General features: G+C 61.3%; 48 protein-coding genes and 3 pseudogenes (2 of these 51 only partly in view). 24 read left to right on the forward strand and 27 right to left on the reverse strand.

Annotated elements, in window-relative coordinates:
• Window positions 1–333, forward strand: the end of a protein-coding gene (locus AO064_RS16795) for an MFS transporter (RefSeq protein WP_064054089.1). It extends 942 nt beyond the left edge of the window; the window shows 333 of its 1,275 coding nt (coding positions 943–1,275); its start codon lies beyond the left edge, outside the window; it ends in the stop codon at window positions 331–333.
• A gap of 119 nt (window positions 334–452) precedes the next feature.
• Here the strand turns inward: AO064_RS16795 and hemE are convergent, their stop codons facing one another.
• The 11 genes and pseudogenes from hemE to AO064_RS30715 form a co-directional block, all read right to left on the reverse strand.
• The gene (hemE, locus tag AO064_RS16800) at window positions 453–1,520 is read right to left on the reverse strand and encodes a uroporphyrinogen decarboxylase (RefSeq protein WP_064054054.1); all 1,068 of its coding nucleotides are present in this window, start codon (window positions 1,518–1,520) and stop codon (window positions 453–455) included.
• A 243-nt stretch (window positions 1,521–1,763) separates the two neighbouring features.
• Window positions 1,764–3,182, reverse strand: a complete 1,419-nt coding sequence (locus tag AO064_RS16805; RefSeq protein ID WP_012721819.1) for an FAD-dependent oxidoreductase — start codon at window positions 3,180–3,182, stop codon at window positions 1,764–1,766.
• 32 nt (window positions 3,183–3,214) lie between these two features.
• Entirely contained in the window at window positions 3,215–7,660 is a 4,446-nt protein-coding gene (gltB, locus tag AO064_RS16810) for a glutamate synthase large subunit (protein WP_064054055.1), read from the reverse strand.
• A gap of 351 nt (window positions 7,661–8,011) precedes the next feature.
• Window positions 8,012–9,565 (reverse strand): SPOR domain-containing protein, encoded by a 1,554-nt coding sequence (locus AO064_RS16820; protein ID WP_046033864.1) that lies wholly within the window; start codon window positions 9,563–9,565, stop codon window positions 8,012–8,014.
• A 9-nt stretch (window positions 9,566–9,574) separates the two neighbouring features.
• Window positions 9,575–10,675, reverse strand: coding sequence for a 3-dehydroquinate synthase (aroB, locus tag AO064_RS16825; protein WP_012721816.1), 1,101 nt, complete (start codon window positions 10,673–10,675; stop codon window positions 9,575–9,577).
• A gap of 125 nt (window positions 10,676–10,800) precedes the next feature.
• Window positions 10,801–11,319, reverse strand: a complete 519-nt coding sequence (aroK, locus tag AO064_RS16830; RefSeq protein ID WP_010213757.1) for a shikimate kinase AroK — start codon at window positions 11,317–11,319, stop codon at window positions 10,801–10,803.
• A gap of 4 nt (window positions 11,320–11,323) precedes the next feature.
• Window positions 11,324–12,580: pseudogene (locus AO064_RS16835) on the reverse strand (type IV pilus secretin PilQ); the annotation flags it as partial.
• A 138-nt stretch (window positions 12,581–12,718) separates the two neighbouring features.
• Complete coding sequence (locus AO064_RS16840; protein ID WP_064054056.1) at window positions 12,719–13,684, reverse strand: pilus assembly protein PilP; 966 nt, start codon at window positions 13,682–13,684, stop codon at window positions 12,719–12,721.
• Complete coding sequence (locus AO064_RS16845; RefSeq protein WP_064054057.1) at window positions 13,681–14,235, reverse strand: PilN domain-containing protein; 555 nt, start codon at window positions 14,233–14,235, stop codon at window positions 13,681–13,683. The genes AO064_RS16840 and AO064_RS16845 overlap by 4 nt, the downstream gene beginning before the upstream one ends.
• Window positions 14,232–14,885, reverse strand: a complete 654-nt coding sequence (pilM, locus tag AO064_RS16850; protein ID WP_064054090.1) for a type IV pilus biogenesis protein PilM — start codon at window positions 14,883–14,885, stop codon at window positions 14,232–14,234. Before pilM ends, AO064_RS16845 begins: the two co-directional genes overlap by 4 nt.
• Before the next feature lie 23 nt (window positions 14,886–14,908).
• Complete coding sequence (locus AO064_RS30715) at window positions 14,909–15,055, reverse strand: hypothetical protein (RefSeq protein WP_156521570.1); 147 nt, start codon at window positions 15,053–15,055, stop codon at window positions 14,909–14,911.
• A gap of 51 nt (window positions 15,056–15,106) precedes the next feature.
• On the opposite strand from AO064_RS30715, the gene AO064_RS16855 reads away from it, so the two are divergent.
• Window positions 15,107–17,566 carry a penicillin-binding protein 1A gene (locus tag AO064_RS16855; RefSeq protein ID WP_370636104.1) on the forward strand — a complete coding sequence of 820 codons (2,460 nt, stop codon included), beginning with the start codon at window positions 15,107–15,109 and terminating at the stop codon, window positions 17,564–17,566.
• 227 nt (window positions 17,567–17,793) lie between these two features.
• Here the strand turns inward: AO064_RS16855 and AO064_RS16860 are convergent, their stop codons facing one another.
• The 3 genes from AO064_RS16860 to rpmE all read right to left on the reverse strand — a co-directional run bounded on the left by AO064_RS16860 (window position 17,794) and on the right by rpmE (window position 20,298).
• Window positions 17,794–19,062 (reverse strand): malic enzyme-like NAD(P)-binding protein, encoded by a 1,269-nt coding sequence (locus AO064_RS16860; RefSeq protein WP_064054058.1) that lies wholly within the window; start codon window positions 19,060–19,062, stop codon window positions 17,794–17,796.
• A gap of 181 nt (window positions 19,063–19,243) precedes the next feature.
• Complete coding sequence (locus AO064_RS16865; protein WP_064054059.1) at window positions 19,244–20,050, reverse strand: thermonuclease family protein; 807 nt, start codon at window positions 20,048–20,050, stop codon at window positions 19,244–19,246.
• A gap of 14 nt (window positions 20,051–20,064) precedes the next feature.
• Window positions 20,065–20,298 carry a 50S ribosomal protein L31 gene (rpmE, locus tag AO064_RS16870; protein WP_005784030.1) on the reverse strand — a complete coding sequence of 78 codons (234 nt, stop codon included), beginning with the start codon at window positions 20,296–20,298 and terminating at the stop codon, window positions 20,065–20,067.
• 226 nt (window positions 20,299–20,524) lie between these two features.
• Between rpmE and AO064_RS16875 the strand changes: the two genes are divergently transcribed.
• The 10 genes from AO064_RS16875 (at window position 20,525) to AO064_RS16920 (ending at window position 33,434) form a co-directional block, all read left to right on the forward strand.
• Complete coding sequence (locus AO064_RS16875) at window positions 20,525–22,744, forward strand: primosomal protein N' (RefSeq protein WP_064054060.1); 2,220 nt, start codon at window positions 20,525–20,527, stop codon at window positions 22,742–22,744.
• A gap of 219 nt (window positions 22,745–22,963) precedes the next feature.
• Entirely contained in the window at window positions 22,964–24,700 is a 1,737-nt protein-coding gene (argS, locus tag AO064_RS16880) for an arginine--tRNA ligase (protein ID WP_064054061.1), read from the forward strand.
• A gap of 1 nt (window position 24,701) precedes the next feature.
• Entirely contained in the window at window positions 24,702–25,403 is a 702-nt protein-coding gene (locus AO064_RS16885) for an SPOR domain-containing protein (RefSeq protein WP_046033857.1), read from the forward strand.
• A gap of 257 nt (window positions 25,404–25,660) precedes the next feature.
• Window positions 25,661–26,191: an ATP-dependent protease subunit HslV gene (gene hslV, locus AO064_RS16890; protein ID WP_003171209.1), complete on the forward strand. Its 531-nt coding sequence runs from the start codon at window positions 25,661–25,663 to the stop codon at window positions 26,189–26,191.
• A gap of 37 nt (window positions 26,192–26,228) precedes the next feature.
• On the forward strand, window positions 26,229–27,566 hold the full coding sequence (hslU, locus tag AO064_RS16895; protein WP_012721807.1) for an ATP-dependent protease ATPase subunit HslU: 1,338 nt from the start codon (window positions 26,229–26,231) through the stop codon (window positions 27,564–27,566).
• A gap of 148 nt (window positions 27,567–27,714) precedes the next feature.
• The gene (locus AO064_RS16900) at window positions 27,715–28,092 is read left to right on the forward strand and encodes a gamma-butyrobetaine hydroxylase family protein (RefSeq protein WP_064054062.1); all 378 of its coding nucleotides are present in this window, start codon (window positions 27,715–27,717) and stop codon (window positions 28,090–28,092) included.
• A gap of 249 nt (window positions 28,093–28,341) precedes the next feature.
• Complete coding sequence (gene phaC / locus AO064_RS16905; RefSeq protein WP_012721805.1) at window positions 28,342–30,021, forward strand: class II poly(R)-hydroxyalkanoic acid synthase; 1,680 nt, start codon at window positions 28,342–28,344, stop codon at window positions 30,019–30,021.
• A gap of 145 nt (window positions 30,022–30,166) precedes the next feature.
• Complete coding sequence (phaZ, locus tag AO064_RS16910; RefSeq protein WP_016979176.1) at window positions 30,167–31,012, forward strand: poly(3-hydroxyalkanoate) depolymerase; 846 nt, start codon at window positions 30,167–30,169, stop codon at window positions 31,010–31,012.
• Between the two features lie 88 nt (window positions 31,013–31,100).
• Complete coding sequence (phaC, locus tag AO064_RS16915; RefSeq protein ID WP_064054063.1) at window positions 31,101–32,783, forward strand: class II poly(R)-hydroxyalkanoic acid synthase; 1,683 nt, start codon at window positions 31,101–31,103, stop codon at window positions 32,781–32,783.
• A 27-nt stretch (window positions 32,784–32,810) separates the two neighbouring features.
• Complete coding sequence (locus AO064_RS16920; RefSeq protein ID WP_012721802.1) at window positions 32,811–33,434, forward strand: TetR/AcrR family transcriptional regulator; 624 nt, start codon at window positions 32,811–32,813, stop codon at window positions 33,432–33,434.
• A 48-nt stretch (window positions 33,435–33,482) separates the two neighbouring features.
• On the opposite strand, the gene AO064_RS16925 is transcribed toward AO064_RS16920, so the two are convergent.
• The 3 genes from AO064_RS16925 to AO064_RS16935 form a co-directional block, all read right to left on the reverse strand.
• Window positions 33,483–34,415, reverse strand: coding sequence for a phasin family protein (locus AO064_RS16925; protein WP_064054064.1), 933 nt, complete (start codon window positions 34,413–34,415; stop codon window positions 33,483–33,485).
• 12 nt (window positions 34,416–34,427) lie between these two features.
• On the reverse strand, window positions 34,428–34,850 hold the full coding sequence (locus tag AO064_RS16930) for a phasin family protein (RefSeq protein ID WP_064054065.1): 423 nt from the start codon (window positions 34,848–34,850) through the stop codon (window positions 34,428–34,430).
• A gap of 105 nt (window positions 34,851–34,955) precedes the next feature.
• Complete coding sequence (locus AO064_RS16935; RefSeq protein ID WP_012721799.1) at window positions 34,956–35,231, reverse strand: polyhydroxyalkanoic acid system family protein; 276 nt, start codon at window positions 35,229–35,231, stop codon at window positions 34,956–34,958.
• Between the two features lie 144 nt (window positions 35,232–35,375).
• Between AO064_RS16935 and ubiE the strand changes: the two genes are divergently transcribed.
• From ubiE to AO064_RS16990, 12 genes and pseudogenes are all read left to right on the forward strand, one after another.
• Entirely contained in the window at window positions 35,376–36,146 is a 771-nt protein-coding gene (ubiE, locus tag AO064_RS16940; protein WP_003171186.1) for a bifunctional demethylmenaquinone methyltransferase/2-methoxy-6-polyprenyl-1,4-benzoquinol methylase UbiE, read from the forward strand.
• The gene (locus AO064_RS16945) at window positions 36,146–36,769 is read left to right on the forward strand and encodes a ubiquinone biosynthesis accessory factor UbiJ (RefSeq protein WP_012721798.1); all 624 of its coding nucleotides are present in this window, start codon (window positions 36,146–36,148) and stop codon (window positions 36,767–36,769) included. The genes ubiE and AO064_RS16945 overlap by 1 nt, the downstream gene beginning before the upstream one ends.
• The gene (gene ubiB, locus AO064_RS16950) at window positions 36,766–38,370 is read left to right on the forward strand and encodes a ubiquinone biosynthesis regulatory protein kinase UbiB (RefSeq protein WP_012721797.1); all 1,605 of its coding nucleotides are present in this window, start codon (window positions 36,766–36,768) and stop codon (window positions 38,368–38,370) included. The genes AO064_RS16945 and ubiB overlap by 4 nt, the downstream gene beginning before the upstream one ends.
• A 41-nt stretch (window positions 38,371–38,411) precedes the next feature.
• Entirely contained in the window at window positions 38,412–38,804 is a 393-nt protein-coding gene (hisI, locus tag AO064_RS16955) for a phosphoribosyl-AMP cyclohydrolase (protein ID WP_012721796.1), read from the forward strand.
• Window positions 38,805–38,806: 2 nt separating this feature from the next.
• On the forward strand, window positions 38,807–39,139 hold the full coding sequence (locus AO064_RS16960) for a phosphoribosyl-ATP diphosphatase (protein ID WP_003209299.1): 333 nt from the start codon (window positions 38,807–38,809) through the stop codon (window positions 39,137–39,139).
• A gap of 25 nt (window positions 39,140–39,164) precedes the next feature.
• Window positions 39,165–39,443 (forward strand): twin-arginine translocase TatA/TatE family subunit, encoded by a 279-nt coding sequence (locus AO064_RS16965; protein ID WP_012721795.1) that lies wholly within the window; start codon window positions 39,165–39,167, stop codon window positions 39,441–39,443.
• A gap of 10 nt (window positions 39,444–39,453) precedes the next feature.
• A complete protein-coding gene (gene tatB, locus AO064_RS16970) occupies window positions 39,454–39,858 on the forward strand; it encodes a Sec-independent protein translocase protein TatB (protein ID WP_064054066.1) in 405 nt (134 codons plus the stop codon).
• Entirely contained in the window at window positions 39,855–40,646 is a 792-nt protein-coding gene (tatC, locus tag AO064_RS16975) for a twin-arginine translocase subunit TatC (RefSeq protein WP_012721793.1), read from the forward strand. Before tatB ends, tatC begins: the two co-directional genes overlap by 4 nt.
• Window positions 40,643–41,350 carry a 16S rRNA (uracil(1498)-N(3))-methyltransferase gene (locus tag AO064_RS16980; RefSeq protein WP_064054067.1) on the forward strand — a complete coding sequence of 236 codons (708 nt, stop codon included), beginning with the start codon at window positions 40,643–40,645 and terminating at the stop codon, window positions 41,348–41,350. The genes tatC and AO064_RS16980 overlap by 4 nt, the downstream gene beginning before the upstream one ends.
• A 197-nt stretch (window positions 41,351–41,547) precedes the next feature.
• Window positions 41,548–42,468, forward strand: a pseudogene (locus AO064_RS31825) (methyl-accepting chemotaxis protein); the annotation flags it as partial.
• Window positions 42,469–42,669: 201 nt separating this feature from the next.
• Window positions 42,670–43,374, forward strand: coding sequence for a methyl-accepting chemotaxis protein (locus AO064_RS31830; RefSeq protein WP_371914020.1), 705 nt, complete (start codon window positions 42,670–42,672; stop codon window positions 43,372–43,374).
• 171 nt (window positions 43,375–43,545) lie between these two features.
• Window positions 43,546–45,453 carry a HAMP domain-containing methyl-accepting chemotaxis protein gene (locus AO064_RS16990; RefSeq protein WP_064054069.1) on the forward strand — a complete coding sequence of 636 codons (1,908 nt, stop codon included), beginning with the start codon at window positions 43,546–43,548 and terminating at the stop codon, window positions 45,451–45,453.
• A gap of 193 nt (window positions 45,454–45,646) precedes the next feature.
• Here the strand turns inward: AO064_RS16990 and AO064_RS16995 are convergent, their stop codons facing one another.
• The 10 genes and pseudogenes from AO064_RS16995 to hutI form a co-directional block, all read right to left on the reverse strand.
• Window positions 45,647–46,381, reverse strand: a complete 735-nt coding sequence (locus tag AO064_RS16995) for an amino acid ABC transporter ATP-binding protein (RefSeq protein WP_064054070.1) — start codon at window positions 46,379–46,381, stop codon at window positions 45,647–45,649.
• The gene (locus AO064_RS17000) at window positions 46,374–47,333 is read right to left on the reverse strand and encodes an amino acid ABC transporter permease (RefSeq protein ID WP_012721788.1); all 960 of its coding nucleotides are present in this window, start codon (window positions 47,331–47,333) and stop codon (window positions 46,374–46,376) included. The genes AO064_RS16995 and AO064_RS17000 overlap by 8 nt, the downstream gene beginning before the upstream one ends.
• A 37-nt stretch (window positions 47,334–47,370) precedes the next feature.
• The gene (locus AO064_RS17005) at window positions 47,371–48,168 is read right to left on the reverse strand and encodes a transporter substrate-binding domain-containing protein (RefSeq protein WP_064054071.1); all 798 of its coding nucleotides are present in this window, start codon (window positions 48,166–48,168) and stop codon (window positions 47,371–47,373) included.
• Between the two features lie 220 nt (window positions 48,169–48,388).
• The gene (locus AO064_RS17010) at window positions 48,389–49,189 is read right to left on the reverse strand and encodes a transporter substrate-binding domain-containing protein (protein WP_012721786.1); all 801 of its coding nucleotides are present in this window, start codon (window positions 49,187–49,189) and stop codon (window positions 48,389–48,391) included.
• Between the two features lie 183 nt (window positions 49,190–49,372).
• A pseudogene (gene mdoH / locus AO064_RS17015) lies at window positions 49,373–51,945 on the reverse strand (glucans biosynthesis glucosyltransferase MdoH); the annotation flags it as partial.
• Window positions 51,938–53,674, reverse strand: a complete 1,737-nt coding sequence (locus tag AO064_RS17020) for a glucan biosynthesis protein G (RefSeq protein WP_043206109.1) — start codon at window positions 53,672–53,674, stop codon at window positions 51,938–51,940. The pseudogene mdoH and the gene AO064_RS17020, both read right to left, overlap by 8 nt.
• A 267-nt stretch (window positions 53,675–53,941) precedes the next feature.
• Window positions 53,942–54,379, reverse strand: a complete 438-nt coding sequence (dtd, locus tag AO064_RS17025; protein WP_064054073.1) for a D-aminoacyl-tRNA deacylase — start codon at window positions 54,377–54,379, stop codon at window positions 53,942–53,944.
• Window positions 54,376–55,347, reverse strand: coding sequence for a prolyl aminopeptidase (gene pip / locus AO064_RS17030; RefSeq protein WP_012721782.1), 972 nt, complete (start codon window positions 55,345–55,347; stop codon window positions 54,376–54,378). Before pip ends, dtd begins: the two co-directional genes overlap by 4 nt.
• Window positions 55,348–55,661: 314 nt before the next feature.
• On the reverse strand, window positions 55,662–56,462 hold the full coding sequence (hutG, locus tag AO064_RS17035; protein WP_064054074.1) for an N-formylglutamate deformylase: 801 nt from the start codon (window positions 56,460–56,462) through the stop codon (window positions 55,662–55,664).
• A gap of 12 nt (window positions 56,463–56,474) precedes the next feature.
• Window positions 56,475–57,671 carry the 3' portion of an imidazolonepropionase gene (gene hutI / locus AO064_RS17040; protein WP_064054075.1) on the reverse strand. 9 nt of this gene lie beyond the right edge of the window, so the window shows 1,197 of its 1,206 coding nt (coding positions 10–1,206); its start codon lies beyond the right edge, outside the window; the stop codon is at window positions 56,475–56,477.

Consider the following 57,671-nt stretch of genomic DNA (forward strand, 5'->3'; position numbering starts at 1 on the left):
CTGATGCTCGCCGGTATGGCCCTGACCCTGTTCACGCCCTTGTGGCAGGTGGTGCCGGGCATGCTGATCTTCACTTTCGGCTTCTTCGGCGCACACTCGGTGGCCAGCAGCTGGATCGGCCGCCGCGCGGTGAAGGCGAAGGGGCAGGCGTCGTCGCTGTACCTGTTCTGCTACTACGTGGGGTCGAGTATTGCGGGGACGGCGGGCGGGTTTTTCTGGCACTTTGCCGGGTGGAATGGGATTGGAGCGTTCATCATCGCGCTGCTGATCGGCGCGTTGCTGGTGGCGTTGAAGTTGGCGAAGTTGCCGCCGTTGGGGCAAGCGAAGGCCTGAGTTTCTCTGGCTTTTAATGTGGGAGGGGGCTTGCCCCCGATTGCAGTGTGTCAGCCAATGAATCTGGTGACTGACACACCGCTATCGGGAGCAAGCCCCCTCCCACATTGGTTTTGCGTTTACTCGTGATACTGCGCTGAGAGTTCGTGCACCGCGCGCAGGAACGCACCTGCATGCTCCGGGTTCACTTCCGGGGTGATGCCATGGCCCAGGTTGAACACGTGCCCGGTACCCTTGCCGTAGCTGGCGAGGATACGGCCGACTTCGGTGCGGATCGCTTCCGGCTTGGCGTACAACACAGTCGGGTCCATGTTGCCTTGCAGCGCCACGCGGTTGCCCACGCGCTGGCGGGCTTCGCCAATGTCGCAGGTCCAGTCCAGGCCCAGTGCGTCTGCACCTGCGTCAGCGATGCTTTCCAACCATAGGCCGCCGCCCTTGGTGAACAGGATCACCGGAACCTTACGGCCTTCGTGTTCACGGATCAGACCGCTGACGATCTTGCGCATGTAGGCCAGGGAGAACTCCTGGTACGCCGCCGCCGAGAGATTGCCACCCCAGGTATCGAAGATTTGCACCGCCTGGGCGCCGGCCATGATTTGGCCGTTGAGGTAGCTGGTGACTGACTGCGCCAGCTTGTCCAGCAGCAGGTGCATGGCTTGCGGGTTGTCGTAGAGCATCGCCTTGGTCTTGCGGAAGTCTTTCGACGAGCCGCCTTCGACCATGTAGGTGGCCAGGGTCCACGGGCTGCCGGAGAAGCCGATCAGCGGCACGCGGCCGTTAAGCTCGCGGCGGATGGTGCTGACGGCGTCCATCACGTAACCGAGGTCTTTGTGCGGATCAGGGATCGGCAGGGCTTCGATGTCGGCCAGGGTGCTGACGACCTTTTTGAAACGCGGGCCTTCGCCGGTTTCGAAGTACAGGCCTTGGCCCATCGCATCAGGGATGGTGAGGATGTCGGAGAAGAGGATCGCCGCGTCCAGTTGTGGGTAGCGGTCCAGCGGCTGCATCGTGACTTCGCAGGCGAACTCCGGGTTCATGCACAGGCTCATGAAGTCGCCGGCGTTGGCGCGACTGGCGCGGTATTCCGGCAAGTAGCGACCGGCCTGGCGCATCATCCACACAGGGGTGACGTCCACGGGTTGCTTGAGCAGGGCACGAAGGAAACGGTCGTTCTTGAGGGCAGTCATGTCGGCATCCGCAAAAAAAGTGCGGGCATTTTCTCAGAGCGCGACGCAAAAGGCACGGAATGAGCCGTGCCTTTTGTCTATCGGGTCAATTTGTCGCGGTAGCTTGAACCCACCGCAAAACAAATGTGGGAGGGGGCTTGCCCCCGATTGCAGTGTGTCAGTCCCAGTATCTTTGACTGATACACCGCTATCGGGGGCAAGCCCCCTCCCACAGTTTGATCCCATTCCAATCCGGGACCAGGATCAGACCTGCAGGTAATCCAGGATCCCTTCAGCCGCATTGCGGCCTTCGAAGATCGCCGTCACCACCAGGTCAGAGCCGCGCACCATGTCGCCACCGGCGAAGATTTTCGGGTTGCTGGTCTGGTGCTTGTACTTCCCTTGCTCCGGGGCAACCACGCGGCCCTGGCTGTCGGTCTGAATCTCGAACTGCTCGAACCACGGCGCCGGGCTTGGGCGGAAGCCGAAGGCGATGACCACGGCGTCGGCCGGGATGATCTCTTCGGAGCCGGGGATCGGCTCGGGGCTGCGACGGCCACGGGCGTCCGGTTCGCCAAGACGGGTCTCGACCACCTTCACGCCTTCGACGCGGTCTTCACCGACGATAGCGATCGGCTGGCGGTTGTAGAGGAATTTCACGCCTTCTTCCTTGGCGTTCTTCACCTCTTTGCGCGAGCCCGGCATGTTGGCTTCGTCACGGCGATACGCACAGGTCACCGACTTGGCACCCTGGCGGATCGACGTACGGTTGCAGTCCATCGCGGTGTCACCACCGCCGAGTACCACGACCTTCTTGCCTTTCATGTCGACGAAGTCTTCCGGCGATTTTTCAAAGCCCAGGTTGCGGTTGACGTTGGCGATCAGGAAGTCGAGCGCGTCATACACACCCGGCAGGTCCTCACCGGCAAAGCCGCCCTTCATGTAGGTGTAGGTGCCCATGCCCATGAACACGGCATCGTATTCTTCAAGCAACTGCTCCATGGTGATGTCTTTGCCGATTTCGGTATTGAGGCGAAACTCGATACCCATGCCGGTGAACACTTCACGACGGTTGCTCAGTACGGTTTTTTCCAGCTTGAACTCGGGGATGCCGAAGGTCAGCAGGCCGCCGATTTCCGGGTTCTTGTCGAACACCACCGGGGTCACGCCGCCACGCACCAGTACGTCGGCACAGCCCAGGCCCGCCGGGCCCGCGCCGATGATCGCGACGCGCTTGCCGGTCGGCTTGACCTTGGACATGTCCGGACGCCAGCCCATGGCGAACGCGGTATCGGTGATGTACTTCTCCACCGAACCGATGGTCACCGCGCCGAAGCCGTCGTTGAGGGTGCAGGCACCCTCGCAAAGACGGTCCTGCGGGCACACCCGGCCGCAGACTTCCGGCAGGGTGTTGGTCTGGTGCGACAGCTCGGCGGCGGCGAGGATGTTGCCCTCGGCCACCAATTTCAGCCAGTTGGGAATGAAGTTGTGCACCGGGCACTTCCATTCGCAATACGGGTTACCGCACCCCAGGCAGCGGTGGGCCTGGTCGGCCGAGTGCTGGGGTTTGAAGGGTTCGTAGATCTCCACGAACTCTTTCTTGCGTTGACGCAACAGTTTCTTCTTCGGATCTTTGCGCCCGACATCGATGAACTGGAAGTCGTTATTCAGACGTTCAGCCATGTTAAAACCTCATCAAACTCTTCAGGCGCATATCACTGCGGGTTGGCACGGATGCTGGAAAGCAACGATTTCAGGTTGGCAGCCTTGGGCTTGACCAGCCAGAAACGACGCAGGTAATCATCGAGGTTCTCGGCGAGGTTACGACCCCATTCGCTGCCGGTCTCCTCGACGTACTCGTCCAGCACGTGCTGCAAGTGGTTCCGGTAGGATTCCATGGCTTCGCCGCTGATCCGCTGGATCTCGACCAACTCGTGGTTGACCTTGTCGACGAAGGTGTTGTCCTGGTCGAGCACGTAGGCGAAACCGCCGGTCATGCCCGAACCGAAGTTGTAACCGGTCTTGCCCAGTACCGCGACAAAGCCCCCGGTCATGTACTCACAGCAGTGATCGCCCGTGCCTTCCACCACGGTGTGGGCACCGGAGTTACGCACGGCGAAACGCTCACCGGCGGTACCGGCGGCGAACAGCTTGCCACCCGTGGCGCCGTACAAGCAGGTGTTGCCGATGATGGCACTGTCCTGGGTCTTGTAGACGCTGCCTTTAGGCGGAACGATCACCAGCTTGCCGCCAGTCATGCCCTTGCCCACGTAGTCGTTGGCGTCGCCTTCCAGGTACATGTGCAGGCCGCCGGCGTTCCACACGCCGAAGCTCTGCCCAGCGGTGCCCTTGAAGCGGAAGGTGATCGGCGCTTTCGCCATGCCCTGGTTGCCGTGCTTGCGCGCGATTTCGCCGGAGATGCGTGCACCGATGGAGCGGTCGCAGTTGCAGATATCCAAGGCGAATTCGCCGCCGCTGGCGTCATTGATCGAGGAGCCGGCCATGTCGACCATTTTCTCGGCCAACAGGCCTTTGTCGAACGGTGGGTTGCGGTCAACCTGGCAGAATTGCGGCTTGTCGGCCGGGATGTGATCGCTGCCCAACAGCGGCGTCAGGTCCAGGTGATGCTGCTTGGCGGTCTGGCCTTCGAGGATGTCCAGCAGGTCGGTACGCCCGATCAGCTCTTCGAGGGATCGCACGCCCAGCTTGGCCAGCCACTCACGGGTTTCTTCGGCCACGTAGGTGAAGAAATTCACCACCATGTCGACGGTGCCGATGTAGTGATCCTTGCGCAGCTTCTCGTTCTGAGTGGCGACGCCGGTGGCGCAGTTGTTCAGGTGGCAGATGCGCAGGTATTTGCAGCCCAGGGCGATCATCGGTGCAGTGCCGAAGCCAAAGCTTTCGGCGCCGAGGATCGCGGCCTTGATCACGTCGAGGCCGGTTTTCAGGCCGCCGTCGGTCTGTACCCGAACCTTGCCGCGCAGGTCGTTACCGCGCAGGGTCTGGTGGGTTTCCGCCAGGCCCAATTCCCACGGTGCACCGGCGTACTTGATCGAGGTCAGCGGCGAAGCGCCGGTGCCGCCGTCGTAGCCGGAGATGGTGATCAGGTCGGCATAGGCCTTGGCCACACCGGCGGCGATGGTGCCCACGCCGGCTTCTGCTACCAGTTTCACCGAGACCAGGGCCTGCGGGTTGACTTGTTTCAGGTCGAAAATCAGCTGCGACAAATCTTCAATCGAATAGATGTCGTGGTGCGGTGGCGGCGAAATCAGCGTCACGCCCGGCACTGCATAACGCAGCTTGGCGATCAGACCGTTGACCTTGCCGCCTGGCAGTTGGCCGCCTTCACCGGGCTTGGCGCCCTGGGCGACCTTGATCTGCAGCACTTCGGCGTTGACCAGGTATTCCGGGGTTACACCGAACCGGCCGGTCGCGACCTGCTTGATTTTCGAGCTCTTGATGGTGCCGTAGCGCGCCGGGTCTTCGCCGCCTTCGCCGGAGTTGGAACGCGCACCCAGGCGGTTCATGGCTTCGGCCAGGGCTTCGTGAGCCTCAGGCGACAAGGCGCCCAGGGAAATGCCGGCGGAGTCGAAGCGCTTGAGGATCGATTCCAGCGGCTCGATTTCGCTGATAGCCAACGGCGTGTCCAGGGTTTTCACCTTGAACAGGTCGCGGATCATCGACACCGGGCGGTTATCCACTAGCGCGGTGTATTCCTTGAACTTGGCGTAGTCGCCCTGCTGCACGGCGGCTTGCAGGGTGCTGACCACGTCCGGGTTGTAGGCGTGGTATTCGCCACCGTGTACGAATTTGAGCAGGCCACCTTGCTGGATCGGCTTGCGCGCGCTCCAGGCTTCGGCTGCCAAGGCTTTCTGTTCGGCTTCGATGTCGACGAAACGCGCCCCCTTGATGCGGCTCGGTACGCCACGGAAGCTCAGGTCGCACACTTCTTCAGACAGGCCGATGGCTTCGAACAGCTGTGCGCCACGGTAAGAGGTGACGGTGGAGATGCCCATCTTCGACAGGATCTTCAGCAGGCCCTTGGTGATGCCCTTCCGGTAGTTCTTGAACACCTCATAGAGGTCACCCAGCACTTCACCGGTACGGATCAGGTCGCCCAGCACTTCGTAGGCCAGGAACGGGTACACCGCCGAGGCGCCGAAGCCGATCAACACCGCAAAGTGATGCGGGTCGCGGGCAGTGGCGGTTTCCACGAGGATGTTGGAGTCGCAGCGCAGGCCTTTTTCGGTCAGGCGGTGGTGCACTGCACCGGTGGCCAGCGAGGCGTGGATCGGCAGCTTGCCCGGCGCAATGTGACGGTCGGTCAGTACGATCTGGGTACGACCGGCGCGCACAGCTTCTTCGGCCTGGTCGGCGACGTTACGCACAGCGGCTTCAAGGCCGAGGCTCTCGTCGTAGTTCAGGTCGATGATCTGGCGGTCGAAGCCTGGGCGTTCCAGGGTCATCAGCGAGCGCCACTTGGCCGGCGAAATGACCGGCGAGCTGAGGATCACGCGAGAAGCGTGCTCAGGCGATTCCTGGAAGATGTTGCGCTCGGCACCGAGGCACACCTCCAGGGACATCACGATGGCTTCACGCAGCGGGTCGATCGGTGGGTTGGTCACCTGGGCGAACTGCTGGCGGAAATAGTCGTACGGCGTACGCACGCGCTGGGACAGCACGGCCATTGGCGTGTCGTCGCCCATGGAGCCAACGGCCTCGTAGCCTTGCTCACCGAGCGGGCGCAGCACCTGGTCGCGCTCTTCGAACGTGACCTGGTACATCTTCATGTACTGCTTGAGTTGGTCGACGTCATAGAAAGCCGAACCGTGGTCGTTGTCTTCCATGGTCGCCTGGATGCGCAGGGCGTTCTTGCGCAGCCATTGCTTGTAAGGGTGACGGGACTTCAAGCGGTTGTCGATTGCGTCGGTGTCGAGGATCTGCCCGGTTTCGGTGTCCACGGCGAGGATCTGGCCAGGACCTACGCGGCCTTTGGCGATGACGTCTTCGGGCTGGTAGTTCCACACGCCGATTTCCGACGCGAGGGTGATGAAGCCGTTGGTGGTGGTCACCCAACGCGCTGGGCGCAGACCGTTACGGTCGAGCAGGCACACCGCGTAGCGGCCGTCGGTCATGACCACGCCGGCCGGGCCGTCCCACGGTTCCATGTGCATCGAGTTGTACTCGTAGAACGCACGCAGATCCGGGTCCATGGTTTCGACGTTCTGCCACGCAGGCGGAATGATCATGCGCACGCCACGGAACAGGTCGATGCCGCCGGTGACCATCAGCTCGAGCATGTTGTCCATGCTGGAGGAGTCGGAACCCACGCGGTTGACCAGCGGGCCGAGCTCTTCCAGGTCCATCAAGTCGTTGGCGAACTTGGTGCGACGGGCCACGGCCCAGTTGCGGTTGCCGGTGATGGTGTTGATCTCGCCGTTGTGGGCGAGGAAGCGGAATGGCTGGGCCAGCGGCCACTTCGGCAGGGTGTTGGTGGAGAAGCGCTGGTGGAACACGCAGATTGCGGTTTGCAGGCGCTCATCGCTCAGGTCTGGATAGAAGGCGGTCAAGTCCGCCGGCATCATCAGGCCTTTATAAATGATGGTCTTGTGGGAAAAGCTGCAGATGTAGTGTTCGGTGTCGGCGGCGTTGGACACCGACGAGCGACGACGGGAGGTGAACAGCTTGATCGCCATGTCCTGGTCGCTCAGGCCGTCGCCGGCGATGAACACTTGTTCGATCTGCGGCAGGCGCTCCAAGGCCAGGCGGCCGAGCACGCTGGTGTCGATCGGCACTTTGCGCCAGCCGACGAGTTGCAGGCCGGCAGCGAGGATCTCGCGGTTCATGTGCTCGCGAGCGGCTTCGGCTTTGACCGGGTCCTGGTTGAAGAACACCATGCCCACGGCGTACTGCTTGGGCAGGTCGGCCGCAAAGTGCTCTTTGGCGACAGCGCGCAGGAACAGGTCGGGCTTTTGAATCAGCAAGCCGCAACCGTCACCGGTCTTGCCGTCGGCGTTGATCCCACCGCGGTGGGTCATGCAGGTCAGGGCCTCGATGGCCGTTTGCAAAAGGGTATGACTGGGCTCGCCCTGCATATGGGCTATCAGGCCGAAACCGCAGTTATCCTTGAATTCATCGGGTTGGTACAGACCTGCTTTCATAGACACTTTCTCACCAGGCTGCCTCTTATACCGAGGCAAATTTCTTTTCAATTCAACCGGTTACCTTCCACGTCGAACGTACGCCGACTTAGCGGGGGCAAAAGGGAGGTCATTGTACACACCGACACAGACGCCCACAAATTTAGCGACGAAATGTCGCAAATCTATGTCGCATTTATGAAAGGTTTAAAGCGATATGCTGTGCTAGTCAAAACTTTTTTAATTCTGACCGCTACGACTCAAAAGCCACTGTGACGCAGACACCACAAAGCGCGCGGCCTGGAGGGGCTGCACGCCTTGCGATCTTTTTTGAGGTGCCGGGAGGGCGGCCTGGGTAAGGCCGCCGGATCTTCAGCGAGTTGCTGCCAGTTCTTGTTGAACGCTGGCGACAGTGCGAGGCCAAGGTTTACCAGCCTGAACCTTCGCTGGCAAGGCTTTGATGGCAGAATCAGCTGCGGCACGGCTGGAGAAGTTGCCGTAGGTGATCACGTAGAGAGGCTTGCCGTTGAGCACTTTCTTGAAATAACGGTACTCGCCGCCCTGCTCTTTCACGAACGCCTGGGCGTTGGCTTCGGAGCTGGTGCCGAGGATCTGCACCACGAAGTTGCCGGTAGGTTGGCTGGCGTACCAGCTGCTGCCAGCGGCGCCGGCTTTGGCGACAGTGGCGGCGGGTTTTTCAGCAGGCTTGGCCGCTGGCGCTGGCTTGGCGGCCGGTGCAGGGGCGACAGGCTTGGTAACCGGTGCCGGCTTCGCGGTGGCGACCGTTGGCGCAGGCGTTGGCTTGGCGGCTGCCTGACCCGCTGGCACGCCCGCAGGCGGTGCAGTCGTGGTCACGGTCGGCGGCGTGGCGCTCGAGCCTTCCACCGGCACACCGTCGTCACCTTCGGAGATACCACCGGCTTCTTCGGCGAGCGGGCCGCGCATCACAGGTTGGCCCACCATCGGCAGGCTGGTCGGTTGACCGGAGTTGGCAAATTCGACATTTGGCGTGGGCTTGCCCAGTGGCAACTGCGCCTGTTCGGTTGGCGCGCCGGCGGTCGTCGGTGCCTTGCTGCGGCCTGGGATCAACCAGGCGGCGGCGACAGCGACCACAACAACGGCGGAAATAGCCAATACGTGTTTCTTAGGCATAGTGAACCCCATCTTTGGACGCTTGACCGCAGTGCGGCTGGCAATCATGGCTTCGATCATGGCATCGCGGGCGACCTGGTTGATGGTGCCAGGCCAGCCGTCGGAGCTTTCGTGAATATCAGAGATCTGTTGAGCAGAGAAAAGTTCGATGCCCGCCCCTGCGCCTTCCAGGCGTTGAGCCAGGTATTCGCGGGTTTCTTCCTCTTCGTACGGCTGCAACTCGATAACGTGGAACAGCTCCTGTTCACCGCTGATCTGCTCCAGGTCGGCGATCAACGACGACTCACCAAACAGGAACACGTGCGGGCGACCTTCCGGCGTACCCGCCGCCAGCGCCAGCAGCGCTTCAAGGGCGGATTCGTCGAGCTGCTCGGCATCATCCACCAGCAGGTAGACTTCCTGGCCGGTCAGGCCCAGTTGCACGACCTGCTTGAGGATCGCGTTCGGCTCAGCGGTGGCCACCTCCAGCGCTTGGGCGACCTGGCGCAACACGCCCGCCGCATCACCGGCACCACGGGCCGACACCACCACGCTCTGTACCGACTGCTTGTTGGTGCTGGCCACCAGGGCCTGGCGCAGCAGAGTCTTGCCGCTGCCCAACGGGCCGGTCACGACCAGCAGCAGTTGGCTGTAGCGCGCCAGATGGTGCAACTGACCCAGCACCGGTTTGCGCTGGGCCGGGAAGAATTTGAAACCAGGCACCCGCGGAGCAAAAGGGTCGTGGCTTAACTGGTAGTGGCCGAGGAACGCCTCGTCGGCATGCAAACTAGTCATCGGGTCTTATTAACCTTTCAGCTGAGCCAGGGCGCGGTAATCCGCTCCCAGCGTGGCCTGTAAAATCTCTTTCGGATAATCGTCGGTCACGACCGCTTCGCCCATGTGGCGTAGCAGCACCAGTCGCAGTCGACCGTCGATCACTTTCTTGTCTATCGCCATATGTTCGAGGAAGTCCGCCTCGGTCATCTCCTCAGGCGGAATGACCGGCAAACCGGCGCGCTGGAACAGACGGATGCCACGATCACGCTCCTGGGCGCTGATCCAGCCCAGGCGCTGCGACATGTCCAATGCCATCACCGTGCCAGCCGCGACGGCCTCCCCATGCAACCACACACCATAGCCCATGTGCGTTTCGATCGCATGGCCGAAGGTGTGGCCCAGGTTCAAGGTGGCCCGTACACCGGACTCCCGTTCGTCGGCATTCACCACCAGCGCCTTGGCGGCACAGGAGCGCGAAATCGCCTCGGTGAGCGCCACCTGGTCGAGGTTGCGCAACGCATCCACGTGCTCTTCCAGCCAGGTCAGGAACGGCTCGTCGCAGATCAACCCGTACTTGATAACTTCCGCCAGGCCCGCCGACAACTCACGCGGTGGCAGGGTATTGAGGGTCGCGGTGTCGATCAGCACGGCTTGCGGCTGATAGAACGCACCGACCATGTTTTTGCCCAGGGGGTGGTTGATACCGGTCTTGCCGCCCACCGACGAATCGACCTGGGACAGCAGGGTGGTCGGCACCTGGATAAAGTCCACGCCACGCTGGTAGCAGGCCGCTGCAAAGCCGGCCATGTCGCCGATCACACCGCCGCCCAGGGCGATCACGGTGGTGCGGCGGTCATGGCGAGCGGTGAGCAGGCCATCAAAAATCAGTTGCAGGGTTTCCCAGTTCTTGTGGGCTTCGCCGTCGGGCAAGATCACAGAAATCACTGAGTACGCCGCCAGGCTGCGGTTCAGACGCTCAAGATACAACGGCGCGACCGTTTCGTTGGAGATGATCGCCACTTGCCGCCCGGCAATATGCGGTGCGAGCAGCTCGGGCTGGTCCAACAGACCTTCGCCGATATGGATCGGGTAGCTGCGCTCGCCTAAATCGACCTTAAGTGTCTGCATGTGTCCCCGCGTTGAAGATGTATTGACGACCGGCAACGCCAAGCGCTGGCGTCACCTGATGGCTCTACGCCACACCCCACAGGGTGATAGCGCGCCGCCGAGAATAGCGCATTTCGGGCCTGGCTTTAACGGGGTGGCAGCCGTTGCAGGCGCTCAAGAATGTCGAGGACCACCATTCGAGGTGGCCGCTCATCGGTTTCTACCACCAGATCGGCGATTTCCCGATAGAGCGGATCACGCAAGGTGAGCAGGTCTCGCAAGGTTTTCTCCGGGTTGGCCGTACGCAGCAACGGACGATTGCGATCTCGGGCAGTGCGGCCCACCTGCTGCTCAACCGACGCATGCAGGTACACCACCCGACCACCGGCATGCAGCGCGCGGCGGTTTTCATCGCGCATCACTGCACCACCGCCCGTGGCCAATACCACGCCATCGCAGCCGCACAGCTCGGCGATCATCGCCTGCTCGCGGTCACGAAAGCCCAGCTCGCCTTCCTTATCGAAGATCCATGGGATATTGGCACCCGTGCGCAATTCAATTTCCTTGTCGGAATCTTTGAATGGCAGGCGCAGCTCTTTGGCCAGCAAACGGCCGATGGTGCTTTTTCCAGCCCCCATCGGTCCTACAAGAATCAAATTTCGCACAGAATCAACGACTCACAGCAATCGCCTGGTTATTCATAATACGCGGAGTCAGGAATACCAGCAGCTCGGATTTTTTCTCCGCCACCACATCGCGCCGGAAAAGGCGGCCAAGATACGGCACATCGCCCAAAAATGGCACTTTATCTACCACTTTGCTTTGGGTATTGGAGAAAACCCCGCCGATGACAATGGTCTCGCCGTCCTTGACCAACACCTTGGCGTTGACCTCGTTTTTCTTGATCGGCGGCACATCGTTGAGTTTGTTCAGGTAGTCAGGCTCATCCTTGGTGACCTTGACCTCCATGATCACCCGGTCGTCAGGGGTGATCTGCGGGGTGACTTCCAGCGACAACGAAGCCTCCTTGAAGGACACCGACGTGGCGCCACTGGAGCTGGATTCTTGATAGGGGATCTCGGTGCCCTTGAGGATGCGCGCGGTTTCCTTGTCAGAAGTGACCACCTTGGGTTGCGAGACGATTTCACCGTTGCCGGTTTTCTCCATGGCGGTCAGCTCCAGGTCCAGCAGCAGGTTATCGGTGATAAAGGCGATGCCCAGGCCCGAGGTGCCCGTCAGCGAACCCAAGTCGACAAAGGGCGAACTGGGCGGGTTTTCCGGCGGTTCCGCGCCTTCAGGTTGAGGTTTGGGAATGCCGCCCGCGCCCCAGTTACCGCGATTGAGTCGCCCACCCCAGCGTGCGCCCAGACTTTTGTCGTAATCGACATTGGCCTCGACAATCCGCGCCTCGATCATGACCTGGCGCACCGGAATATCCAGCTGTGCCACGATCCGCCGCAGCTCTTCCAAACGCTCCCCGGTCTGGTAGGCGATGATGTTGTTGGTGCGGTCATCGACGGCTACCGAGCCACGCTCGTCGGTCACGCCCTCAAGGCCGGTGACCGACTGGAACAGTTTGGCCAAGTCGGCCGCCTTGGCGTAATTGACTTGCAACAGCTCCCGCCGCAAGGGCGCCAGTTCAGCCATTTGCTTGCGCGACTCAAGGGTCAGCAGCTCGCGCGCAGCCAACTCTTCGGCGGGCGCCACCAGCAATACGCCTGCCTTGACCCGCTTATCCAAGCCTTTGGCTTGCAGCACCAGGTCCAGCGCCTGGTCCCAGGGCACATCCTTGAGGCGCAGGGTGATCGAGCCCTGCACATCGTCGCTGGCGATCAGGTTGAGGCCCGCCACATCGGCAATTTGCTGCAGTGCGGTGCGCAGCTCGATGCTCTGGAAGTTAAGGTTAAGCCTGTCCCCTTTGTAGGCGCCCACGGTGGCGCTAGCGGGGGGCGGCAACTGGATCAGGTCTACGCGATTGGGCACAGCAACAGCCATCGGTGTCGTGAACGCTATCCATAGCGCCACACCGAAGGACGAGAAAGTCCTTTTCATTGTTTGATTCCGTTATGAGTTGACGTTTAACACGAGGGTTCGAGGGCGTTCCAGCCAGGCTCCCTGGCCATCAGGAAACAGTTCGACCAGTTCTATATAACGCTCATGAATGGCCGTGACCCGGCCATGGTCCGGCCCCAAATAGTCACCGACCGCCAGGCGATGCACCTTGGATGCGGCACGCAGCAGGGCAAAAGCCTGCAGCCCACGGGACAGCGTGCCGACCATCTGGAACTGTTCCACCGCAAGGCTTTCCAGGGCTCCGCGCGGCCGGCTGAGGTCCGGCGCACGGGCTGGCCGACCAGGAACATGATCGACTAGAACGGCAAGCCGCTGGAAAGGATCGCGCAAGCCGCTGATGTCGTAAGCAAAGGGCTGCCCCCGCTGGGCCTGCCCAGCCATCCCGCCGCCTTGCCGCCAGTAGGCCTTGACCAGCAGATCGAGGCGCACCAGCGTGCCCTCACGCCGTAGGGTAACGTCGTGCACCGTGGCGATTCGCGGCAGGCTACCCAGGCTGCTCAGGAACATTGCCTGATCGTGATAAGCCCCGGTCAAACCGATCTGCACCGGCTGCTCGTGATAGAACGACCGAGGCTGCTCATCCAGCGGAGTGACACTCTCGACCAGCAAACCATTGGCCAACGCCAAGCCAGCGATGTCTTCCAGCAAGCCGGGCATTTCGGACGCTCCAGGCAGCGCCTGAAAAAGCTCATCGGCTGTCGCCTGCATCAGTTGGAGCTGTTGCGTGCGCGCCTCAAGGCTGGCAGCCAGGACTGTCTTCTGTGTGACGTGCTGCTGCAGGGCCACTTCCCGCGCCTCGACCTGGCGCAACCGCTCCCGCGAAGGGCTCAGGTACACAAGGTCGCCCACCACAAACACCACGCCCGCCAGTGCACAGCCCAACAGGGCCTTGCCAGGTAGGGGCCATTTCGCAGCGTTGTGAGTGAGTGCAGAAAGAGTGAGCCTTGGCAGGCTCAAGGTTGAGCCCCGGAGGACTCGCCCTGGCGCACCATCAGCTGGAATTCGTTGTTGCCGCGTGCGCCATCCGTTCGCACCTGTTGCAACCGAGTGGAATGGGCACCTTGCGCCGCCTCCAGGCGGCGCATCAACTGGGCGATGTCCTGGCTGGATTCGGCGCTGCCGCTGATACTCACCGTATCGCCCTTCGCCACCACTTCGTGCAGGTGCACCCCGTCGGGTACCGCGCGCGCCAACTGATCCAACAGTTGAGCACCGGATGAGCGGGTATCGTGCAGGTCTTGCACGACCTTCATGCGCTGCGCCAATTGCTGACTTTGCTCCTGCAGGTCGTCGATGGTCTTGATACGCGAATCCAGGCCAGCGATGTCCTTGCCCAGATGGTCATTGCGGGTCACCTGCCGGTCAATCGCCTGGTCGATCACCTGGTCCGCCAGCCATACGGCGGCGAGCGCGGCGCAGGCGAACGCCAGCAAAAACGCCAGCCAATACTTGCGTCGTCGCTCTGCCAGCGCCTGGCGCCATGGCAATAGGTTGATTCGTGTCTTCAAGCGAAACTCCTCAGGGCCAGCCCGCAAGCAATTCCCATCCCTTGGGCATCCACGGCCCATTGTGCACCATCGACTCGATGGCCCGGCGTGAAGCTGGCGAAATCCTGACTGCAAGCGCGCGCCAATGCAAACGCTTCGACGTCGACCACCCTCGGCACCAACCCGGCCAGGGCCAGAACGGCTTCCCGCGCCTCTACCTGCTCTTTCAGGCACGCGGCCAGCAGTACCTCGACACGGCCTGGATTGAGGGCTGTAGGCCCGCGCACTTGAAAGTCGATAGCCACGTCATCCAGCGGATAAGGAATGTACTGGTCCGCCTCCATCTGGATCATCCAGGTCATCTCATCGTCAGTGAGCCCGGCCTCCATCTCGATCATCCGCGTGATCACCGAAGGCCCGGCCACGGCAGCCGCAGCGCCACGGGCCGACGTCGACAACCGCGACAACGCACTGCGCAGAGCGCGTGCCACAGCGTCGAGATCGAGGAATGTGCCGTCGACCACTGCGTGCGCAGGCAATGCCTGCGTGACGTAGCCCTGAACGCTGTAGCCTGAAGTGCAGCGGCCCAGCTCGACCAGCCGTATGGCCCTGTCATTGATGTCGACACCCAGAAGCGTGTCGACTTTGCGCGTGAAAAATCCCTTTCCCATAAAACTCCCCAACACTTTGTCTGTCATACCGCCTGATTGCCGCCGGGCGCCATGCATTCGGTCGACTTGTTGAACAGGCGCGAATGACGCCCGAAGTCGAAAAATGCTTTAATGCCCAGCGTTTTTTCCCGCTTTTTATCTGCAGCTCGGGTCGATCCATCGTTTGCCATGCATGCCCCGACGCCTAACTCATTCTTTTCTCTGGAAATCCAAAAGCCTTGATTCGTCTGCTGAAGTTTTTCGGGTACTCCATTGTCGCCATCGTTTGCGGGCTGCTGCTCGTGCTCAGCGGGGCCTACCTCTACCTTAGTCCGGGTTTGCCCTCCGTAGAGGCCCTTAGAAGTATCCAGTTGCAGATTCCTTTGCGGGTCTACAGCAGCGATGAAAAACTGATCGCGGAGTTCGGCGAAATGCGCCGCACACCGATCCGTTTTGCCGATATTCCGCCCAATTTCATCAGCGCCCTGCTCTCGGCCGAAGACGATAATTTTGCCAACCACTATGGCGTCGACCCCAGCAGCCTGGTGCGTGCGGCGACACAATTGGTAAAAAGCGGACACATTCAATCCGGCGGCAGCACCATCACCATGCAGGTGGCGAAGAACTTCTTCCTCACCAGCGAGCGCAGCTTTTCGCGCAAGGCCACCGAGATCCTCCTGGCACTGCAGATCGAACGTCAGCTGACCAAGGACGAGATCCTCGAGCTGTACGTGAACAAGATCTACCTGGGCAACCGCGCCTACGGAATCGAGGCGGCCTCCCAGGTCTACTATGGCAAGTCCATCCGTGACGCCAGCCTGGCGCAGATGGCCATGATTGCCGGCCTGCCCAAAGCGCCATCGCGCTTCAACCCACTGGCCAACCCGGCCCGCAGCAAAGAACGTCGCGACTGGATCCTGGGCCGCATGTACAAGCTGGGCAAAATCGACCAAGCCGCTTACGAAAGCGCCGTGGCTGAGCCTTTGAACGCCAGCTACCACGTGCCGACACCGGAAGTGAACGCCCCTTATATCGCCGAGATGGCGCGTGCCGAGATGGTCGGCCGTTACGGCAGCGAGGCCTACACAGAAGGCTTCCGCGTGACCACCACCGTACCGAGCAACTTGCAGGACATCGCCAATGAGGCGGTGCATTCAGGCCTCATCACCTACGACCAGCGCCACGGTTACCGTGGCCCTGAATCGCGCCTGCCGGGCAAAACGCTGAGCGCCTGGACCACAGAGCTTGGCAAACAACGCCCGATCAGCGGCCTGGAGCCGGCCATCGTCACCCAGGTGAAGAAAGATGGCGTGCAGGTGCTGACCCGTACCGGCGAAGCCCATGTGGCGTGGGACAGCATGAAATGGGCGCGCCCTTTCCTGAATACCAACAGCATGGGCGCGATGCCTAAGCAGCCGTCGGACGTGGCGCAAGTGGGCGATCTGATCCGCGTACAACGCCAGAAGGACGACAGCCTCAAATTCAGCCAGGTGCCACTGGCCCAAGGCGCGCTGGTTTCGCTGGACCCACAGAATGGTGCAATCCGCGCCCTGGTCGGCGGCTTCGCGTTTGAGCAGAGCAACTACAACCGCGCGACCCAGGCCAAGCGCCAGCCGGGCTCGAGCTTCAAGCCGTTCATCTACAGCGCCGCACTGGACAACGGCTACACCGCCGCCAGCCTGGTCAACGATGCGCCTATCGTGTTTGTCGACGAGTACCTGGACAAGGTCTGGCGTCCGAAGAACGACACCAACACCTTCCTCGGCCCGATCCGCATCCGTGAGGCGCTGTACAAGTCGCGTAACCTGGTGTCGATCCGCTTGCTGCAGGCCATGGGCGTGGGCAAGACCATCGATTACATGACGCGCTTTGGCTTCGCCAAGTCGGACCTGCCGCCGAACCTGTCCCTGGCCTTGGGTACGGCGACCCTTACACCGATGGAAATCGCCACCGGCTGGAGCACGTTTGCCAACGGCGGCTACAAGATCGCGCCGTATCTGATCGACAAGATCGAAAGCCGCAATGGCGACACCCTGTTCACGGCCAACCCGCCGCGCGTGCCGGGGGATGTGGTCAATGGCGTAGCGGCGACTGATGGCCTGGCAGCTCCGAGCAACGGAGGCATCACCATCGAGCCGACCCCAGGCACAACGCCTGCGGCCAACGGCACGCCGGCTGAGCCCCAGACGCCTGCGGTCGCCGAGCGCATCGTCGACGGCCGTACCACTTATATCCTCAACAGCATCCTGGAAGACGTCATCAAGAAAGGTACCGGCCGCCGCGCACTGGCGCTGAACCGTCCGGACATCGCCGGCAAGACCGGTACCACCAACGAGTCCAAGGACGCCTGGTTCTCCGGCTACAACGCCGACTACGTGACCACCGTATGGACCGGTTATGACCAGCCGGAAAGCTTGGGCCGCCGCGAGTTCGGGGGCACCGTCGCACTGCCGATCTGGATGAGCTACATGGGCGCGGCCTTGAAGGACAAGCCGCCGCATACGCAGCCTGAGCCGGAAGGCATCCTCAGCCTGCGCATCGACCCGGTCAGCGGCCGCGCGGCCTCGCCAAGCACGCCGAATGCGTACTTCGAACTGTTCAAGAGCGAAGACACGCCGCCATCGGTCAATGAGCTGGGCAATGGCGTTGCGCCCGGCAGCCCACTGCCGGCGGACGAGGCGGCGCCGATCGATTTGTTCTGACCTGTAGTGAGCGGGCTTGTCGAGTCGTCGCACCGCCCGCGCTGGGTGGCGAAGCCGCCCCAATCCAGGCACCGAGTTTCTCCAGTTAGAACCAAGTGTCAGTTTTGGGGCGGCTTCGCCACCCAGCGCGGGGCAAGCCCGCTCACTACAAGGGCCATGCGAACACCACACAGCAAAAAGCCCCGACTCGTGAGAGCCGGGGCTTTTTGTTGGTGCGCTACAACGGCTTAGCCGTTGAACACATCATCCACGCTTTGCAGCGGGTAGTTTTTAGGATACGGCAGGGTGGCCACACCGGTCTCGATGGCGGCTTTGGCCACGGCATCGGAGATCAGGGTGATCAGGCGCTTATCCATTGGTTTCGGGATGATGTACTCACGACCGAATTCCAGCTTGGCGCCGCCGTAGGCATCGCACACATCCTGAGGCACCGGCAGCTTGGCCAGTTCGCGCAGGGCGTTGGCGGCCGCCACTTTCATCTCTTCGTTGATGCGCTTGGCGCGAACGTCCAGGGCGCCACGGAAGATGAACGGGAAGCCCAGTACGTTGTTGACCTGGTTCGGGTAGTCCGAACGGCCAGTCGCCATGATCACGTCGTTACGGGTGGCGTGCGCCAGTTCCGGGGCGATTTCCGGGTCTGGGTTGGAGCAGGCGAACACGATCGGGTTGGCCGCCATGGACTTCAGGCCTTCGGCGCTCAGCAGGTTCGGACCGGACAGGCCCACGAACACGTCAGCACCGTTCAGGGCGTCAGCCAGGGTGCGCTTGGAGGACGGGTGGGCAAACATCGCCTTGTACTGGTTCAGGTCGGTACGCTCGGACTGGATCACGCCCTTGCTGTCGACCATGTAGATGTTTTCCAGCTTGGCGCCCATGCTGACGATCAGCTTCATGCAAGAGATGGCTGCAGCGCCGGCGCCCAGGCAGACGATCTTGGCATCAGCCAGGGTCTTGCCGGCGATTTCCAGGGCGTTGATCATGCCGGCCGCGGTAACGATCGCGGTGCCGTGCTGGTCATCGTGGAATACCGGAATGTCGCACTGTTCGATCAGGGCCTTTTCGATCTCGAAGCACTCAGGTGCCTTGATGTCTTCCAGGTTGATGCCACCGAAGGTGATGGAAATGCGCTTGACCGTGTCGATGAAAGCCTGCGGGCTCTCGGAGTCGACTTCGATGTCGAAAACGTCGATGCCGGCAAAGCGCTTAAACAGCACGCCCTTACCTTCCATCACCGGCTTGGAAGCCAATGGGCCGAGGTTACCCAGGCCGAGAATCGCGGTGCCATCGGAAATCACTGCAACCAGGTTGCCTTTGCCGGTGTACTTGTACGCCAGTTCAGGGTCGCGGGCGATTTCACGTACGGGCTCGGCAACACCAGGGCTGTAGGCCAGCGACAGGTCGCGGGCGGTGGCAGTGGCCTTGGTGAGCTCTACACTCAGCTTTCCTGGACGAGGATGGGCATGATATTCGAGAGCGGCAGTTTTCAAATCAGACATATCGGCATTCCGCTTTTACTGTTGGTCGACGGACCGCCGAGGATACGCGTGTCGTAAAGTCCCTACAAGACTGGGCAGTCACAGGTGTCAAGGCCCCAAAGCGCCGTACTTTGGTCTAAGGCCACGGGATACAAGGGCTCAACTGTTCACAATCGAATAAAAAAATGTCTACAACTTTTTCTTATTCAGTCGATTTAAGCATGCTGGGATCGGTCAGCGGCAACAGCCAGCGGGCCTGGTCGTTTTTCAGGCCGCCACGCTCAGCACGGTCCTGCACCCAGCCACGGGCCTCAATTGTCTTACCTTGCAGACCACTAAGCCATGCAGCGTCGAATTGGCGGACGAGGTCGGGTGCAATGCGCAATACCAGTGCACCGTGCAATTCGATCCAGATTCCGCCGCGATTGCGTTCGATCTTGCTTACCCGCCCGCTGACCAAGGCAAAGCCGGATTGCTTGAGTTGCGCCACATTTTGCACGGGTGATTGCCGCCAAAGACCCACCCGCGCCTTGCGGGCAGCGTTTTCGGCAGCCTGCTGGCAAGCGACGAGATCGACATTGGGCGCAACACCTACTTGAAACCCCAGCCCCTGGGCCAGCAGTTGTGCTTCCAGGTTCTCGCCGTCAGCGCTGTAGAGGTGGGCCAACGTTCGGCCGTAACGGTCCTTGCTCTCGCGGCCTGGCACCAGCCCGACGCGGTGGTTGCTGGCATCCACCAAGGCCTGCAAATGCTGGCGGGCAGCGACGGCATAGGGCTCATCGGAGCGGCCACGCTTGCCGGTTTCCGGTGCATTGAGGCCAATCATCCGCACGCTGCGACCATCCTTGAGGCGCACCGTGTCGCCATCCACCACGCGCTGCACCTCCACCTGGGCCAGGGCGGCCGGAGCGGGGCAAAACACCTCGGCCTGGGCGACTGAAAGCCAAATCCCAGGCACAAAAAAGGCGCCCGCGAGGGACGCCTTTTTCAACAGCTGGCAAAAGCCCATAAGGCTTTTGAGCCTTACTCTGCTGGAGTAGCAGCAGGCTTCTTGCCGAAAGCACCAAAGCGATCTGCGAAGCGCTGTACACGGCCGCCGGTGTCCAGAGTTTTCTGCTTACCGGTGTAGAACGGGTGGCACTCGTTGCATACGTCAGTACCCAGTGGCTTGCACAGGTTCGAACGGGTTTCGAACTTGTTGCCGCAGCTGCAGGTGACTTCGATGGTTTCGTACGCTGGATGGATATCGGCTTTCATGGCACTTCCTCGGGCTAGCGTGCCGCCACTCGACACTATTGTCGAATACCGCACGTAATTAGGCCGCGGATTCTACCAGACCTTTTCAATCGCGCAAGCGGCGACACTATTTGCTTGTAAAGATAAAAGCACCTTTCATCAGAAAAGCGCGGCATACCCAAGCCACCCCTCGTCTGCTAGGCTCGCGCCCCTGCGCCACCGCCTGCCTTTATATGAGACCCCTCGCGTGCCCGACGCCATATTGCGCCTAGCCCTGCCCTCGCCCCTGCGCCGCCTGTTCGATTACCGGGCCCCGGCCGGCGTGCTGCGGGCGCAGTTGCAGCCGGGCATGCGCGTGCGCGTACCGTTCGGGCGCCGAGAGATGATTGGCATCCTGGTAGAAATCGCCGACCACAGCGAAGTGCCGGCCGAGAAGCTCAAGCCGGCCTTGGCGATCCTCGACGCCACCCCACCGCTGCCACCCACGCTGTTCAAGCTGTGCCTGTGGACCGCCCAGTATTACCAGCACAGCCTGGGCGACACCTTGAGCTGGGCGCTGCCGGTGCTGCTGCGCCAGGGCGAACTGGCCGAAGCGCGCCAGGAACGCTTCTGGTCGATGGTCCCCGGGGCGCGACTCGACGACCCGCGCATCGCCCGCGCGCCGCGCCAGCGTGAAGCCTTGGCCACACTGGCGCAGCACCCCCATGGCGTGGCTCACCAACTATTAAGCAAGCTGATGCTGAGCAAAGACAGCCTCGACCTGCTGTTGGCCAAAGGCATGGTGCAGGTGGAAATCCGCAAGCACGCCCCCGATGCCCGTCACGAACACTGGCTGGCGCAACCGGAACTGCCGCTGAACCCCGAGCAACGCGCCGCCTATGAGGCGATTCGCGCCGGCTTCGACAGTTTCCACGCCTTCCTGCTGGCCGGCGTCACCGGCAGCGGCAAGACCGAAGTCTATCTGCAGTTGATCCGCGAAACCCTGCAGGCCGGCAAACAGGCGCTGGTGCTGATCCCCGAGATCAACCTGGGCCCGCAGACCCTGGCGCGCTTCGAACAGCGCTTCAACGCACGCATCGCGCTGGTGCACTCGGCGGTCAACGACCGTGAACGCCTGGAGTCCTGGCTGGCCGCGCGAGATGGCGACGCCGACATTATTATCGGCACCCGCTCGGCCCTGTTTACGCCGATGAAAAACCCCGGGCTGATCATCATCGACGAGGAGCATGACGGCTCCTACAAGCAGCAGGAAGGCCTGCGCTACCACGCCCGCGACCTCGCACTGGTGCGCGCACGCCAGGAAGACATCCCGATTGTGCTGGGTTCGGCCACGCCGTCCCTGGAAAGCCTGCACAACGCCTACACCGGCCGTTACGGCCTCCTGCGCCTGAACGAGCGGGCGGGCGGCGCCAAGCAGCCACGTTTCCTGCGCCTGGACGTCAAAAGCCGCCCGCTGGACAGCGGTATTTCCGGTCCGATGCAACAAGCCATCGGCCAGACCCTCGCCGCCGGCCAGCAGGTGTTGGTGTTTCTCAATCGCCGAGGTTTTGCGCCGACCCTGCTGTGTCATGACTGTGGCTGGATGTCCGAATGCGAGCGCTGCGATGCGCGCATGACCGTGCACCAGCGCCATGGCGAGTTGCGCTGCCACCATTGCGGCCATGTGGAACGGGTGCCGCGTCACTGCCCGCAGTGCGGCAAGGTCGACCTGCGACCGGTAGGCGCAGGGACCGAACGGGCCGAAGAACGCCTGGGCATCCTGTTCCCAGACTACCCGGTACTGCGCGTCGACCGCGACAGCACGTCGCGCAAGGACGCGATGAACCAACTGTTCGCGACCATCCAGAAAGGCCAGCCGTGCATCCTGATCGGCACGCAAATGCTTGCCAAAGGGCACCACTTTCCACGAGTGACGCTGGTATCGATCCTGGATGCCGATGGCGGGCTGTTCTCCGGGGATTTTCGCGCCAGCGAACGCATGGCACAGTTGATCGTCCAAGTCGCCGGCCGCGCGGGCCGCGCCGAAGAGCCAGGCCGGGTGATTATCCAGACGCACCTGGCCGACCACCCACTGCTGATCCAACTGACGGAACAAGGCTACTTTGCCTTCGCCGAACAGGCGCTCAGCGAACGCCGCGCCGCCGGCCTGCCGCCGTTTTCCCACCTGGCCTTGCTGCGCGCCGAGGCCCACAAACCGGGGCAAGCAGAGAGCTTTCTGGATGAAGCGTGCAGCGCCGCCGAACGTTTGCTCGGCGAACTGGGTCTGAGCGGCATCGAACTGCTCGGCCCGGTGCCCGCGCCCATGGAGCGCCGCGCCGGGCGCTATCGGGCTCAGCTACTCTTGCAGGCAACCTCGCGCGCGCCCCTGCATCGGCTATTAAGTAGCTGGTTGCTTGCCCTGGAGCAAATGCCCAGCGGCCGACAGGTGAGATGGTCGCTGGACGTTGACCCGGTAGACCTTTATTGAATTGCCCTTGTGGCGAGGGAGCTTGCTCCCGCTGGGGTGCGAAGCGGCCCCAACGATTTTGGGAGTGCTCCGCACTCCAGCGGGAGCAAGCTCCCTCGCCACAGGTTAATCGTCTGTGAAGGTCCGACGAAGGTTGGCAAGCCCGCCCTCGCCACGGATAATGCCCAGTTTTTCCACCTGCGCATCGCGCACCGCCGCTTGCGGTCGAAAGAGAACACCATGAAAGACACCATTCGCCAGCTGATCCAACAAGCCCTCACCCAACTCGTCAACGAAGGTGTGTTGCCTGAAGGCCTGACGCCGGCGATCCAGGTGGAAAACACCCGCGACAAGACCCACGGCGACTTCGCCAGCAACATCGCGATGATGCTGTCCAAGCCTGCCGGCATGAAACCGCGCGACCTGGCGGAAAAAATCATCGCTGCGCTGCCTGTCGACGATAGTGTGACCAAGGCCGAAATCGCCGGCCCAGGTTTCATCAACTTCTTCCAGAACACCCAGGCGTTGGCCGGCCGTCTCGACGCGGCCTTGGCCGATGCCCGCGTGGGCGTGCGCAAGGCCGGTCCGTCCCAGCGCACCGTGGTCGACTTGTCGGCGCCTAACCTGGCCAAAGAGATGCACGTTGGCCACTTGCGTTCGACCATCATCGGCGACGGCGTGGCCCGGGTATTGGAGTTCCTCGGTGATGAGGTCGTCCGCCAGAACCACGTGGGCGACTGGGGCACGCAGTTCGGTATGCTGATGGCCTACCTGCAGGAAAACCCGATCACCAGCGACGAACTGTCGGACCTGGAAAACTTCTACCGCGCCGCCAAGAAACGTTTTGACGAGTCGGAAGCGTTCGCCGACCGCGCCCGCGGCCTGGTCGTCAAGCTGCAAGCCGGTGATGCCGAATGCCTGGCACTGTGGACCAAGTTCAAAGACATTTCGCTGTCCCACTGCCAGAAGATCTACGAACTGCTCAACGTCAAGCTGACCATGGCCGATGTGATGGGCGAGAGCGCCTACAACGACGACCTGATCAACGTGGTCAATGACTTGAAGGCAGCGGGCATGTTGGTCGAGAGCAACGGCGCCCAGTGCGTGTTCCTCGACGAATTCAAGAACGCCGACGACGAGCCGCTGCCGGTGATCATCGTCAAGGCCGATGGCGGCTACCTCTACGCCACCACCGACCTGGCCGCCGTGCGCTACCGCAGTGGCACGCTCAAGGCTGACCGCGCCCTGTACTTCGTCGACCAGCGCCAGGCCCTGCATTTCCAGCAAGTGTTCGCCGTGGCGCGCAAGGCCGGTTTCGTGACCCACCCGATGGACATGGAACACATGGGCTTCGGCACCATGAACGGCGCCGATGGCCGCCCGTTCAAGACCCGTGACGGCGGCACCGTGAAGCTGATCGACCTGCTGACCGAAGCCCAGGAACGGGCCTACACCCTGGTGAAGGAGAAGAACCCTGAGCTGGCCGAGGCTGACCTGCGCAACATCGCCCGCGTGGTGGGCATTGGTGCGGTGAAATACGCCGACCTGTCCAAGCACCGCACCAGCGACTACAGCTTCAACTTCGACCTGATGCTCAACTTCGAAGGCAACACCGCGCCGTACCTGCTGTACGCCTACACCCGCGTGGCCGGCGTGTTCCGCAAGCTGGGCAAGGACTTCAGTGAAGTCGAAGGCCAGATCGACCTGCAAGCGCCGCACGAACAGGAACTGGCCGCCAAGCTCGCGCAATTTGGCGAAGTGCTGAACAGCGTGGGTGAAAAAGGCACGCCGCATATCCTCTGCACCTACCTGTACGAAGTCGCCGGCCTGTTCTCCAGCTTCTACGAGAACTGCCCGATCCTCACCGCCGACGACGAAGCCCAGAAGCAAAGTCGCCTGCGCCTCGCCGCACTGGCTGGACGGACCCTCAAGCAAGGCCTGGAATTGTTAGGCCTGGAAACCCTGGAGCGTATGTAAGTTGGCTGCCAAGAAAAAACCTGCACCCAAGCGCGGCGCCAGCCGCTACCAGGCCCCAGCGAAAAAGCCGATCCCGGGCTGGTTGTGGATGGCGATCGGCCTTACGGTCGGCGCGTTTGTCGTGTTTCTGATGAAGCTGGACCCCGGCCAGGGTGACGACGTCAAACGCGTCAAACAGGAGCAGCAGAAAGCCACCAAAATGGCCGAAGCCAACAAGACCGCACCAAGCCCGACGGCACCGGTGAAGCCGAAGTACGACTTCTACACGCTGCTGCCGGAATCGGAAGTGATCGTGCCGCCTGACGCCGTTCCGGAGAAAACCCTGCCGACACCGCAAGTGCCGACCACACCGGTGACCCCGGCGGAAGCGGCAAAAATCGACACCGCGCGTGCCCAGGCTGCACTGGCCGGGATTACGCCGCCGCCAGCCCCGCCGGTAGCAGAGACCAAGGCCGCACCGGTGACCAAGTTCTTCCTGCAGGCGGGCTCGTTCCCGAAACAGGCGGACGCGGATCGCGTGCGGGCGCAGATCATTCTGCTGGGCCAGACGGTGACGGTAGAGTCCGGCACGGTGAAAGAGGCGACGTGGTATCGCGTGCTGGTGGGGCCGTTCAGCAACCGTGAACAACTGACCGTGGCGCAGAAACAATTGGCCGGCGCCGGGTTTAGCAACCTGTTGTTACAACAACGCCAGAGCCGCTGACCTTCAGCCAACCTGGATCAAATGTGGGAGGGGGCTTGCCCCCGATAGCAGTAGATCAGTCAACATTTTCGGTGACTGACACACTGCCATCGGGGGCAAGCCCCCTCCCACATTTGGTTTTGCACCGCTCTGGAATGTGTGTCAGACCGATAAACACCACTCGTCCGCCATAAACCCCTACAGTTGAAATCCCCCCCACCACCCCCATATCAGTTTCCATCAGGGCATTTTCGCCCCGCTGCGTGGAGACTCTCCCCTTGACCACCATCGTTTCAGTACGTCGCCACGGCAAAGTCGTCATGGGCGGCGACGGCCAGGTTTCCCTGGGTAATACCGTGATGAAAGGCAACGCCAAGAAAGTGCGTCGCCTGTACCACGGCCAGGTTCTCGCAGGCTTTGCCGGCGCTACCGCCGACGCCTTCACCCTCTTCGAGCGCTTCGAAGGCCAGCTTGAGAAACATCAGGGCCACCTCGTGCGTGCCGCCGTCGAACTCGCCAAAGAGTGGCGCACCGACCGCTCCCTCAGCCGCCTGGAAGCCATGCTGGCCGTCGCCAACAAAGACGCTTCCCTGATCATCACCGGTAACGGCGATGTGGTTGAGCCTGAACATGGCCTGATCGCCATGGGTTCCGGCGGTGGCTACGCCCAAGCCGCAGCCAGCGCACTGTTGAAGAAAACCGACCTGTCGGCCCGCGAAATCGTCGAGACCGCCCTGGGCATCGCCGGTGATATCTGCGTGTTCACCAACCACAACCAGACCATTGAGGAGCAGGACCTCGCCGAGTAAGCCGTAGGCTTATTCGCGCTTGAGGCCGCCAAACACTATGTCCATGACTCCCCGCGAAATCGTCCATGAACTCAACCGCCATATCATCGGCCAGGACGATGCCAAGCGCGCCGTTGCCATTGCGCTGCGTAACCGCTGGCGCCGGATGCAACTGCCCGAAGAACTGCGCGTTGAAGTAACGCCGAAGAACATCCTGATGATCGGCCCGACCGGCGTCGGTAAAACCGAAATCGCCCGTCGCCTGGCCAAGCTGGCCAACGCGCCGTTCATCAAGGTCGAAGCCACCAAGTTCACCGAAGTGGGCTACGTCGGCCGCGACGTCGAGTCGATCATTCGTGACCTCGCCGACGCCGCCTTGAAGCTGCTGCGCGAACAGGAAATGACCAAGGTCAGCCACCGCGCCGAAGACGCCGCCGAAGAACGCATCCTCGATGCCCTGCTGCCACCGGCCCGCATGGGCTTCAACGAAGACGCCGCGCCGGCCTCGGATTCCAATACCCGCCAGCTGTTCCGCAAGCGTCTGCGTGAAGGCCAGCTGGACGACAAGGAAATCGAGATCGAAGTCGCCGAAGTCTCCGGCGTCGACATCTCTGCGCCGCCTGGCATGGAAGAAATGACCAGCCAGTTGCAGAACCTGTTTGCCAACATGGGCAAGGGCAAGAAGAAAAGCCGCAAGCTCAAGGTGAAGGAAGCGCTGAAACTGGTGCGCGACGAAGAAGCCGGGCGCCTGGTGAATGAGGAAGAACTCAAGGCCAAGGCCCTGGAGGCGGTCGAGCAGCACGGCATCGTGTTTATCGACGAGATCGATAAGGTCGCCAAGCGCGGTAACTCGGGCGGCGTGGATGTGTCCCGTGAAGGCGTACAGCGCGACCTGCTGCCGCTGATCGAAGGCTGCACCGTGAACACCAAGCTGGGCATGGTCAAGACCGACCACATCCTGTTCATCGCCTCCGGTGCGTTCCACCTGAGCAAGCCAAGCGACCTGGTGCCGGAGCTGCAAGGTCGCCTGCCGATTCGCGTGGAGCTCAAGGCGCTGACCCCGGGCGATTTCGAACGCATCCTCAGCGAGCCGCATGCGTCGCTCACTGAGCAGTACCGTGAGCTGCTGAAAACCGAAGGCCTGGGCATCGAGTTCCAACCGGACGGCATCAAGCGCCTGGCGGAGATCGCCTGGCAGGTCAACGAGAAGACCGAGAACATCGGTGCGCGTCGCCTGCACACCTTGCTGGAGCGCTTGCTGGAGGAAGTGTCCTTCAGCGCCGGTGACCTGGCAGGTGCGCAGAATGGCGAAGTGATCAAGATCGACGCGGATTACGTCAACAGCCACTTGGGCGAATTGGCGCAGAACGAAGACTTGTCGCGCTACATTCTGTAAGCCTCACACAGAATCGCTTCGCTTCAATGTGGGAGGGGGCTTGCCCCCGATAGCGGTTTGTCAGACAGATATATGCTGACTGACACACTGCTATCGGGGGCAAGCCCCCTCCCACATGTTGAAGCCGGTTTCTTCAGGATCATTACCTATGTCCAAATTCCCCACCGCGGTAAACCTGCACAAAACCTCCAACACCCTCGGCCTCACCTACGGGCCCGACGAGGTGTATCAACTGTCTGCCGAACTGCTGCGCACCCACTCGCCTTCCGCCGAGGTCCAGGGCCACGGTAAACCCATCCTGCAATTCGGCAAGCTCAACGTCCGGTTGACCAAGATCGAACCGGCCGGCCAGTACGCACTGAAATTGACCTTCGACGACGGGCATGACAGCGGACTATTCACCTGGGACTACCTCTACCAACTGGCCGTGCGTCAGGATGCACTGTGGGCTGATTATCTCGCCGAGCTCAAAGCGGCCGGCAAAACCCGCGACCCGAGCGAGTCGGTCGTCCGCCTGATGCTCTAGTCCAGGCCTCTTGCTCATTAGTGGGCATTTTCTAATCGCTTCTGCTTGAATGCCCTGTCGCGTGACCAAAGATTGGTCCGCTTGCGAAAAAAATTAAACTCGGGTAACCAATGGAGCTGGCAAGTTCCCTGCATTTGACGATGCGGTATCAACGGTCACCCGAGTCGCAGTACCAGGCGTGTGTTGTGTATCGAAACTTCGTACGCAGCGGTACCCGGTACTCGTCTTTCGGACAATGGAGCGTCGTAGATGAGTAACAAGAACAACGATGACTTGAAACGCCAGGCCTCGGAAAACACCCTGGGGCTTAACCCGATCATCGCGTTACGCAAAAAGGATTTATTGGCGTCGGCGAAGATGGTGCTGACCCAAGCCATCAAGCAACCGTTGCACAGCGTCAAGCACGTCGCGCATTTTGGCGTCGAGTTGAAGAACGTGATGTTCGGCAAATCCCAACTGACCCCCGAAAGCGACGACCGCCGCTTCCACGACCCGGCCTGGAGCCAGAACCCGCTCTACAAACGGTATTTGCAAACCTACCTGGCGTGGCGCAAGGAACTGCACGACTGGATCGGCGACAGCAACCTGTCGGAACAGGACATCAGCCGCGGCCACTTCGTGATCAACCTGATGACCGAAGCCATGGCCCCCACCAACAGCGCGGCCAACCCGGCGGCGGTCAAACGCTTCTTCGAGACCGGCGGCAAGAGCCTGCTCGATGGCCTGTCCCACCTGGCCAAGGACATGGTGCACAACGGCGGTATGCCGAGCCAGGTCAACATGGGCGCCTTTGAAGTGGGCAAGACCCTGGGCACCACCGAAGGCGCGGTGGTGTTTCGCAATGACGTACTGGAGCTGATCCAGTACAAGCCGATCACCGAACAGGTGCACGAACGCCCGCTGCTGGTGGTGCCGCCGCAGATCAACAAATTCTATGTCTTTGACCTGAGCCCGGAGAAGAGCCTGGCGCGCTTCTGCCTGCGCAATGGCCAACAGACGTTTATCGTCAGTTGGCGCAACCCGACCAAGGCCCAGCGCGAGTGGGGCCTGTCGACCTATATCGAAGCGCTGAAGGAAGCGGTCGACGTGGTCACGGCGATTACCGGCAGCAAAGACGTGAATATGCTCGGCGCCTGCTCCGGCGGCATCACCTGCACTGCCCTGCTGGGCCACTACGCGGCGCTGGGGGAGAAGAAGGTCAACGCCCTGACCCTGCTGGTGAGCGTGCTGGACACCACCTTGGACACCCAGGTGGCGCTGTTCGTCGATGAGCAGACCCTGGAGGCGGCCAAGCGCCACTCCTACCAGGCCGGCGTGCTGGAAGGCCGCGACATGGCCAAGGTGTTTGCCTGGATGCGCCCCAATGACCTGATCTGGAACTACTGGGTCAATAACTACCTGCTGGGCAACGAGCCGCCGGTGTTCGACATCCTGTTCTGGAACAACGACACCACACGCCTGCCGGCCGCCTTCCACGGCGACCTGATCGAATTGTTCAAAAATAACCCACTGGTGCGCGCCAACGCCCTGGAAGTGTGCGGCACGCCTATCGACCTCAAGCAGGTCACCGCCGATATCTACTCACTGGCCGGCACCAACGACCACATCACGCCGTGGCAGTCCTGCTACAAGTCGGCACAGCTGTTTGGTGGCAAGGTCGAGTTCGTGCTGTCCAGCAGTGGGCATATCCAGAGCATCCTCAACCCGCCGGGCAACCCCAAGGCGCGCTACCAGACCAGCGACAGCCTGGCGGGCAAGCCGCTTGAGTGGCAGGAGAACGCGACCAAGCACACGGATTCGTGGTGGCTGCACTGGCAAGTGTGGCAGGCAGAGCGGGCGGGCAAGATGAAGAAGGCACCCACAAGCCTGGGTAACAAAACCTACACCGCAGCAGAGGCGGCGCCAGGCACATATGTACACGAGCGCTAGATTGAAATGCGTTCAAAGGTGGGAGGGGGCTTGCCCCCGATGGCGGCGCATCAATAACAGATGTACTGACTGACACCCTGCATCGGGGGCAAGCCCCCTCCCACATTGATTGCATTCCAACCCCACCATTTCACAGGGCTTGAGCATGCCGCAACCGTTCATCTTCCGTACCATCGACCTGGATGGCCAGACCATCCGCACGGCGGTACGCCCGGGCAAGCCTCACTTGACGCCGTTGCTGATCTTCAATGGCATCGGCGCCAACCTTGAGTTGGTGTTTCCGTTCGTCCAGGCGCTGGACCCGGACCTGGAAGTGATCGCCTTCGACGTGCCCGGCGTGGGCGGTTCATCCACACCGAACCGGCCGTACCGTTTTCCCGGCCTGGCCAAACTCACCGCACGCATGCTCGATTACCTGGACTATGGCCAGGTCAATGCGGTGGGCGTGTCGTGGGGCGGCGCATTGGCACAGCAATTTGCCTACGACTACCCGGAGCGCTGCAAAAAGCTGATCCTCGCGGCCACGGCGGCGGGTGCGGTGATGGTGCCGGGCAAGCCCAAAGTGCTGTGGCTGATGGCCAGCCCACGCCGTTACATCCAACCGTCCCACGTGGTGCGCATTGCGCCGATGATCTACGGCGGTTCGTTCCGCCGCGATTCGAAACTGGCCGCCGAGCACGCGAGCAAAGTGCGCTCAGCGGGCAAACTGGGCTACTACTGGCAGCTGTTCGCCGGGTTGGGCTGGACCAGCATCCATTGGCTGCACAAGATCCGCCAACCGACGCTGGTGCTGGCGGGAGACGACGACCCGCTGATCCCACTGATCAACATGCGCATGCTCGCCTGGCGCATCCCCAATGCACAGTTGCACATCATCGATGACGGCCACCTGTTCCTGATCACCCGGGCCGAAGCCGTTGCACCGATCATCATGAAGTTTCTCGAGGAGGAGCGCATGCGCGCGGTGATTCACCCGCGACCGGCAGTGTAAGGACCACACTGCCGCGCAACTTGCCGAGAACCGACTATGGTTCTGAATTGGCGTGCCTGTTGATGGCTTGACGAAGGAGTGTTGGCTCATGCGAGAAAGACCCGTGACGAACCCGGCGCCCACCCCTGCCGCGTTCATCAATGCGCAAAATGCAATCACCGGCCTGCGGGGGCGGGATTTGCTGTCGACCCTGCGCAGCGTTGCCGCCCATGGTTTGCGAAACCCGGTGCATACCGCCCGTCACGCCATGGCGCTGGGCGGTCAACTGGGTCGCGTCCTGCTGGGGGAGACGGTGCATGAACCCAACCCTCACGACAGCCGCTTCATTGACCCGACGTGGAAGCTCAACCCGTTCTACCGACGCAGCCTGCAAGCGTATTTGGCCTGGCAGAAACAGACCCGTCACTGGATCGATGACAGCACGCTGAGTGCCGATGACCGCGCCCGTGCGAACTTTGCCTTCTCGCTGTTCAACGATGCGGTCTCGCCCTCCAATACCCTGCTCAACCCGCTGGCCGTCAAGGAGCTGCTCAACTCCGGCGGCAACAGCGTGGTGCGTGGTGTGAGCAACCTGTTCGACGACCTGCTGCACAACAACGGCCTGCCGCGGCAGGTCAGCAAGCAAGCCTTTGAAGTCGGCAAAACCGTGGCCACCACGCCCGGCTCAGTGGTGTTTCGCAATGAGCTGCTGGAGCTGATCCAGTACAAGCCCATGAGCGAAAAACAGTACGCCAAGCCCCTGCTGATCGTGCCGCCGCAAGTCAACAAGTACTACATTTTCGACCTGAGCCCGGCCAACAGTTTTGTGCAATACGCCCTGAAAAACCGCCTGCAGACGTTCATGGTCAGCTGGCGCAACCCGGATGTGCGGCATCGCGAATGGGGCCTCTCCACCTACGTGGCGGCGCTGGAAGAAGCGCTCAACGTCTGCCGTGCCATCACTGGCGCCCGCGAAGTCAACCTGATGGGCGCCTGCGCCGGCGGCCTGACCATTGCCGCCCTGCAAGGCCACCTGCAAGCCAAACGCCAGCTGCGGCGGATCTCCAGCGCCAGTTACCTGGTGAGCCTGCTGGACAGCCAGATCGACAGCCCCGCCACGCTGTTCGCCGATGAGCAAACCCTGGAAGCCGCCAAGCGCCGCTCCTATCAGCAAGGCGTGCTCGACGGCCGCGACATGGCCAAGGTGTTCGCCTGGATGCGCCCCAACGACCTGATCTGGAACTACTGGATCAACAACTACCTGCTGGGCAAGGAACCGCCGGCCTTCGACATCCTGTACTGGAACAACGACAACACGCGCCTGCCTGCCGCGCTGCATGGTGACCTGCTGGACTTCTTCAAGCACAACCCGCTGAGCCACCCCGGTGGACTGGAGGTGTGCGGTACACCCATTGACCTGCAAAAGGTCACGGTAGACAGCTTCAGCGTGGCCGGGATCAACGACCACATCACGCCATGGGACGCGGTGTATCGCTCCACCCAATTGCTTGGCGGTGAGCGGCGCTTCGTGCTGTCCAACAGCGGGCATATCCAGAGCATTCTCAACCCACCGGGCAACCCCAAGGCCAACTACGTCGAGAACCCCAAGCTGAGCAGCGACCCGCGTGCCTGGTACTACGACGCCAACCACGTCGAAGGCAGTTGGTGGCCGCAGTGGCTGGAGTGGATCCAGCAGCGCTCAGGCGTACAACGCGAAACCCTCACCGCCCTGGGCAACCAGAATTACCCACCGATGGAAGCGGCGCCGGGCACCTATGTGCGGGTGCGCTGAGCTCAACGATCACATTAAGAAGACTGGATGAAGACGCGCGACCGTATCCTTGAATGTGCCCTGCAGTTGTTCAACCAGAAGGGCGAGCCGAACGTGTCGACCATGGAGGTGGCCAATGAAATGGGGATCAGCCCCGGCAACCTCTACTACCACTTCCATGGCAAGGAGCCACTGGTGCTCGGGCTGTTCGAGCGGTTCCAGAATGAGTTGGCGCCCTTGCTCGACCCGCCGGCGGATGCCCAACTGGAAGCCGAGGATTACTGGCTGTTCCTGCACCTGATCGTCGAGCGCATGGCCCATTACCGGTTTCTGTTTCAAGACCTGTCGAATCTGGCGGGACGCCTGCCGAAATTGGCCAAGGGCATTCGCAACCTGCTGACGGCACTCAAACGTACGCTGGCGTCATTGCTCGCGCGGTTGAAGGCGGCGGGCCAGTTGGTCAGCGGCACTCAGGCGTTGGGGCAGTTGGTGGAGCAGATCACCCTGACCCTGCTGTTTTCCCTGGATTACCAGCGGATCCTCGATCGCGAAGGTGAGGTTCAGGTGGTGGTCTACCAGATCATGATGCTGGTAGCGCCGCACTTGCTGCCACCGGCGCGGCAGGCAACCGAGAAGTTCGCGCTGAAATACCTCGATGACCCCCACACATAAAAAATGCCCGACCTTTGCAGGCCGGACATTTTTTGTGCCCTGAAAAGATCAGGACTGACTGGATGGCGTCGGGGTTGCCGGCGTTGCAGTCGGGGTCACAGCAGCAGGGGTCGGTGCGGACACCGAGTTGGCTGTGGAAGCGGTTGGCGCGGTAGCAGGCTTGGCCGCAACAGCAGGCTTCGGTGCTGCTGGTTTTTTCGCTACGGCAGGCTTCTTCGCGGCGGCAGGTTTTGCCGCTGGTTTGGCTGCGGCAGGCTTGGCCGCCGGCTTCGCGGCGACTGGCTTGGCTGCAGGTTTCGCAGCGGCCGGTTTGGCAGCGGGTTTTGCAGCGGCGGTTTTGGCCGCAGGCTTGGCGGCGGGTTTTGCTGCTGCCTTGGCTGCCGGTTTAGCAGCAGGCTTGGCGGCCGGCTTAGCGGCTGCGGTTTTGGCCGCTGGCTTGGCTGCTGGCTTAGCGGCAGCTTTGGCGGCGGGCTTGGCGGCTGCTTTTACCAGAGGCTTGGCGGCAGCTTTTGCAGCCGGTTTGGCAGCGGCCGTTTTAGCGGCAGGCTTGGCAGCCGGTTTGGCCGCTGCGGTTTTCGCCGGAGCCACTTTGGCGCCGGTGAGTTTTTCAATTTGCTTGGTCAGGGTATCAACCTTGCTGTGCAACGTTTTCAATTCAGCTTTGCTCGGCACGCCCAGTCGCGAAATGGCACTGTTGAGGCGTTTGTCGAAAGTCTCTTCCAACTTGCCCCACGTGTCAGAAATGCTCGACTTGGCGGAACCGGCAGTTGCCTTGGCGGCTTCAACTTTTTTACCAACCGTGGTTTTGGTCAGTTTCTCGGCCTTCTCGCCGTCCTTGACCAAAGTCTCGAAATATTTGCCACCGTCACTGCTAACCTTCGAGTACACGCCTAAACCAGCAAGCCAGATCTTACGGGAATATTTTTCAACTTCCCCGACCCACGAGCTGCCTTCTTTCTGAGTAGTCTTTTTAACAGCCATCCCGATGTCTCCTTAGTGTTTACGCGCGACACGTTCGAGCAATGCCGTCAGCTCTTCGAGCTTAGCAGAGAGTGTCTCCACGTCATGTTTAGACGCAATGCCGATTCGATTCAAGGCACTTGCAACACGAGTATCAAAAGCTTTTTCAACTTTATCCAGCTGAACTTCTACCAGACCTTTGGCAGAGGAGACATTACTCTTTACTTGGTCAATCTGACTGTTGGCGGCCTCAAGTTGTTCAACTGCAACTTTTTTACCTTTACTTTCAACATGTTGGCCCGACTTAACCAGCTCTTTAAAGTACTCGCTGCCCTCGCTTCCGACCTTGGCGTAGGCACCGAGTCCTGCCAGCCAGATCTTGCGGGCGTAGGATTTAACGTCACTCAGGGCAGTGGTCTGGGCGTCGATTTTTTTCTTCAGGATAACTTTGGCCATGGTGCACCTCACGCAAAATAGGGGGGAGGAACGGCCCACAGGAGTTGAGGGCTTGGGCACAAAGTAGGCTGGAAAATTAGAATCGGCACCCTAAGAACAATCGGATCAAACCAGCGCCTTATCCAGGGCCTTCTCGATTTCGGACTTGATGGTGCCACTCATGGCCGACATCAACAGCCCCAGTTCCACATCAATGCGCAGCGAATCATCGGCGACTAATACCGTGCCTTTAACCCCCGAACGCTTGAGGTTCAAGGTATCGCCGGACCACGAAGGCTCCAGGCCATATTGCTCCTTGAGTTTGAGCGCCAACTTATCGGCCTTTGCCCGTGCGCCTTCTTTACCCAGGGAATGTGCACGCTCAACGGTTATACGGGCCATTGCAATGACTCCTCTTTATAGGGACTTGGATACCTTCGATGCGGCAAAAGGTCTCGGTGACCGCCCATCTTACCTTCAGCCTTGCCAAGACAAAGCAGGCCTTGGGGATTATCATGTCCCGCATTCTCTTTTGGTGACAGCGATATGACTGATCAGCGCAAAGGCAGCGATGCCGAACCCACCACTCACTTCGGCTTCAAGAACGTCCCGGAAAGCCAGAAAGCGGAAAAAGTCGCTGAGGTGTTTCACTCCGTAGCGGCCAAGTACGACCTGATGAACGACGTGCTCTCCGGCGGCATGCACCGCCTGTGGAAGCGCTTCACCATCGAGCTGTCGGGTGTACGCACCGGCAACCGCGTATTGGATATCGCCGGCGGTACGGGCGACCTGGCGGCCAAATTCTCCAAGCTCGTGGGTCCGACCGGCCAAGTGGTATTGGCGGACATCAACGGCTCGATGCTCAAGGTCGGTCGTGACCGCCTGCTCGACAAGGGTGTGGCCGGCAATATCGAATTCGTCCAGGCCGATGCGGAAAAGCTGCCGTTCCCCGACAACCACTTCGATTGCGTGACCATCGCTTTCGGCCTGCGCAACGTGACCCACAAGGAAGACGCGATCCGCTCGATGCTGCGCGTCCTCAAGCCGGGCGGCCGCCTGTTGGTGCTGGAGTTCTCCAAACCGACCAACGCGCTGATGTCCAAGGTCTACGACACCTACTCCTTCGCCTTCATGCCGTTGATGGGCAAGCTGATCACCAATGACGCCGAGAGCTATCGCTACCTGGCCGAATCGATCCGCATGCACCCCGATCAGGAAACCCTGAAGTCGATGATGGTAGAGGCCGGTTTCGACCGTGTGACCTACCACAACATGACCTCGGGCATCGTGGCCCTGCACCGCGGCATCAAGCCCTGATGCTGCTCAAAGGCCTTCTCGCCAGCGTCGAACACGGCCTCAACCGTGTGCTGCGCCTGGACAGCACCGCCCTGGCGCGGCTTGCGCACTTGAACGGCAAGGTCATCGCCGTCGACTGCAGCAGCCCCGCCTTGCAGCTGTTTATCCTGCCCAGCGATGAAGGCCTGCTGCTCGCGACCCAATGGGCTGCCGAGGCCGATTGCACCCTGCGTGCACCGGCGTCCAGCCTGTTGCACCTGGCGCTGAGCCGCAACAAGACCGCCATCCTCCACGGCACTGAAGTGCATTTGGAAGGTGACAGCTCGGTGCTGATGGACCTGGCCGCCGTGCTGCAGGACCTGGAGCTGGACTGGGAATACGAGCTGTCGCGCTGGATCGGCCCCGTCGCCACCCAGTTGATCAGCGGGCACCTGCGCAGCCGCTCGCGTTGGTACCAGCAGGGGTTCGCCAGCCTCAACCAAAACCTCGCCGAATACCTGAGCGAAGAATCGCGCACCCTGGTCGGAGAACGGGAAGCGCAAGCGCGCTTTCGTGAACTCGACAAGGCCAAAATCGACCTGGAACGCCTCGAGGCCCGCTTCGAGCGCCTGAGCCGTTCCCTTGATCCAAGCGATAACGCATGAAGCTGCTCGCCGTCCGCCGTTTGTTTCGTATCCAGCGCGTCGTAATCCGCTACCGCCTCGATGACCTGCTGTTCGCCCTGCCTCTGCCGTGGTTCCTGCTCGCTGTACGTTATGTACTGCCGTGGCGCTGGTTCCCGCGCAAACAGCTGGAGCTGAGCCGTGGCGCGCGCCTGCGCCTGGCGCTGCAGGACCTGGGGCCGATCTTCATCAAGTTCGGGCAGATCCTCTCGACCCGCCGCGACCTGCTGCCCGAAGACATCGCCGACGAGCTGATGCTGTTGCAGGACCGCGTGCCGCCGTTCGATTCCCAGCAATCGATGAAGCTCATCGAAGAACAGCTGGGCAAGAAGATCAGCGAGGTGTTCAGCCGCTTCGACGTCGACCCGCTGGCCTCTGCTTCGGTCGCACAAGTGCACGCGGCGCAGCTCAAGACCGGCGAAGAAGTGGTGGTGAAGGTGATCCGCCCCGGCCTTAAGCCGATCATTGGCCAGGACCTGGCGTGGCTGTTCATTCTCGCCCGCGCTGCCGAGCGTTTCTCGGCCGATGCGCGCCTGCTGCACCCGGTGGATGTGGTCGCCGACTACGAAAAAACCATCTACGACGAACTCGACCTGCTGCGCGAAGCCGCGAATGCCAGCCAACTCAAGCGCAACTTCGAAGGCTCGCCGCTGCTGTACGTGCCGCAAGTGTATTGGGATTGGTGCCGCCCCAAAGTGCTGGTGATGGAGCGCATTTACGGCGTGCAGGTCACCGACCTCGCGACGCTGGCCGACCAGCGTACCGATATGAAGATGCTCGCCGAGCGTGGCGTGGAGATCTTCTTCACCCAAGTGTTCCGCGACAGTTTCTTCCACGCCGACATGCACCCGGGCAATATCTTCGTCAGCACCGTCAACCCGTGGAGCCCGCAGTACATCGCGATCGACTGCGGCATCGTCGGCAGCCTGACGCCGGAAGACCAGGACTACCTGGCCCGCAACCTGTTCGCCTTCTTCAAGCGCGACTACCGCCGCGTGGCGCAATTGCACATCGATTCGGGCTGGGTGCCGGCTGAGACCAAGCTCAACGAATTCGAAGCGGCGATACGCACCGTGTGCGAGCCGATCTTTGAAAAACCGTTAAAAGATATTTCCTTCGGCCAGGTCTTGATGCGCCTGTTCCAGACCGCGCGGCGCTTCAATATGGAAGTGCAGCCACAGTTGGTGCTGTTGCAGAAAACCCTGCTCAACATCGAAGGCCTGGGCCGCCAGCTGTACCCGGACCTCGACCTGTGGAATACCGCCCAGCCGTTCCTCGAACGCTGGATGCGCGAGCGGATGAGCCCGAAAACCGTGCTGGGCAACCTGCACAGCCAGATGGAACAACTGCCGCACTTGGCCAACATGACCCGCGACCTGTTGGAGCGCATGTCCCAGCCCCACGCCAAGGACCCGGCGCCACCCTGGAAGAAGCGCAAGGACGACTGGTTCCTGCGCCTGCTGGGCGCTGCGCACCTAGTCGGCGGGGTGATGCTGGCCATCGGTGGTCCGCTGAACCAACTGGGCCACTGGCCGGCTGGCATCATGGTCGCCGTGGGTGTTTATCTGATCGTGCGTCGATAGCCAATCCGGTTATACACTGTCGCAAATTGCCGGAGCCGAACATGAAAGACTGGCTGGACGAGATCAAGTGGGACAGTGACGGCCTGGTGCCGGCCATTGCCCAGGACTACAAGACCGGGCGCGTGCTGATGATGGCCTGGATGAACCGCGAGGCCCTGAGCCTCACTGCCACTGAGCAGCGCGCCATCTACTGGTCACGCTCGCGTGGCAAACTGTGGCGCAAGGGCGAAGAGTCCGGGCACGTGCAAACCCTGCACGAGATGCGCATCGACTGCGACGCCGACGTGGTGATCCTCAAGGTCGAGCAGATCGGCGACATCGCCTGCCACACCGGCCGTCACAGCTGCTTCTATCGCGTGTTCGAGAACGGCGAATGGAAAGTCGTGGAGCCGGTGCTCAAAGACCCGCACGCCATCTACTCGGCAGGACACTGAACATGAGCGATACCCTGAACCGTGTGGCCCAGGTGCTGGAAGACCGCAAAGGCGCGGACGCCGACAGTTCCTACGTCGCCAGCCTGTACCACAAGGGCTTGAACAAGATCCTGGAAAAACTCGGCGAAGAATCCGTCGAGACGATCATCGCCGCCAAGGACGCGCAAATCAGCGGCGACTGCAGCGATGTGATCTACGAAACCGCCGACTTGTGGTTCCACAGCCTGGTCATGCTCGCCCAACTGGGGCAGCATCCACAGGCAGTGCTGGATGAACTGGACCGTCGCTTCGGCTTGTCCGGGCATGCCGAAAAGGCTTCGCGCCCGTCCGCTTGAATAACGTTGACTGAGGAATTGCAGCATGGGCATTTTTGACTGGAAACACTGGATCGTCATTCTGGTGGTCGTGGTACTGGTATTCGGCACCAAGAAACTCAAGAACCTCGGCACCGACGTCGGCGAGTCGATCAAGGGCTTCCGTAAAGCCATGAACGACGACGAAAAACCGGCCGACCCGGTGGTCAATCCCGTACCGCCGGCACAGCCTGTGCACCCGCAGGCCACCCAGCCGATCACCGAGCGTCGTACCTTCGACGTGCAGGCTGAAAAAGTCGAAGAGCCGACCCGCAAAGACTCGTGAGCACTGACTAATGTTTGGTATCAGCTTCTCTGAACTGCTGCTCGTCGGCCTGGTAGCCCTGCTGGTACTGGGGCCGGAACGCCTGCCCGGTGCGGCACGCACGGCCGGCCTGTGGATCGGGCGCCTGAAACGCAGTTTCAACGCCATCAAACAGGAAGTTGAAAGGGAAATCGGCGCCGACGAAATCCGCCGGCAACTGCACAACGAACATATTCTGTCGTTGGAGCAGGAAGCCCGGAAGATTCTGTCACCCGTGCAGGAACCCGCCAAACCGGTGGAGCCGGTGGCTGACAACACCATCGCGCCAACCGTTGAGGCCGCTCCCGTGCAGCCCACCGCGCCAACCGAGCCTGCGCCGACGTCTGCCGCGTCGCCCGCGCCCCATGACCCCACATTGCCGCCGCGAGCCCCATGAGCGCTGATAAACCGGAAAACGACCAGCATATGCCGCTGGTCTCGCACCTCACCGAGCTGCGTACCCGCCTGCTGCGTTGCGTAGCGGCCATCTTCATCATCTTTGCCGGGTTGTTCGCCTTTACCCAGCAGATCTACACCTTCGTCTCCACGCCGCTGCGCCAGTACCTGCCGGCCGGCGCGACGATGATCGCCACCGATGTGTCATCACCGTTCCTGACGCCGTTGAAGCTGACCATGATGGTCTCGCTGTTCCTGGCGATCCCGGTGATCCTGCATCAGATCTGGGGCTTTATCGCGCCGGGCCTGTACAAGCATGAGAAGCGCATCGCGGTGCCGTTGCTGGTGTCGAGCATCCTGCTGTTCTACACCGGCATGGCGTTCGCCTACTTCCTGGTGTTCCCGTTGATCTTCAAATTTTTCGCCGCCGCCACCCCGGCCGGCGTGGAAATGATGACCGACATCACCAGCTACCTCGACTTCGTGATGACGCTGTTCTTCGCCTTTGGCGTGGCCTTCGAAATCCCGGTGGCCGTGGTGTTGCTGGTGTGGATCGGCGTGGTCAACGTGCAATACCTGAAGAAGATCCGCCCCTACGTGATCATCGGCTGCTTCGTGGTCGGCATGATCCTCACCCCGCCGGATATTTTCTCCCAGACCCTGTTGGCCGTGCCGATGTGGATGCTGTTCGAGATTGGCATCCTGTTCAGCAGCTTGATCACCAAGCGCGGCGAACACCCGGATGACCAAACCGCCGACGACGACCAGCCGCCAGCGACCCAGCCGTGAACCTGCTGCTGCTGGAAGAGGCCGACTTTATCGCGGCCGACCGTGTGGTGCTGCGTGATCGGCGCCTGGTGCACATGCAGGAAGTCCACCGCGCCGTCGTAGGCGACAGCCTGCGTGTCGGGCGCGTCGGCGGGTTGATGGGCAATGCACAACTGGTGCGCCTGGAAGCCCGCGAAGCCGAACTGCAAGTGAGCTTCGACCAACCTCCACCGGCCAAACTGCCGCTGACGCTGCTGCTGGCCCTACCGCGCCCGAAAATGCTGCGCCGGGTGCTGCAGACCGTGGCCGCCATGGGCGTGCCCAAGGTGGTGCTGGTCAACAGCTACCGGGTCGAGAAGAGCTTCTGGCAAACCCCGTTCCTGGAGCCCGAGGCGATTCGCGAGCAATTGATCCTCGGCTTGGAACAGGCCCGGGACACGGTGTTGCCCGAGATCGTTATCGAAAAGCGCTTCAAACCCTTCGTCGAAGACCGCCTGCCGGCCATGACCGAAGGCACCTTGGGCCTGATCGGTCACCCAGGCGATTACCCGGCGTGCCCACGTGGGCTGGATGAGCCGGTGACCCTGGCGATCGGGCCTGAGGGTGGCTGGATTCCCTACGAAGTGGACCTGCTGACCCAAGCAGGGCTGCAGCCGGTGCAACTCGGTGCACGCATCCTACGGGTCGAAACGGCCGTCACCGCCCTGCTCGCCCGGCTCTTCTAACCACAAACCTGGCAAACGACGCAGCTCCCCTGTGTCACTACAGATTCCTGCGTATCTGCCGATAACCCGTGAATAAGTCCAAGCCTTGTTCCACGGGAGTTTGCAGTATGTATCGTTGGTTAGCCGAAAAGCTGGGGAATGTCAGCGTCAAAACCAAACTTGGCGTGGGCTTCGGCCTGGTATTACTGCTGACGCTAATGATCACCTTCACCGGCTGGACCGGGCTCTCAGGCGTGATCAGTCGCGGGGACAAACTGGGTTATATCGCCAGCCTCAACGACCTGAGCAAGGACCTGCGCATTGCGCGCCTGGACTTCGAAATGCGCCGTGGCGAACAGGGGCCGGCAGCCGTCAATGAGCTGCTTGGCAAGCTGGAAGGCGGCCTGAAAACCGCGCGTACGCTGATTGAACAGCCCGCCGATATTGCCCTGATCGATGATCAACTGGCAGGGGTCGACCAGTACAAACGGGCATTTGATGCCATGGTCCAGGCCGGAGCCAATCGCGAAAACGCCCGTAGCAAATTGGGCGATACCGCTGACAACGCGGTACTCAAGGTAAACGAAGTCGAAAAATCCCTGCTGCAAGGTGACAGCGTCAGCCAGTTCAACAGCGTTGTCGATGTGAGCAAACTGATCCAGCAAGCGCGCTTTCAGGTGCGCGGCTATACCTACAGCGGCAAGGTCGAAGCAGAGCAGCCGGCGCTGGACGCCATCGATAATGCCCTGAAAAAGATCGCCAACCTCACGGGCCAAATCCCTGAACAATATTCGACCAACCTGCAACAGGCCAGCGTGTCACTGCAAGCCTATCGCGCAGCGGTCAGCCAATACCGCGATTCTCAGGTTGCCACCGCTGCAGCGATGAAAATCATGGGCGTGCAGGGCGACATACTGCTGGACCGCAGTAACAAGCTGACCACCTCGCAAACGGTGGTGCGTGACGCCGATGCGGCAAACGCCAAGCAGCTGTTGCTGTTGGCCACCGTACTGGCGCTGATCTTCGGCCTCGTCGCCGCCTGGGCCATCACCCGCCAGATCATCATCCCGCTCAACCAGACACTCCAGGTGGCCGAACGCGTGGCCTCGGGCGACCTGAGCCACAACCTGACCTCTCTACGCCAGGACGAACTGGGTCAACTGCAACGCGCCATGCAAAGCATGACCGTCGGCCTGCGTGAGCTGATCGGTGGCATCAGCGACGGCGTCACCCAAATCGCCAGCGCCGCTGAACAGCTGTCCGCCGTGACCGAGCAAACCAGCGCTGGGGTCAACAGCCAGAAGGTCGAGACCGACCAGGTCGCCACCGCCATGAACGAAATGGCCGCCACCGTGCAAGAAGTGGCGCGCAACGCCGAGGAAGCCTCCGAAGCTGCCGTGGCCGCTGACCAGCAGGCCCGTGAAGGCGACAAAGTGGTCGGCGAAGCCATCGCCCAGATCGAACGCTTGGCCACCGAAGTGGGCAACTCCACGGCGGCCATGGGCGACCTGAAGCGCGAAAGCGACAAAATCGGCAGCGTGCTCGACGTGATCAAGTCCGTGGCTCAGCAAACCAACCTGCTGGCCCTCAACGCCGCGATCGAAGCCGCACGTGCCGGCGAAGCCGGGCGAGGTTTCGCCGTGGTGGCGGACGAGGTACGCAGCCTGGCCCAGCGCACACAGAAGTCCACCGAAGAGATCGAAGAGCTGATCGTCGGCCTGCAAAACGGCACCCAACAGGTCGCAAGCATCATGGACAACAGCCGTGGCCTGACCGACAGCAGCGTCGAGCTGACCCGCCGTGCCGGTAGCGCCCTGGCGAACATCACCCGTACGGTCTCGACCATCCAGGCGATGAATTCGCAGATCGCCACGGCGGCCGAGCAGCAAAGCGCGGTGGCCGAGGAGATCAACCGCAGTGTGTTGAACGTGCGCGATGTGTCGGAACAAACCTCTTCGGCCAGCGAAGAAACCGCAGCCTCCAGCGCTGAGCTGGCGCGCCTGGGTATCTACCTGCAAACCCTGGTAGGCCGCTTCAAGGTTTGATCCCCGCGTGGCGGCCATCAGGGTCGCCACCGACAATTTGTGAAATTTCCTACACGTTTTTCAGGTCGTGAACCGACTTGTATGGCGGCGAAAAAAGTAGCGTTTCAACTTCCCCTGACCCGCGTCAGCCGGAATCTCGAAACGCTATCTTTGATTCGTTGGAGGTTCACTATGTTTAGTCCACTGACCCGCCTGCTGGGAAACACCAGCATCGCCCTGAAACTTGCCCTGGGCTTTGGCCTGGTGCTGGCCCTCAGCCTGATCATCGCGTCAACCGGCTGGCAAGCCTTGAACAAATCGGTCGATCGCTCACAGAAACTGACAATCCTCTCGCAACTCGCGATTGTCGGCGAAGAGTTGCGCGCTGATCGCATCCTTTACCGGACCCTCAGCAACCCGGAGAGCCTGGCAAGGATCAGCTCGCACATGGAGAAGATCGACCGCATCCTGACTGAGCTTTCACCACGCTTTACCGACCCGCTCAACCAACGCCAACTGCAGAACAGCCGGGACTTTGCGGCGAGTTTCAAAGCCGCCCTGAATGGCCTGGACAGTTTGATCAAACACCGTGAAAGCACCCGTGCACAGCTCAAGCGCAGCGCCGCAGAGACCAGCGACGCGCTTGCCGAACTCACCAGCGACCTGCCCAGCCAAGATGATGAAACCGCCCTGGAGGCCATCGAACAACTGCGCCACGCCTTGGAACAAGCCGAAGATCGTGCCCAGGCCCAGGCTTGGGCCGCCGCCTCTTTGGAAGCCTATGGCGACAGTGTCGATACTGCGATCCAAACCTTGGACCGCACCCAGAAAGCGGTCACTGCATTGCCCGTCAACGGCGCCGCACTGGAAAAAGTCCTGCTCAACTATCGGACTCATCTGACCGACCTCAAGGAGGCCCAACTCAGTACTGAAGCCCGGCAGTTCCAACTCGAACAGCAACTGGATCAGTTGCTCAAGGAAAGCGACCAGTTAAGCGAAGACCAGAGCACCAAGCGAAACAACGAAGCGAGCCTGGCGCGTACCCTGCTGCTGAATGTCACCGTCGCCGCACTGCTGCTGGGCAGCCTGGCCGCCTGGGTGATCGCGGGCCAGATCGTCGTACCGCTGCGCCAAGTATTGCTGACGGCTAATCGGATCGCCGAGGGCGATCTGAGCACCACCACCAGCACCTCTCGCCGGGATGAGCTGGGCCAGTTGCAGCAAAGCATCGGGCAAATGGTGCGCAACCTACGCGGCCTGATCAGCGGTATTGGCGACAGCGCCCGACAAATCGCCAGTGCCGCCACACAGCTGTCCACCGTCTCCGAGCAGACCCGCGCCGGGCTCAGCAACCAAAAGGACGAAACCGATCAGGTGGCCACCGCCATGAACGAAATGCTCGCCACCGCCCAGGAAGTCGCCCGGCACGCCGAGCAGGCGTCTGTCGCGGCCAATGAAGCGGACCAACAGGCCAGCGCCGGTGACAAGGTGGTTGCACAAGCCATTGAGGAGATCGGCCATCTGGCCAGTGAAATGGCCCTGTCCAGCCGCGCCATGCTGGCACTGCAGCAGGAGAGCCAAAAAATCGGCAGTGTGCTGGACGTGATCAAGTCCGTGTCCCAGCAAACCAACCTGTTGGCGCTGAACGCGGCCATCGAAGCCGCACGCGCGGGCAATGCCGGTGAAGGGTTTGCGGTGGTAGCCGATGAAGTACGCAGCCTGGCGCAACGCACCCAGGAATCGGCCGAAGAAATCGAAGGGCTGATCAGCGGCCTGCACGCCGGTACACAACAGGTTGCCGACATCATGGACAGCAGCCGCCACCTGACCGACCACAGCGTCGGCCTGACCCGCGACGCCGGCGACGCACTGGCGGCGATTGCCCGGACGGTGTCGATCATCCAGGAAATGAACCCGCAGATTGCCGCCGCCGCCGAACAACAAAGCGCCGTGGCCGAGGAGATCAATCGCAGTGTGTTGAAGGTACGGGATGTTTCCGAACAAACCGCAGCCGCCAGCGAGGAAACGGCGGCGGCGAGCGTTCAGTTGACAAGATTGAGCCTTGACCTGCAGACACTGGTCGGCAAATTCAGGCTCTGAGACTCACCACATGTGTGGCGACGGGCTTGTTGTGGCGAGCGAGCTTGCTCGCGCTGGGCTGCGAAGCGGCCCTAAAAACCTGCCACTGCGATTTGGCTTAAAAACGCGGATGGGTTTATAGGGGCCGCTACGCGGCCCAGCGCGAGCAAGCTCGCTCACTACAGGTCAACTTTTAGCGCTCTGGAAGTGTTTACTACAGGACCTGGCGCAGGAACGCCTGGGCGCGAGGGTCTTTCGGTGAGTCGAAGAACTCGGCCGGGGCCGCATCTTCCAGCAACTTGCCATGATCGAAGAACAGCACGCGGTCCGCCACTTCACGGGCAAAGCCCATTTCGTGGGTCACACAGACCATGGTCATGCCCTCCAAGGCGAGCGTCTTCATCACGTCCAGCACTTCGCCGACCATTTCCGGGTCGAGGGCCGAGGTTGGCTCATCAAACAGCATCACCTTGGGCTCCATGGCCAACGCCCGGGCAATCGCGACCCGTTGCTGTTGGCCACCGGACAAGCGTGAGGGGAACTCATTGGCCTTCTGTGCAATGCCGACCTTCTCCAGCAGCGCCAGGGCCTTGGCCTCACGCTCCTGCTTGCCGCGCTTGCGCACGACTTTCTGCGCCAGGCACAGGTTTTCCAGCACGGTCATGTGCGGAAACAGGTTGAAGTGCTGGAACACCATGCCGACTTCGCGGCGGTAGGCGTTCACGTCGGTCTTCGGGTCGGTCAGTTGCAAGCCGTCGATGCTCACCGAACCGGAGTCGAACTCCTCCAGGCCGTTGAGGCAACGCAGGAACGTGGACTTGCCGGAGCCGGACGGACCGATCACCACCAGCACTTCGCCCTTGGCCACCTGGGTGGTCACATGGTCCACCGCACGGACCACATGGCCACGGGTGTCGAAGACTTTTACCAGATCGCGGACTTCAATCACTTTGCGCGAGCCTCCGCTCAAGCCGGCTGGCCATTTTCGACAGCGGCAGGTTGATCAGCAGGTACAGGCCTGCCACGCAGAACAGGATTTCAAACGGCGAAAATGAAGTGGTGATCACCTCACGACCGCTCTTGAGCAATTCGGTAATCGCGATCACCGACACCAGGGACGTGTCCTTGACCAGGCTGATAAATTGCCCGGCCAGCGGTGGCAGCACGCGCTTGAACGCCTGCGGCAGTACCACATGGCGCATCGACTGGCTGGCACTCAGGCCCAGGGAGCGCGCGGCTTCGTTCTGGCCACGGGTGATGGACTGCACACCGGCGCGGACGATTTCAGCCACATAGGCACCGGTAAACAGCGACAGCGCCGCAATCCCGGCGAATTCCCGGGACAGGTTGAGCACCGTACCGATAAAGAAATAGAAGATGAAGATCTGCACCAATAGCGGCGTACCGCGCACCAGCTCGACGTAGATCGTCGAAAGATCACGCAAGGTCGGGTTGCTGGACAAGCGGCACAAGCCGGTCGCCAGACCAATCGCCAGGCCGAGGATTCCGGACACTACCGATAACCATAGCGTGGTCCACAAACCCCACATCAATGGCCCCAACGCCCAATGCCGGGTCACGCCCACCACATCGCCTTCGGCGACATCGTCACCGCGCGCCACTTGCAGGCTGTTGTCGGCAACAGTCAGCTTTTGCTCGGTGCCGGCGTCGTTGCGCAAGGTCACTTCGGCGACGTCGCCTTTGCGGACCAACTCGACAACCGTGGAGATGTCAGCGGCGCGTTGGGACTCTTCAGCCTGGTAGGCGAAGTACTGCGGTACGCGGTTCCAGCGCCATTCGTAGGACATCAACGACGTGGCGTAGTACAGCGCACCGGCCAGGCCAACCAGCACGACCACAGTCAGCAGGTGCCAGGGCCATTGGGCTTTTTTCTGTTTCATTTACTCAGTATCCAAAAGAGTCGGGCGCGCGCCAGCCTTATTCCATGTCCTTGAGCCACTCGGAGCTCTTGAACCACTTGTCATGGATGCGATCGTAGGTGCCGTCGTTGCGGATCTGGTGCAGGAAGTTGTTGATGAAGTTGATGCTGTCGTAGTCGCCTTTCTTCAGGCCAAACGCCAGGGGTTCGAAGGTGAAGGGTTCTTCCAGGAACGCCAGCTTGCCATTGCCGACTTTTTTCTCGGCAACCACGTTGTACGGCGCGTCATACACAAAGGCATCGGCCTTGCCGTTGACCACGTCCAGCACGCCTTCCTGCTCGTTGTCGTAGCCGTGGTACTTGGCTTTGGAGATCAGCTTTTTGGCGACCATCTCACCGGTGGTGCCCAGCTTGGAGGTCAGGCGGTATTTCTCGTCGTTCAAGTCTTTGTAGGACTTGATGGTGCCTTCCAGTTCCTTGCGGATCAGCAGGGTCTGGCCGACCACAATGAAGGGTTCGCTGAAGTTCAGGCGCAGGTTGCGTTCCTGAGTCAGGGTCATGCCGCTGCCGATCATGTCGAACTTGCCGGTCAGGAAGGCAGGGATAATGCCGTCGTAGCCGGTGGATACCAGCTCCAGCTTGACCCCCATGGACTTGGCCATGGCCTTGAGGATGTCGACTTCGAAGCCGATGATTTCACCGCGCTTGTCTGTCATTTCAAACGGCATGTAGGTCGGGTCCATGCCGACTTTCAGCGTGCCGCGCTTGACTGCATCATCGATCGCACCCGCCTGGGCCGCAGTGGCCGCGACCAGTGCGGTGACGCCGAGCAGCAGCATCGAAAGATACTTTTTCATCATCAAGTCCCCTGAACGATTCTTGTAAGGTCGGCGCGCAAAAGGGCTGCACCATTTCGGGGTGCGATCCTAACCCACTCGTTGCTCGTCACAAAGGTTTCACGGCTATTTGTTATCGGCATATGTCGGAAAAGCCCCACATCGGTGCGGCAAAGCTCAGGGGCAGACACTTACGCAGAGGAGTACCGGCAACCGGTTGATGTGTAAGCAGTTATGACTTTCAGTCGATTTCCACCCACCAATCGGTGTCTTTAAACCACTTGTCGTGCAGGCGATCGTAGGTCCCATCCTGGGCCACTTGATTAAGAAAATGGTTGATCCAGTTGAGGCTGTCGAAATCGCCCTTTTTCAAGCCGAATGCCAAGGGTTCGAAGGTGAAGGGTTGCTCAAGTGCCAGCAGCGTGCTGTTTTCCGGGCGGCTAAGGGCGATCAGGTTGTAGGGTGCATCATGAATAAAAGCATCGGCCGCTCCCGCCAACACCTGGCGTACCCCTTCTTCCGGAGTGGCAAAACTGCTGATGCGGGCCGCCCCCAAAAACCGTCGTGCCGCCGCCTCACCCGTGGTGCCTTCGGTGGTGGCGATCCGGTAACTGGCGTCATCCAGGTCCTCGACACTGCTGACCTTGCCCAGAAGCCTTGGGTGCAACACCACCGACTGGCCGACCACGATGAACGAATCGCTGAAGTTGAGCTTGAGGTTGCGTTCCTGGGTGACGGTCATGCCGCTGCCGATCAGGTCGAATTTCTTTGCCTGCAACCCCGCCACCAGCTCGGTGTAGGGCACAGTGACCAATTCAAGCTCGACCCCCAAGGCTTGGCTCATGACCTTGAGCAGGTCGATTTCAAAGCCGACGATGCGTCCCTGTTTATCGGTCATTTCGAAGGGCACGTAGGTGGGCGTGGTGCCGACCTTGAGCGCGCCGCGTCGAACGGCGTCGTCAATCGCGCCAGCCTGTGCCAGGCCCATGTGAATCCATGCGACAGCGCTGATCAGCAGCGCAGAACAATAGCCTTTGCTCATGAAGACCCCAGTAGCCGGTTAAATTCGGGGCGATGCTAACTCAGCCACGGGCACGGCAATACGCCTCGAACAAGGGTCTTTTGTTTCGAAATAACAAGAAGTTAAGCCGAGAGGGAAAGTAACGGAAAACGCTGTAGGACCAGCGTTCGGAACACCCCCGAGGAGAACCCTCGGGGGCGTCTGAATCAGGCCGGTTGGGCCTGGGACGACAGCGGTTGCAGCGGCAGCAACGGCGCGTGCGGGTCAGCCTTGATCGATTCCCGCCAGGCGGCGAGCCACTCGGCATGGCCTTCGCTCCAGACCTGCTCGTGCAGGCGAGCCAGGGCTACCGGGTCACTGAGCAAGGCCAGGCGTTCACCGTTGTTGAGGCCGGCAGGACCGACTTTCAACGCGTGACGCACACGTTCGGCACGCAGGTACTCGATCGGCTCGGCCTGCGCGTGACGCGAGGTCGCCAGGGCACAGGCCAGGGCGTTCTGCTGCGGGTCGACCACCGAGCGCACAAAGCCGTCATTCAGCGCATGCCAACGGTTTTCGTGGGTGTACTTGTCGGTGGACAGCAGCGCTTGCGGCGGATTGTATTCCTCAGGGATCAGGAACAGGCTCTCGTCGCGGGACTTGAGGCCCAACCCGACACGGCTGGAAATCACCGACACCGGGATCGACAGCATCAGCGAACCCACGATCGGCACCAGCCACCACAGGAAGCTTGGGTTCAACCACACCACCAGCAACGCCCAAAAGAAGCCGAGCAAGGTCTGGGTGCCATGGCGCTTGATCGCTTCACCCCATGGGGTGGAGTCATCGTCACGCTGCGGCGAGTTCCAGGTCGCGGCCCAGCCGAGGAACGCGGCAAGTACGAAACGGGTGTGGAAGATCATCCGTACCGGTGCCAGCAGCATGGAGAACAGCATCTCCAGCAGCATCGACAAGGTCACCTTGAACTTGCCGCCGAACTCTTTCGCGCCCTTGGCCCATATCAGGATGATGCTCAGCAGCTTCGGCAGGAACAACAGCACGATGGTGGTGGAGAACAGCGCCACCGCTTTGTCCGGATGCCATTGCGGCCACAGTGGGTACAGCTGGCGTGGCGCCATGAAGTACTGCGGCTCCATCAGCGTGTTCACCGCCAGCAGGGCCGTGGACAGCACCAGGAACAGGAACCACAACGGCGCCGACAGGTAGGACATCACACCGGTCAGGAACACCGCACGGTGCACCGGGTGCATACCCTTGACCAGGAACAGGCGGAAGTTCATCAGGTTACCGTGGCACCAGCGACGGTCACGCTTGAGTTCGTCCAGCAGGTTCGGCGGCAGTTCTTCGTAGCTGCCCGGCAGGTCGTAGGCAATCCACACGCCCCAGCCGGCACGGCGCATCAGCGCGGCTTCAACAAAGTCGTGGGACAGAATGGAACCGGCGAACGCGCCTTTACCCGGCAATGGCGCCAGGGCGCAATGCTCGATAAACGGCTTCATGCGGATAATCGCGTTGTGACCCCAGTAGTGGGATTCACCCAGCTGCCAGAAGTGCAGGCCGGCGGTAAACAGCGGGCCGTAGACGCGGGTCGCGAACTGCTGCATGCGTGCATACAGGGTGTCCATGCCCGACGCACGCGGCGCGGTCTGGATAATCCCGGCGTCCGGCGTGGCTTCCATCAGGCGCACCAGGCTGGTCAGGCATTCGCCGCTCATGACGCTGTCGGCGTCGAGCACGACCATGTATTTGTAGTCACCGCCCCAACGACGGCAGAAGTCGTCGAGGTTGCCGCTCTTGCGCTTTACGCGACGGCGACGGCGGCGATAGAAGATCTTGCCGAAACCACCCGCTTCACGGCACACGTCGAGCCAGGCTTGCTGTTCGGCGATGCAGATGTCGGCGTCATTACTGTCGCTGAGCACGAAGAAGTCGAAGCGGTCGAGGTCACCGGTGGCGGCGACCGACTCGAACGTCGCACGCAGACCCGCGAATACACGCGGCACGTCTTCGTTGCAGATCGGCATCACCAACGCGGTGCGGGCGTCTTTCGGAATCGGCTCGTCGCCGGCACTCTTACCGGAGATCCGGTATTTATCGTGGCCGGTGAGCAGCTCCAGGAAGCCCATCAACGCGGTCCAGAAACCCGCCGAGACCCAGCAGAACAAAATCCCGAACATGATCAGGATGCTGGTTTGCAGGGCGTAAGGCAGTACCTGGGTAGCGGTTTGCAACAAGGTCTGGTTGCGGATTTCGTCGAAGTCGACCAGCGACCAGCCCTGGTACGGCATGATGCCTTTCATGTACCAGCCGGCGACGATGGTCTGGCCGAGCATCAGCACCAGCAGGATGTAACGGCGGATCGAACCGACGGTACGCCAGCGGGCGGCCGGCAATACGCGCTCATCCTTCGGCGGTGCGGGCGGATTGCTACGCCCAGTGATACGGCGCCAGCCGCGCACCAGGATATTGGTACGCCACGGCTCCGGCACCACGCGGGTACGACGAATCGGCGGCGTGGCCTTGAGGCACACACGGCCGCTGGCATCCAGCACCAGCATTTCGGCGTCTTGCAGCTCTTCGGCCGTGTTGAGGGTCAAACGGCGGCCTACCGACGCCTGGGCGGCGTCGGTGGGCGCGTCGAACGTCGACGACGACAAACGCTCGTGCAACTCGGTGAAGGATGTGCAGCCCGCCAGTTCGGCGCGCTGCTCAGCGGTCATCGGTAGATGCGCCAGGTACTCGGACAGAGTCTCAGGCGTTACTTGAGAATTACTCATCGGCAGGCAACTGATAGCTCCAGGTTTCGGTCAGGACTTGTTCGGTCTTGATCGGCTCCGGCGTGGCTGGGGCAGCTTCTGGCTGCTTGGCTTCCTTGTCTTTCGCGTCTTTCTTGGCCTGTTTCTCGTGTTGCTTGGCCAGGACCTTGTCAGCCTTGAGCACGTGGCTCGAGTCCTGCTCAGGGGCCGGCGGTGCAACATCCTGCACCAGGGCCGCGCGCATTTCGGTCGGTTTGCCTGCGTCCTTGATCTTCATGCGCAGGGTCAAGCGCCAGCCTTTGGTGTGCTCGTTGTAGCGCACGCTGTTTTCAACCAGCTCGGCGTTGTCGCTGACACTGACCTGGCTGCGCACCGGGGCATCCGCCGGCAGCGCCTTGAGGGACGGGCCCTCGAAGTCGACCAGGTAGGCCACGCTGCCGTCAGGCTGGCGGATCAGGTTGGATTGCTTCACGTCACCGGTGGAGCGCAGGGTCTGCTTGACCCAGGCGCTGTCGGCCGGGTGCAAGGCTTTCTCGTCCATGGTCCAGTGCAGGCGGTAGGACACGTCCAGCGGCTGGCCCACTTCCGGCAGTTTTTCCGGGCTCCAGAAGGCAACGATGTTGTCGTTGGTTTCATCGGCGGTCGGAATCTCTACCAGGTTGACGGTGCCTTTGCCCCAGTCGCCCTCAGGCTCGATCCAGGCGCTTGGGCGCTTGTCGTAGTTGTCGTCGAGGTCTTCGTAGTGGCTGAAGTCGCGACCGCGTTGCAGCAGGCCGAAACCTTTCGGGTTCTCTACGGTGAAGTTGCTGACCGACAGGTGTTTAGGGTTGTTCAGCGGACGCCAGATCCACTCGCCATTGCCGGCATGGATCGACAGGCCGCTGGAGTCGTGCAGCTCGCGACGGTAGTTCAGCACTTTGGACGGCTGGTTTGCACCGAACAGGTACATGCTGGTCAACGGGGCTACGCCCAGTTTGGTGACCTTGTCGCGCAGGAACATCTGGGATTTCACATCGACAATGGTGTCGGTGCCCGGACGCAGGATCAGGCGATAAGCGCCGGTAGCCCGTGGAGAGTCCAACAGGGCAAAGATCACCAGTTGTTTCTCACCCGGCTTTGGACGTTCGATCCAGAACTCGGTGAAGCGCGGGAATTCTTCGCCGGACGGCAAGGCAGTATCGATCGCCATGCCACGGGCGGACAGGCCATACGACTGACCCTTGCCGACCACGCGGAAGTAGCTCGCGCCGAGCATGGTCATGATTTCGTCTTGCTTGTCGGCCTTGTTGATCGGGTACAGCACACGGAAGCCGGCATAACCCAGCTGTTCGGTGGCTTTAGGATCAAACTTCACGTCGCCGAAATCGAAACGCGTCGGGTCGTACTTGATTTCCTGGACGCTGTCGGCGGTGACTTCATTGATTTTCACCGGTGTATCGAAGTGCATACCCTGGTGATAGAAGGACAGCTTGAACGGGGTGTTCTGATCGGCCCACTCGGCTTTTTCGTTGCGGAAACGAATCTTCTGGTAGTCCGCGAATTTCATTTCGCGGAATTCGTTCGGCAGATTGCTGCGCGGAGCTTCGTATTTCTGCCCGGCCAGCTCTTTTGCCTTGGCCGACACATCATCCAGACTGAATGCCCACAGTTGACCCGCGCCGAACAGGCAAAACAGGGCAGAGCCCGTCACCAGTGCGTTTCGTAACCGTTTGGCTGACAATTTTGGTGCATTACAGGGACTAACAATCACGAGCAACCCTCGCCGAAAACAGATCAAAAAACCAACGGCCAGCTATCTATATGCCAGGTTGGCGAGCATTGTTCCGACTCCCCTTGGGCAAAATGATTCCCCATCGGTTGTCGGACAAGTCTCTACCTAAGTCAAAAATGGACCAAACAACGCTGATCCCCGTAGCGCGCGATTATCTAGTAGCCCGCGAAACAACGCATCAGGGATAACGAAGTATTTGTAGCGAAACCCTACGTTTTTAGGCATTAAAAGTCGTTTTTAATACATTCACGTCTGTAAGAGGAAGGTGACAGGCCCGTCATTGACCAAATGCACCTGCATATCGGCGCCAAAACGCCCCGACGCCACCTTGCCATGCAATTGTTGCGCTTGTAACAGCAAATGATCGAAAAGCGCTGCTCCCAGGGCCGGCGGGGCCGCTGTGGAGAAGCTCGGCCGCAGCCCGCTCTTGGTATCCGCCGCCAGGGTGAACTGCGACACCAGCAACAAACCGCCGTCGATATCCTTGAGCGATAGGTTCATCTTGCCTTCGTCCTCACTGAATACCCGGTAGTTCAGCAGCTTGTGCAGCAGTTTATCGGCGCTCTCCGGCGTATCCGAAGGCTCGACAGCCACCAGCACCAGCAACCCCTGATCGACGGCACCGACGATTTCGCCCGCCACCTCGACCCGGGCGCCTCGCACCCGTTGCAACAGGCCCTTCATGCTTCTTCAGGCGGCAGATCAAGCAGGCGCCGTGCCATTTCAGCGGTCGCGCGGACCAGCGCATCGGTAATACCGGGCTCCGACGCCGCATGGCCAGCCTCGCGAATCACCTGCAGCTCGCTGTTGGGCCACGCCTGATGCAGCTCCCAAGCGTTATCCAACGGGCAGATCATATCGTAGCGACCGTGGATGATTACGCCAGGCAGATGCGCAATCTTGTGCATATCGCGGATCAGCTGGTTGGGCTCCAGGAAGGAGTTGTTGGTGAAGTAGTGACATTCGATACGCGCGATGGACAGCGCGCGCTGCGGCTCGGAAAACCGCTCCACGTGCTGCGGGCTCGGGCACAGCCCCAGCATACGGCCTTCCCAGCCGGACCAGGCCTTGGCCGCGTGCATCTGGGCGATCTGGTCGTTGCCGGTGAGACGCTTGTGATAGGCCGCGATCATGTCGTGGCGCTCTTCCGCCGGGATAGGCGCGATGTAATCCTGCCAGTAATCCGGGAACAGACGGCTGGCACCGGCCTGGTAGAACCATTCGATATCCTGCGGGCGGGCCAGGAAAATGCCACGCACGATCAGGCCGTGCACACGCTCTGGATGGGTTTGCGCGTAGGCCAGGGCCAGGGTCGAGCCCCAGGAACCGCCGAACAGCACCCATTTGTCGATGCCCAAGTGCTCGCGAATGCGCTCCAGGTCGGCGACCAGGTCCCAGGTGGTGTTGTTTTCCAGGCTGGCGCGAGGGGTGGAGCGCCCGCAACCACGCTGGTCGAAGGTGACGATGCGGTACAGGTTCGGGTCGAAATAGCAGCGGCTCTGTGCGTCGCAACCTGCGCCAGGGCCACCATGGATGAATACGACGGGCAAGCCTTCGGGGGAGCCACTTTCATCGACGTACAGCGTGTGGGTGTCATCGACTGCCAGATCGTGCCGGGCGTAGGGTTTGATCTGCGGGTACCAAGTCTGCATTGCGCGCTCCGTAAGGGGTCGGGTTCATCCCTGGGGGGACGTCTTTTATTTTGCCGTTTGGCACTATAAACCCGAATTGTGCAATGAGCATGTCCTTGCGCGCTTAGACCTGTGTCAGCCCTTCTCTCCCCCGGCCATCGGGGTACACAGAGTGGATACGCCCGCGGCGTGTAGAGCCTGCCGGCAAAGGAGCGACAGTGAGACCGTCATCGGGGGCAAGCCCCCTCCCACATTGAACCGCGGTCATCCCGACAAAACGCGGTCAAGTGTGGGAGGGGGCTTGTCCCCGATAGCTATTTCAGCAACACCACCACTCACCGATAGCGCGCTTGCCCCCAAGCTAACACCCCTTCCAGCAATTGCTTGAGCACCACCCGCGTCGGCTCGGCCAGGTCCGGGCGATAAAGGAACGGCTCAACCTCTTCCATGTAAGTGCTCTGGCACAACTCCAGCTGTACAGCATGGATATCCTGCGCCGGGTCACCGTAATGCCGGGTGATATGGCCGCCCTTGAAACGTCCGTTGAGTACATGGGTGTACTGCGGATGGGTGGCGCAGATGGCCTCCAACTGGCTGGCCAGCCCTGGATCACAGGCAGCGCCGTTGAAGGTGCCAAGGTTGAAGTCCGGCAACTTGCCGTCGAACAGGTGCGGGATCACCGAGCGGATCGAATGCGCGTCAAACAGCAAGGCATAACCGAACTCGGCCTTGAGCCGCGCCAGTTCTTCTTGCAGCGTGCGGTGATAGGGGCCCCAGATCTTTTGCAGGTAACTGGCGCGCTCGGTCTCGCTCGGTTCCAGCCCTTCACGGAACAACGGCACACCCTCGAACAACGTGGCCGGGTATAGGCCGGTGGTGGCACCGGCATACAGTGGCTTGTCGTCGGAGGGCCGATTCAAGTCGATCACAAACCGCGAATATTCGGCCGACAGGGTGCTGGCACCCAGGGCTTCGGCAAAGTCATACAGCGTGGGGATGTGCCAGTCGGTGTCCGGCAGGCTTTGCGCCTCGGGGATCAACCCTGCCTCGACGGCGGGTGTGAGGCGCAGGCCGGCGTGGGGCATGCTGATCAGCAGCGGCACGCGGCCTTGTGTGAAGTTCAGAACCTTATCCACAAGCAATACTCCTCAAACAGTGACGTCGACGCCGTGGCGCACGACGCGTTTATCCAGCTCGCCACCCAGCCAATAGGCCAGGTCGGCAGGGCGATCGATCTGCCAGGCCACAAAATCCGCAACCTTGCCCACTTCCAACGAACCATGAGTGTCGCCCATGCCCAGCGCAGTGGCGGCATGTTGCGTAGCACCGGCGAGGGCTTCCTCCGGGGTCATGCGGAACAGCGTGCAAGCCATGTTGAGCATCAGGCGCACCGACAGCGCTGGGGACGTGCCGGGGTTGAGATCGCTGGCGATGGCGATTTTCACACCGTGTTTGCGCAAGGCCTCCATCGGCGGCAACTGGGTTTCGCGCAGGAAGTAGAACGCGCCGGGCAGCAAGACCGCGACGGTGCCGGAGGCGGCCATGGCGATGGCGTCTTCTTCGGTCATGAATTCCAGGTGGTCCGCCGACAACGCGTGGTAACGCGCCGCGAGGCTGGAGCCGTGCAGCGACGAAAGCTGTTCGGCGTGCAGCTTCACCGGCAGGCCCAGTTGCTGGGCGACTTTGAACACGCGCTCCACCTGCTCGGTGGAGAACGCCAGGTATTCGCAGAACGCATCCACCGCGTCCACCAAGCCTTCGGCCGCCAAAGCCGGCAGCATTTCGGTGCAGATGTGGTCGATGTAATCGTCGGCGCGGTCCTTGTACTCCGGCGGCAACGCGTGGGCCGCCAGGCACGTGGCGCGCACGCTGACCGGCAGCGCTTCGCCGAGGCGACGGGCCACTCGCAGCATTTTGCGTTCGTTGACCAGGTCCAGCCCATAGCCGGACTTGATCTCCACCGTGGTGACGCCGTCGCGCAGCAGACTGCGCAAGCGCTTTTCAGCGCTGGCAAACAGTTCATCTTCCGTCGCCGCGCGGGTGGCACGCACGGTGCTGGCAATACCGCCGCCCTTGGCGGCGATCTCGGCGTAGCTGACACCTTCGAGGCGCTGCTCGAATTCGCCGCTGCGGTTGCCACCGAACACCGTGTGGGTGTGACAGTCGATCAGCCCGGGGGTGACCCACGCGCCTTGCAGGTCATGCACCTGGGCGTAATCCGCCGTCGGTACCTGGCTGCGGGGGCCGATCCACTCGATGAGCGAACCAGCGGTCACCAGGGCGGCGTCCTCGATGATCGAGTATTTGCCCTGGGCCATGGTTGCGACGTGGCAGTGTTGCCAAAG

This window comes from Pseudomonas marginalis, assembly GCF_001645105.1.
In the GTDB taxonomy this organism is placed as follows: domain Bacteria; phylum Pseudomonadota; class Gammaproteobacteria; order Pseudomonadales; family Pseudomonadaceae; genus Aquipseudomonas; species Aquipseudomonas petroselini.

Excerpts from the sequence above, each read along its gene's own strand:
- hemE (WP_064054054.1), bottom strand. The coding sequence starts at position 1,520 with ATGACTGCCCTCAAGAACGACCGTTTCCTTCGTGCCCTGCTCAAGCAA.
- AO064_RS16805 (WP_012721819.1), bottom strand. The coding sequence starts at position 3,182 with ATGGCTGAACGTCTGAATAACGACTTCCAGTTCATCGATGTCGGGCGC.
- gltB (WP_064054055.1), bottom strand. The coding sequence starts at position 7,660 with ATGAAAGCAGGTCTGTACCAACCCGATGAATTCAAGGATAACTGCGGT.
- AO064_RS16820 (WP_046033864.1), bottom strand. The coding sequence starts at position 9,565 with ATGACTAGTTTGCATGCCGACGAGGCGTTCCTCGGCCACTACCAGTTA.
- aroB (WP_012721816.1), bottom strand. The coding sequence starts at position 10,675 with ATGCAGACACTTAAGGTCGATTTAGGCGAGCGCAGCTACCCGATCCAT.
- pilM (WP_064054090.1), bottom strand. The coding sequence starts at position 14,885 with ATGGGAAAGGGATTTTTCACGCGCAAAGTCGACACGCTTCTGGGTGTC.
- AO064_RS30715 (WP_156521570.1), bottom strand. The coding sequence starts at position 15,055 with ATGGCAAACGATGGATCGACCCGAGCTGCAGATAAAAAGCGGGAAAAA.
- AO064_RS16860 (WP_064054058.1), bottom strand. The coding sequence starts at position 19,062 with ATGTCTGATTTGAAAACTGCCGCTCTCGAATATCATGCCCATCCTCGT.
- AO064_RS16865 (WP_064054059.1), bottom strand. The coding sequence starts at position 20,050 with ATGGGCTTTTGCCAGCTGTTGAAAAAGGCGTCCCTCGCGGGCGCCTTT.
- rpmE (WP_005784030.1), bottom strand. The coding sequence starts at position 20,298 with ATGAAAGCCGATATCCATCCAGCGTACGAAACCATCGAAGTCACCTGC.
- argS (WP_064054061.1), top strand. The coding sequence starts at position 22,964 with ATGAAAGACACCATTCGCCAGCTGATCCAACAAGCCCTCACCCAACTC.
- hslU (WP_012721807.1), top strand. The coding sequence starts at position 26,229 with ATGTCCATGACTCCCCGCGAAATCGTCCATGAACTCAACCGCCATATC.
- AO064_RS16900 (WP_064054062.1), top strand. The coding sequence starts at position 27,715 with ATGTCCAAATTCCCCACCGCGGTAAACCTGCACAAAACCTCCAACACC.
- phaC (WP_012721805.1), top strand. The coding sequence starts at position 28,342 with ATGAGTAACAAGAACAACGATGACTTGAAACGCCAGGCCTCGGAAAAC.
- phaZ (WP_016979176.1), top strand. The coding sequence starts at position 30,167 with ATGCCGCAACCGTTCATCTTCCGTACCATCGACCTGGATGGCCAGACC.
- phaC (WP_064054063.1), top strand. The coding sequence starts at position 31,101 with ATGCGAGAAAGACCCGTGACGAACCCGGCGCCCACCCCTGCCGCGTTC.
- AO064_RS16920 (WP_012721802.1), top strand. The coding sequence starts at position 32,811 with ATGAAGACGCGCGACCGTATCCTTGAATGTGCCCTGCAGTTGTTCAAC.
- AO064_RS16925 (WP_064054064.1), bottom strand. The coding sequence starts at position 34,415 with ATGGCTGTTAAAAAGACTACTCAGAAAGAAGGCAGCTCGTGGGTCGGG.
- AO064_RS16930 (WP_064054065.1), bottom strand. The coding sequence starts at position 34,850 with ATGGCCAAAGTTATCCTGAAGAAAAAAATCGACGCCCAGACCACTGCC.
- AO064_RS16935 (WP_012721799.1), bottom strand. The coding sequence starts at position 35,231 with ATGGCCCGTATAACCGTTGAGCGTGCACATTCCCTGGGTAAAGAAGGC.
- ubiE (WP_003171186.1), top strand. The coding sequence starts at position 35,376 with ATGACTGATCAGCGCAAAGGCAGCGATGCCGAACCCACCACTCACTTC.
- AO064_RS16945 (WP_012721798.1), top strand. The coding sequence starts at position 36,146 with ATGCTGCTCAAAGGCCTTCTCGCCAGCGTCGAACACGGCCTCAACCGT.
- ubiB (WP_012721797.1), top strand. The coding sequence starts at position 36,766 with ATGAAGCTGCTCGCCGTCCGCCGTTTGTTTCGTATCCAGCGCGTCGTA.
- hisI (WP_012721796.1), top strand. The coding sequence starts at position 38,412 with ATGAAAGACTGGCTGGACGAGATCAAGTGGGACAGTGACGGCCTGGTG.
- AO064_RS16960 (WP_003209299.1), top strand. The coding sequence starts at position 38,807 with ATGAGCGATACCCTGAACCGTGTGGCCCAGGTGCTGGAAGACCGCAAA.
- AO064_RS16965 (WP_012721795.1), top strand. The coding sequence starts at position 39,165 with ATGGGCATTTTTGACTGGAAACACTGGATCGTCATTCTGGTGGTCGTG.
- tatB (WP_064054066.1), top strand. The coding sequence starts at position 39,454 with ATGTTTGGTATCAGCTTCTCTGAACTGCTGCTCGTCGGCCTGGTAGCC.
- tatC (WP_012721793.1), top strand. The coding sequence starts at position 39,855 with ATGAGCGCTGATAAACCGGAAAACGACCAGCATATGCCGCTGGTCTCG.
- AO064_RS31830 (WP_371914020.1), top strand. The coding sequence starts at position 42,670 with ATGGCCGCCACCGTGCAAGAAGTGGCGCGCAACGCCGAGGAAGCCTCC.
- AO064_RS16990 (WP_064054069.1), top strand. The coding sequence starts at position 43,546 with ATGTTTAGTCCACTGACCCGCCTGCTGGGAAACACCAGCATCGCCCTG.
- AO064_RS17000 (WP_012721788.1), bottom strand. The coding sequence starts at position 47,333 with ATGAAACAGAAAAAAGCCCAATGGCCCTGGCACCTGCTGACTGTGGTC.
- AO064_RS17005 (WP_064054071.1), bottom strand. The coding sequence starts at position 48,168 with ATGAAAAAGTATCTTTCGATGCTGCTGCTCGGCGTCACCGCACTGGTC.
- AO064_RS17010 (WP_012721786.1), bottom strand. The coding sequence starts at position 49,189 with ATGAGCAAAGGCTATTGTTCTGCGCTGCTGATCAGCGCTGTCGCATGG.
- dtd (WP_064054073.1), bottom strand. The coding sequence starts at position 54,379 with ATGAAGGGCCTGTTGCAACGGGTGCGAGGCGCCCGGGTCGAGGTGGCG.
- pip (WP_012721782.1), bottom strand. The coding sequence starts at position 55,347 with ATGCAGACTTGGTACCCGCAGATCAAACCCTACGCCCGGCACGATCTG.